The following is a 56,324-nucleotide window of genomic DNA, read 5'->3' on the forward strand; positions in this document are numbered from 1 at the left end:
CCGATCCGGCGGAGGTCGCCCGCCTGCAGGGCGACGACGGGGAGGCGCACGTCTTCCGGCTCGACCTCACCGAGGCGGTGCTGACCTGGGTCGAGGGCGACACCATCTATTTCGACTTCTGGAAGGAGGGGCAAGGAAGCAAACGGCTCGCGAGGCCGGACAACGGTCCGGTGGTCGAGGTCGGCTTGGGTTAGATCCGCGAGGCAAGACAAGGCAGGTGGCGTGTCGAGTGACTGGTCCGGTCACGAGCACCGTGTGGAAATAGAGACAGTGAACGTCCCTATTTCCACACACCCCTCACCCTCAGTGAAGTAGTCGCATAGGCTCGGTGCCTAGTGTCGCGTGACCCTGCTCGCCTCGCACCGCTGCTGCCGACGCGGCCACTGGCCGCGTCGGAGAAAAGCCCGGGTACTCCAAGCACAAGCGACTCTTCTCCGTCTTGCCAAGACCACGTGGAACCACCGCGGACGCAAGGCAGTGGATCGCGCGACGCTAGATCCGTTCGATGATCGTGCCGGTGGAAAGCGCGCCGCCGGCGCACATCGTCACCAGCGCGGTGCTCGCGTCGCGGCGTTCCAGTTCGTGCAACGCCGTGGTCAGCAGGCGGGCGCCGGTGCTGCCGACAGGATGCCCGAGCGCGATCGCGCCACCGTTCACGTTGACCTTGTCCTCGTCGGGCCGGTGCACCCGCAGCCACGACAACACGACCGAAGCGAACGCTTCGTTGACTTCGAAGAGGTCGAGGTCGCCGATCGACATCCCCGCCTTGGCCAGGACGCGTTCGGTCGCCTGCACGGGACCGTCGAGGTGATAGTACGGCTCCGCGCCGACCAGCGCCTGCGAGACGATCCGCGCCCGCGGCGTGAGGCCCAGTGCCTTGGCCCGGTCCGAGTCCATCAGCAGGAGCGCGGCCGCGCCGTCGGAGATCTGCGACGAGGTCCCGGCCGTGTGCACGCCGCCTTCGAGGACGGGCTTGAGCTTGGCGAGGCCTTCGACGGTCGTCTCACGGAGTCCTTGGTCGCGGGCCACCAGCCGTGTCTCGCCGGTGGGCGCGCCGTCCTCGCCGAGCACGGGGGCCTTCACCGCGACGACCTCGCGGTCGAAGTGTCCCGCGGCCCACGCGGCGGCGGCCTTGGCCTGGGACTCGGTGCCGAACCGGTCGACGTCCTGGCGGGTGATCCCGCGACGTTCGGCGATCCGCTCGGCCGCGCCGTACTGGTTGGGCATGTCGATCGACCATGATTCCGGCCGGGGCGTGCCGATGCCCTCGCCGCGGTTCGCGCCCAGCGGGACCCGGCTCATCGCCTCGACCCCGCAGGAGACGCCGGCGTCGATCGCTCCGGCCGCGATGAGCCCGGCGATCAGGTGCGTCGCCTGCTGCGCCGAGCCGCACTGGGCGTCGATCGTGGTCGCGCCCGTGGTCTCGGGGAGCCCGGCGTGCAGCCACGCGGTGCGCGTGACGTTGCCCGCCTGCTCGCCTGCCTGGGTCACGGCCCCGCCGATCGCCTGCTCGACCAGCGCGGGATCCAGTCCCGCGCGTTCGAGCAGAGCGCGCTGCGCCGCGCCGAGGATCTCGGCGGCGTGCAGCCCCGCCAGATGACCCCTGCGCTTGCCGATAGGGGTGCGGACCGCCTCGACGATCACCGGACTACCCACGTTCGCCTCCCGGGAAACACTGTTCACTCACTGGAAAAGTAGAACACGTTCTTGATTTGGGCAAGTCGCCGCAGGGCTGGCTCGATTTTGATCACTGGTCGCCGTTCCCTCTCGTTGCCTGGGTCGCATGATCCGTGTCGGTCGAGTTAACGGGTTTCACTGAAACTCTTCACTTGGTAAACACCGTATGCTTCAATCGGGTCTAGAACGTGTTTCATTGGCGAACCGCGTAGGAGGTAGCCCGTGGCCGCTCCCCTGATCCCCGCCGGTTTCGATTTCACCGATCCGGATCTTTACGCCACCAGACTGCCTCTGGAGGAGTTCGCCGAACTCCGCCGTACGGCACCGGTCTGGTGGAACCCCCAGCCCCACAACACCGCGGGCTTCCGCGATGACGGCTACTGGGTGGTCAGCCGGCTCGATGACGTCAAGGCGGTGTCGAGGGACAGCGAGCTGTTCTCCTCCCGGGAGAAGACCGCGATCATCCGGTTCGACGAGAACATGACGGACGACAGTCTCGAAGCCAACCGTCTGGTCCTGCTCAACATGGACGCCCCGCAGCACACCAAGCTGCGGCGGATCGTGTCGAAGGGCTTCACGCCGAGGTCGATCGCGAAGCTCGAGGACACCCTGCGCGACCGCGCGGAGCGGATCGTCAGCGAGGCCAAGAAGAAGGGTTCCGGCGATTTCGTCGTCGACGTCGCGTGCGAACTTCCCTTGCAGGCCATCGCCGAACTGATCGGCATCCCGCAGGAAGACCGGCTCAAGGTCTTCGACTGGTCCAACCAGATGGTCGCCTACGACGATCCCGAGTACGAGGTCGAACCGCTGGCCGCGTCCGCGGAGATCGTCGGCTACGCCTGGAACATGGCCGAAGAACGGCGCAAATGCCCGATGGACGACATCGTCACGAAGCTGGTGCAGGCCGATGTCGACGGCGAGTCGCTGGCGTCGGACGAGTTCGGGTTCTTCGTCATCCTGCTCGCCGTCGCGGGCAACGAGACCACGCGCAACGCGATCACCCACGGGATGAAGGCGTTCCTCGATCACCCCGATCAATGGGAGCTGTACAAGAAGGAGCGGCCGAAGACCGCCCCGGACGAGATCGTCCGCTGGGCCACCCCGGTGGTCGCCTTCCAGCGCACCGCGACCAGGGACACCGAACTCGGCGGGCAGCACATCCGCAAGGGCGACCGGGTCGGGATGTTCTACAGTTCCGCGAACTTCGACCCGGACCACTTCGACGAGCCGGAGAAGTTCGACATCCTCCGCGAGGACAATCCGCACGTCGGCTTCGGCGGCACGGGTTCGCACTACTGCATCGGCGCCAACCTCGCGCGGCTGGAGATCGACCTGATCTTCAACGCCATCGCCGACGTCATGCCGGATATCGCGGAAGTGGCCCCGCCGGACCGGCTCCGGTCGAGCTGGCTCAACGGGATCAAGCACTACCAGGTCCGCTACGCCTGACCTGATCGGCCGGACGCGGCCCCGTGGGGCACCATGGGGCCATGGGTCCCCACGTTCAGGTCGACGTCGAAATGTCCTTCCGGGTCACGAAACCCGGCCCCGCCGCGTTCGTGATCGCGCTCGCCGGCGGGGCCTCCCAGGAGGAGTTCGCCTATCCCGCGCCGCCGCGCCAGGTGGCGTTCGAACACGGGACCAGGGCCCAGGTCGTCGACCTGCCGTCCGGGGAACACGTCGTGCGGTACCGGGCCGAACGCGCGCTCGACCCGGCCGATGCCGAGCCTGTCACCCAGGACGACGTCATCCGCTACACCAGGCCCAGCCGGTACTGCCCCTCGGACCGGATGGGCGGGCTCGCGCTGTCCCGCTTCGGCGGCATGCCCGATACGCGCGCCCAGGTGGAGGCGATCGTCCGGCACGTGGGCGGGCACCTGTCCTATGTGGTCGGTTCCGGTTCGCCGACCGACGACGCCGTCGATACCTACCTCGCCGGGGAGGGGGTGTGCCGTGACTACGCGCACGTCTGCATCTCGCTGTGCCGTGTGCTCGACATCCCCGCCCGGTTCGCCGCGGTCTACGCGCCCGGACTGTCCCCAATGGACTTCCACGCCGTCTTCGAGGCGGCGATCGACGGCCGCTGGTACGTGTTCGACGCCACCGGCCTCGCGCCGAGGCAGAGCCTCTGCCGGATCGCGACCGGACGGGACGCCGCCGACACCGCGTTCCTCTCCACGCTCGGCTGTGAGCTGGACTTTCTCGGCAACACCGTGCTGGCGACCGCGGGCCCGTCACTGCCGGAGGACGACGGCTCGGAGCTGATCGCGCTCGCTTGATCGCGTGTTGACCACGAGCCGTGACCTCGCTGAGGTAGACATTGGCGTGTGAGGGAGAAGCAAGCACCGACGAAATGGCAGCGGCTGCGTGCCCGCTACCGCTGGCTGGACCACGTGGCGCGGGCCGTGAACCGCTACATCGAGTACGGCGGTTACCACTACGTCGCGTCGATCACCTATTTCAGCCTGTTCTCGCTGGTGCCCATCCTCATGGTCGCGGTTTCGGTGGCGGGCTTCGTGCTGGCCAGCCAGCCGCAGCTGATCGAGTCGATGCTGAGCGCGATCACCGGCACCCTGCCCGGCGGCCTCGGCGACAAGGCGGCGGAACTGCTCACCGGGTTCGTCGAGCAGCGCACCAGCGTCGGGATCATCGGTCTGATCATCGGGTTGTACTCCGGCTGGAACTGGATGAACGCGCTTCGCGACGCGCTCACCGCGCTGTGGGGCCAGAACCGGTCGGATCTCCCGCTCCTGCGCACGATCGCCGCGGATCTGCTCGCGCTGCTCGGTCTCGCGAGCGCGCTCCTGGTGTCCTTCGCCATCACCATTTCCGGGTCCGCGCTCGGCCGGTACCTGCTGGGACTGGCCGGGGTGGACGACACCGCCTGGGGGCACAACGTGCTGTCGGCGATCTCGATTCCCTTGGCGTTGCTGGCCAACTGGCTCGTGTTCCTCTGGGTGCTCACCCGGCTGCCGAGGAAACCGGTCGGGGTCCGCAGCGCGATGCGCGGCGCGGTCGCGCTGGCGCTGGGCTTCGAACTCCTGAAGCTGGCCGGTGGGATCTATCTGCGCCTGATCGGGAACTCGCCGACCGGGGTCGCGTTCGGCTCCATCATCGGCCTGATCTTCTTCATCTCGCTGGTCGCCCGGATGCTGGTGTTCGTGACAGCATGGACGGCGACCGCTCGCGACGCCCCGCCGGACCCGGTGCGGCCGCCGCCGCCCGTGGTGGTCCGGCCGGTGGTGGCGGCGCCTGACCGGCACGGGCTCAAGCCGGTGCTGGTGGGCGCGGTGACCGGGGTGGTCGCGACCCTGGCCGCGCAACGCCTCCGGCCGCGCCGCCGCCCCTGACCGAAGGGAGAGCCCGATGTTCGGTGATCGAGCACCGTCGTTCGCCTTGTCCGAGCTCGTGGGTTCGCGGGTGGACGAGGCACGGGCGAAATGCGAGGCCGACGGCTTCCAGGTCGAGGTCGTCGACCTCGAAGGGCACGGAGCGGTGACACTGGACCACCGGCCGAACAGAATCCGCCTGTATGCCAGGCGCGGGAAGGTCGAGGAAGCCAAAGTCGGCTGAAAGATCAGCTCGGTTTGGCCGATCCCACCACCCACATCGAGAAGAACTGCGAACCGCCGCCGTACGCGTGCCCGAGCGCGATCCGCGCGCCGTCGACCTGGTAGTCCCCGGCCCGGCCCATCACCTGCTTGGCCGCTTCGGAGAACCGCAGCATCCCGGACGCCCCGATCGGGTTCGACGACAGCACGCCGCCCGACGGGTTGACCGGTAGCCGCCCGCCGAGCGCGGTCTCGCCGGCTTCGGTGAGCTTCCAGCCCTGACCTTCGTCGGTGAACCCCAGGTTCTCCAGCCACATCGGCTCGAACCACGAGAACGGCACGTAGATCTCGGCGGCGTCCACTTCGGACAGTGGGTCGGTGATCCCGGCGTCCCGCCACAACGCGGCGGCGGCATCCCTGCCCGCTTGGGGGTTCACCTGGTCGCGGCCGGCGAACGTGGTCGGTTCGGTGCGCATCGCGGTCGCGTGGATCCACGCCGCGCCACCGGGAACGGCGTCGCCCGACGCTTCGTCACCGATCACCATCGCGCACGCTCCGTCCGATGACGGGCACGTCTCGTCGTAGCGGATCGGATCCCACAGCATCTGTGACGCCTGCACCGACTCCACCGTGATGTCGGACTGCCGCAGATGCGCGTACGGATTCAACGCGCCGTTGCGGCGGTCCTTGGCCGCGACGATCGCACCGACGTGGTCGGGCGCGCCGGACCGCCGGATGTACGAGCGCACGTGCGGCGCGAAATAGCCGCCCGCCCCGGCGCCCACCGGCATCTGGAACGGTGGCAAGATCGACAGGCCCCACATCGCGTTCGACTCGGACTGCTTCTCGAAGGCCACGGTCAGCACCCGCTTGTGCACGCCGGCCTGCACGAGCGACGCCGCCACGAGCGCGGTCGACCCGCCGACCGAACCGGCGGTGTGCACGCGCAGCAACGGTTTCCCGGTCGCGCCGAGCGCGTCGGCGAGGAACAGTTCGGGCATCATCACGCCCTCGAACAGATCCGGTGCCTTGCCGAGGACGACGGCGTCGATGTCGTCCCACCCGGTCTGCGCGTCGAGCATCGCCCGGTCGATGGCCTCCCGGAGCAGCCCGGGCATGGACACGTCGGTGCGTTTGGCCTTGTGGTGGGTCTGGCCGGTTCCCAGTACGGCCGCGAGGTGCTTCACGAGAGGACCTCCAAGGTCGCGACCAGGTTCTGCTGGAGGACGGGGCCGCTGGTCGCGTGGGCGAGGGTCTTGCGCGCGCTGCCGTCGAGGACGCGGTTCGCCGCCTCGCCGATCCTCGCCAGCCCCGCGGAGAACATCGGATTGCCGGTCAGGACGCCGCCGGAGGGGTTGATCCGCACCTGGTCGCCGAGGCCCAGCGCGTCGCGCAGGATCAGTTCCTGATGCGTGAACGGGGCGTGCAGTTCCGCGACCTCGACGCCGTCCAGGTCGAGCGCCCGCCCGGCGGCCGCCGTCGAAGGCGACTTGGTGAGGTCCCGGACGCCGAGCGCGGGGGAGTCGACGCGGTGCTCGATCCCGGTGATCACCGCCGGGCTGTCGACGAGGTCCGCCGCCCGCTCGGCCGACGCGAGCACGAGCACGGCGGCGCCGTCGGTGATGGGGGCGATGTCGTGGGCTCGCAAGGGATCCGCGAAGTAAGGGGCGTCCAGGAGGTCGGCGACTTCGACCGTTCCGGAAAGCTGTGCGGCGGGATTCCCGGCGGCGTCCGCGCGGCTGCGCGCGGCGACCTCGGCGAGATCCTTTTCCGACCAGAGCCCGGATTCCAGCCCCAGCCGCGCCTGGATCCCGGCGACGCTCACCGAGTCCGGCCACAGCGGCGCGACGACGTACGGGTCCATTTGCAAGGCCAGCACCCGTCGTAGCTGTCCGGCGGACGACTTGCCGAAGCCGTAGACGAGCGCCGTGTCGACCTCGCCCATCCGGATCTTCAGCCAGGCCTCGTACAACGCCCAGGCGGCGTCCATCTCGACATGCGACTCGTGGATCGGCGGGAAGGCACCGATGGCGTCGACGGCGGCGATGAACGAGAACGCGCGACCGGCGAGGTAGTCCGAAGAACCCGAGCACCAGAATCCGATGTCCTCTTTGGACAGACCGGTTCGCTCGAAGACCTCGGCGAAGATCGGCACCAGCATTTCCACGCCGTTGGTGGTGCCCGGGGTACTGCGGACGTTGGGGGCCTGCGCGAAGCCCACGACTGCTACATCTGGCACGGTGGTCCTCACAGATGGTGGGCGAAGGATTCGTACGGTGCGTCGGGCTCGCCGGTCGGCTCGAAATGGCCGATGTTCTCCAGCGAAGTCCACCATTCGTCCCGTGGCTTCCACGCGGCCCGGACCCGCATGCCCATCCGGACGTCGGCGGCGTCGCAGCCGAGGACCAGGTGCAGGAACGCGATGTCCGCGCCGTCGAGCAGGATGTACGCGGCCACGTAGGGCGGTTTGATCTTCTGGCCGAGGAACGGCACGTTCACGATGCAGAACGTCGTGACGATGCCGGTGTCGGGCAGTTCGACCTCGTCGGTGGTCGGGACGCCGTCGGTCGGGCAGGCACCGCGCGGCGGGATGTAGACCTTCTCGCAGGACGGGCAGCGCTGGCCGATCAGCTTTCCCTCGGCGAGCCCGCGCAGGTACCGGCTTTCCTCCGGCGACGCGGAATGCTGGTAGCGCAGGTGGATCGGCGTGATCACGACGCTGACCGGCGCGCCCTCTTCGCGTTTCGCGACCGGGGGAGGCGCCTCGGTGGCTTCGGTGTCGGGCCCGTCGGCGGGGACGAAGTAGGCGATGTCGCGGATGTGGCCGACGGTCTCGTCCGCCCAGCGGATCCGGACCCGTTGTCCGGTGTGGACGCTCGCGGGGGAGCCGGCGTCGACCGCGTGCAGGATCGGGGTGTCGGCGCCGTCGAGCCGGATCAGCGCCCACGCGAACGGCCGCGACAACGGCTGGCCGTCGACGGGCTCGGCGATCCAGGACCACGAGACGATCTCGCCCTCGGACGCCACCGGCACGAATTCGGACAGCGCCTCGGCGGTCACGGGATCGTATTCCAGCGGTGGCACGTGGACACGGCCGTCGCTGCCCCGGACGCCTTCGACGCGGCGCTCGCGCAGGGCGTCGACGAACCGGCCGAGCACCGGGCCGACCGAACGCGTGTAGTCGAAGCCCACGTTGAGCGGGGCCGACAGCGGGAGTTCAGGTGCGCTCACATTCTGAGTGAAACACGTTCTCGATTTTCGAGCAAGACTGCTCATCTGGGCCTTGCTGACGGTTGCTCTTGAGTGGAACGCGTTCTAGATTTGCGGGTATGCCGACTGCTACCGGGACACTTGGGGTCTGGAACATCGCCGCACAGGAGCCGGAGCGGGTCGCACTCGTCGACCCGGACGGCCGCTCCATCGGATACGGAGAGCTCGCCGCGAAAGCGAACGCGTACGCGCGTGGGCTGCAAGCACTGGGGCTCGAGGCGGGAGACGTGGTCGTCGTCCTGCAGCCCAACGGTGACGAACTCGTCGCGGCCTATTTCGCCGCCATCCAGTCCGGTCTGTACATCGTGGTGGTCAACTGGCATCTGGTCGGGCCGGAGGTCGCCTACATCCTGTCCGACAGCGGCGCCAAGGCCTTCCTCGCGCACGAACGCTTCGCCGACGTCGCGATCGCGGCCGCGGACGAGGCCGGGATCCCGGAACGCGGCCGGTTCGCCGTCGGCGACGTCGAGGGCTTCCGCCGGATCGAAGAGCTCGGCTCCGGTGAGGGCGACGGGCGTCCGGAGCGGCGCACGGCGGGTTCGCCGATGCTCTACACGTCCGGCACCACGGGGCGGCCCAAGGGGGTCCGGCGGCCGCTGACCGGCGCCGACCCCGACTCCGTTCCCGGCGCGTCGACGTGGTTCTTCGGCATCTTCGGGCTCGCGCCGCACGACGACCACGTGCACCTGTGCGGGTCGCCGCTCTATCACACGGCGGTGCTGAACTTCGTCGCGATCTCCCTGCAGCTGGGGCATACCGCGGTGCTGATGGACCGCTGGGACGCGGAGGACATGCTGCGGCTGATCGAGCGGCACCGCGTCACGCACAGCCACATGGTCCCGACGCAGTTCCGCCGTCTGCTCGCGCTGCCGGACGACGTCCGCGCGGCCTACGACCTGAGTTCGCTGCGCGTGATGATCCACGGCGCCGCGCCGTGTCCGCTGGAGGTCAAACGCCGGATGCTCGACTGGTGGGGGCCGGTCGTCACCGAGTACTACGCGGCCACCGAGGGCGGCGGGACGGCGATCTCGGGGGAGGAGTGGCTGAAGAAACCGGGTTCGGTCGGGCTGCCGTGGCCGGGTTCGACGATCAAGATCCTCGACGACGAGGGCACGGAACTGCCCGCCGGCGAGACCGGCACGGTGTACATGAAGATGGGCGACTCGAAGTTCGAGTACCACAAGGACCGGGCGAAGACGGACAAGGCGCGGGTCGGGGACCTGTTCACCCTCGGCGACGTCGGGCATCTCGACGAGGATGGATACCTCTTCCTGCACGACCGCAAGGCGGATCTGATCATCTCGGGCGGGGTCAACATCTACCCGGCGGAGATCGAGGGTGAGCTGGTGATGCACCCGAAGATCGCCGACGTCGCGGTGTTCGGCGTCCCGCACGAGGACTGGGGCGAGGCGATCAAGGCCGTCGTCGAGCCCGCGGACGGCGTCGAGCCCTCCGAGGAGCTGACCGCGGAGATCCTGGAGTACGCGGCGTCGCGGCTGGCGAAGTTCAAACTCCCGCGTTCCGTCGACTACTTGCCCGAACTCCCGCGCGACCCGAACGGGAAGCTCTACAAGCGCAAGCTCCGCGACCCCTACTGGGAGGGTCACCGCGTCCCCTGACGCATTTCGTCCTCTGGATGCGGTAGTTCACTCCACGAACTACCGCATCCAGAGGACTAAATGCGGGGGTCAGCGGCCCCGGAAGACGGGCTTGCGCTTCTCGGCGAAGGCGCGGGGGCCTTCCTTCGCGTCTTCGCTCGCGAAGACCCCGATGCCGTACTGGGCGTCGAGCTTGAACGCCTCTTCCTCGTGCATGCCCTCGGTGTCCCGCATGGTCTTGAGGATGGCGCGGACCGCCAGCGGACCGTTCGCCGCGATCAGGCCGGCCAGCTCCATGGCCTTGTCCAGGGCCTTCCCGTCCGGGACGACGTGGCCGATCAGACCGATCTCCAGCGCCTCGCTCGCCTTGATATGCCGTCCGGTCAGCAGCAGGTCGGCGGCGACGGTGTACGGGATCTGGCGGGGGAGCCGCACGGCCGAACCGCCCATGGGGAACAGGCTCCACCGGGCCTCGGACACGCCGAACTTCGCGCTCTCACCCGCGACGCGGATGTCCGTACCTTGCAGGATCTCCGTGCCGCCGGCGATCGCGGCGCCTTCGACGGCGGCGATCAGCGGCTTCGTGAGCCGGCGGCCCTTGAGCAGGCCCTCGATCCGGCTGGGATCGAACGTGCCCTTCTCGAACGAGTCCGACGGCGAGTTCTTCGACATCGACTTCAGATCCGCGCCCGCGCAGAACGCGCCGCCCGCGCCGGTGAGCACGCAGCACCGGATGTCGTCGTCCTCGTCGACCCGGTTCCACGCCTCGACCATGATCCCGAGCATCTCGCCGCTGAGCGCGTTGCGGGCCTCCGGCCGGTTCATCGTGACCACGAGGGTGTGTTCGATCTTTTCCACCAGCGCGTGCGGTTCGCCCACCAAAACCTCCCAAGGACCGGCCATTGCCCAGAACGATAACATGTTCTACTTTGAGGAAGTGGCACTCAACATCGCGGATCTACTCGAGCACGCCGTCGACGCCGTGCCGGAGCGCATCGCGGTCGTCTGCGGCGATCGGCGGGTCACCTTCGCCGAACTGGAAGAGCGCGCCAACCGGCTGGCGCACCATCTCGCCGCACACGGCGTGGGACCCGGATCCCACATCGGTGTCTATTCCCGGAACTCGATCGAGGCCCTGGAATCGATGATCGCCGCGTACAAGCTGCGCGCGATCGCGGTCAACGTCAACTACCGCTACGTCCACGGCGAACTGCGGTACCTGTTCGACAACGCCGACCTCGTGGCGCTCGTCCACGAGCGCCAGTATTCGGACAAGGTGGCAGCCGTCCTGCCGGAAACCCCGAAACTGAAACACGTTGTCGTTGTCGAAGACGGAAGCGACGGCGACTACTCGTCCTACGGTGGTGTGGACTACGAAGCCGCGCTGGCCGAAGGCTCCCCCGAACGGGATTTCGCCGAGCGCAGCGCCGACGACATCTACATCCTCTACACCGGCGGCACCACCGGGTATCCCAAGGGCGTCCTGTGGCGCCACGAAGACATCTGGCGGGCGCTCGGTGGCGGCATCAACTTCGTCACCGGCGAGTACGTCCCGGACGAATGGACGCTCGCCGAACAGGGCAAGTCGGGCAGCCTGGTCCGGCTCCCGGCCGCGCCGCTGATCCACGGCGCCGCGCAGTGGGCCGCGTTCGGCGCGCTGTTCACCGGCAGCCCGGTCGTGTTCGTCCCGCGGTTCGACGCGCACGAAGTCTGGAAAGCCGTGCAGGACAACAAGGTCCAGGTGCTCACCATCGTCGGCGACGCGATGGCGCGGCCGCTGATCGACGCGTATCGCGAGGGCGACTACGACGCTTCGTCGATCGTGGCGGTGTCGAGTCACGCCGCCCTGTTCTCCCAATCGGTGAAGCAGGAATTCCTGTCCCTGCTCCCGCACGTGGTGATCACCGACGCGATCGGGTCGTCCGAAAGCGGGTTCACCGGTATCGGCATGGTCAGCAAGGACAGCGATCACTCCGCCGGTCCCCGGGTCAACTTCGGCAAGGACGCGATCCTGGTGGACGACGACGGCGCGCTCGTCGAGCCGAAACCGGGCGCGATCGGCCTGATCGCCCGGCGCGGGCACGTCCCGCTCGGGTACTACAAGGATCCCGCGAAGACCGAGAAGATCTTCGTCGAGGTCGACGGCAAGCGGTACGTCGTCCCGGGTGATTACGCGCGTTACGAGGAAGACCTCACGGTGACCCTGCTCGGCCGGGGGTCGCAATGCGTGAACACCGGCGGCGAGAAGGTGTACCCGGAGGAGGTCGAGGGCGCGCTCAAATCGCATCCGGACGTCTTCGACGCGCTCGTCATCGGCATCCCCGACGACCGGCTCGGCCAGCGGGTGGCCGCGGTGATCCAGCCGCGCGCCGGCAAGGAGCTCGATTTCGCCGCCCTCGAAGCACACGTGCGGACCGAGATCGCCGGATACAAGGTGCCGCGCAGTCTCTGGCTCGCCGAGGAGATCGGGCGGTCGCCCAGCGGGAAACCGGACTACCCGTGGGCGCAGCGCTACGCCGCCGAGCACGAGCCCATCAGCATTCAACCGGCGTAGCACCCGTCGGCGGCGGAGCTGAAGAATTCAGGAAAGGCGACCAGACGCGTGAACCCACCCGGCCGAAGCCACCGCTATCGCGGTGGCAGGACGCCCTCTCCGCAGCGGTGAGGCTGATGGCGATCGGCGTCCTGCCGACGTCGATCGCGGACGCGGGTTCACCAACCGGCATCGAAGGAGTTTCATGCGGACGTCTCTGTGCGACCGGCTCGGGATCGATCTGCCGATCGTCGGGTTCACCCCGTCCGAGCACGTCGCCGCGGCGATCAGCCGGGCGGGTGGTCTCGGCGTGCTGGGCTGCGTGCGGTTCAACGACGCCGCCGAGCTCGACGCCGTCCTGTCCTGGATGGACGAGAACACCGGCGGGAAGCCCTACGGCGTCGACATCGTGATGCCGGCCAAGATTCCGGCCGAAGGGACGTCGATCGACCTCGCGAAGCACATCCCACAGGAGCATCGCGACTTCGTGGAGCGGACCCTGCGCGACCTCGCGGTGCCGCCGCTGCCGGACGACACCGACGAACGCGCGGGAGTGCTGGGGTGGCTGCATTCGGTCGCCCGGTCCCATGTCGAGGTCGCGCTGAAACACCCCATCCGGTTGATCGCCAACGCGCTGGGGTCACCGCCGGTGGACGTCATCGAGCAGTGTCACGCGAAGGGTGTGCCGGTCGCGGCCTTGGCGGGCAAGGCCGAACACGCCGTGCGGCATGTCGACAACGGCGTCGACATCGTTGTGGCGCAAGGCTACGAGGCGGGCGGGCACACCGGCGAGATCGCGTCGATGGTGCTGCTGCCCGAGGTGGTGGACGCCGTCGGCGACCGCGTCCCGGTGCTCGCCGCCGGCGGGATCGGCTCGGGCAGGCAGGTCGCGGCGGCGCTCGCGCTGGGCGCGTCCGGGGTGTGGATGGGTTCCTTCTGGCTCGCCACCGAGGAATACCTCCAGACCATGGGGGAGTCCGAAGCGATGCAGCGCGCGCTCGTCGCGGCGGGTTCGTCCGACACCGTCCGGACGCGGATCTACACCGGCAAACCGGCGCGGCTGCTCAAGACGCGGTGGACCGAGGCCTGGGCCGCGCCCGACGCGCCCGAACCGCTGCCGATGCCGCTGCAGAACCTGTTGGTCTCCCACGCGCACAACCGGATCCACCACGCGGCGGATCCGAGCGTGGTGTCGATGCCGGTGGGGCAGATCGTCGGGCGGATGGACCGGGTGCGTCCGGTCGCCGACGTGATCGCGGAGCTGGTGTCGGGATACGAAGAGACACTGTCGCGTTTGGACAAGACCCGCTGAAAGACTCGTGAGTGGTAAGGACGGTTAGAACCGTCCTTACCACTCACGAGGCAGGCATGCCGTGCGGGTGGGAACTAGAGGCCGGCGGCCGCGTTCTTGATCGCGGTCGCGAAGGTGCTCACCTCGGTGTAGACGCCGGGAGCGTGCGCCCGCGCGCACCCCTCGCCCCAGCTGGTGATGCCGACCTGGATCCAGCCCCCGGCGCTGTCGCGACGGAACATCGGGCCGCCCGAGTCGCCCTGGCAGGTGTCGACGCCACCGGAGTTGACGTTGCCCGCGCAGATCTCGGCGCTGTCGATCAGGTCGGCGTAGCTGCCGCCCTGAGCCTTGCAGGTCGAGTCGGAGACGAAGGGCACGTTGGCCTTGAGCAGGTAGCGCTGCTGCGCCCCGCCTTCGGTCGCGGCGCCCCAGCCGGCGACGGTGAACGTGCCGCTGTTGTAGGCGGTGCTGGTGGCGATCGGCAGCGTCGGGATGCCGCTGACCGGGCTGGCGAGCTTGATCAGCGCCCAGTCACCGCCGGTGGAGGTGGGGTAGGTCGGCGACCGGTACACGTAGGTCGACTTGACCTTCTTGGCCGCCGTGCTCTGCAGGTCCACGACGCCGAGGGTGGCCGTGATACCCGTGTTGGCCCCGGTCCGCGACACGCAGTGCGCGGCCGTCAGCACGATCTGCGGGGTGTAGAGCGCACCGCCGCAGCCCATGGAAAGCCTTACCATCCAAGGGAATTCACCCTGAGCGGCCCGGGTCCCGCCGACCACGTCGGTGGACGGCGGCTGGGCGGCCGCGGCTTGTGGAGCGGTGGCGAGACCCGCCAGGGTTCCGGCCGCCGCGACGGCGATCAGGGTCTTTTTGAGCAGGCTGAACCGACGCTTGATGTCCAAGGGTTCATTCCTTCCGGCTGTCCACAGTGGAGGCAGGGAGACTGACTGCGGCCAACTGACTACAGCAGGTGGGCATACGCCGGGACAACCAACTTTCTTCGGATCTTTCGGCCGATGGTGGTGATTAACGGACGCCCGCGCCCGTTCGCCGACGAATGGCGTGGCCCGGGGCACCCATCGCCACTACTCCTGGACGGGTGGGCGCCGGAACCGCCGGAAGGCTGATCGCCCGGTCACCCTGCCCGATCCGCCGAACGAGGTGCCCGTTTCGGCCACGAGTGTGAGCGTGGCGTGAACACTTCGTTCGGGTCAGTACAGGCATGGGGAAACGGGCCTAGGATCTGGATCGTGAAAGCGCGTTCGCCAAGACTTCATCCACCCGCCGACGGCCCGGTTCGCGACGGAATTCCCGAACACGGCCGCATTCCCCGCTATTACGCGGTCAAAGTCGATCTACTCGACGTGATCTCGGAATTAGGGCAAGGAGCGGTACTTCCCACCGAAAGAGAACTGTCCGAACGATTCGAGGTTTCCCGCGCGACGGTGCGCCAGGCCGTCGGTGAACTCGTGCTCGAAGGGCGGCTGAGCAGGCGGCAGGGGAGCGGCACGTACGTCGCGGGCCCCAAGCTCGTCCAGCCGCTCGCCTTGGTGAGTTACACCGAAGGACTCAGGAGGCAGGGCATTCAGCCGGGCCGGAATCTGATCTCTTTGGAACGCCGGGAAGCGGGTCCGTCGCTCGCTTCGGAACTGGAAATCGATCCCGAAGACGACGTCATCCACATCGAACGGGTGCTGCTCGCCGACGACGAGCGGGTCGGGCTGGAATCGACCTATCTCACCGCCGCGCGATTCCCGACACTGATGGATGTGTTCGATCCCACACAGTCGCTCTACGCCTGTCTGCGGGAACGGCTCGGGGTCGTCTTCGACGGAGCCGAGGAGCGGGTCGAGACCGTGCTCGCCACGCCCCGCGAGGCCCTGCTGATCGGGACCAATCCGGCGCTGCCGATGCTGCTGATGCACCGGACCTCGTGGGGGCCGGACGGCATCCCGTTCGAGCGCGTCCGGTCGCTGTTCCGCGGCGACCGGCTCTCCTTCGAGACCCGACTGGGCCGCGTGGAGTAGCCGACTGCCGCAGTTAGTCCTCTGAACGCGATATTTGCGGATTCAACGACCGCATCCAGAGGACGAAACGCGGGGTAGTGTAACGCAAAGATAACAGGTCTGGTCCACATTTCGGTGGCACTTCACCTGCGGTTAGGGCGGGGGTCACGGAGCGTTGGTGCGCGCAGGCGAGCGTCTGCGGTGTGCGAATCCTCATCATCGGCGGCGGAGTGCTCGGCACTCAGCACGCCTGGCAGGCCGTCGAACGCGGCCACGACGTCGTCCAGATCGAACGGGAACCCGAGGCCAGGGGCGCGTCGGTGCGCAACTTCGGCCTGGTCTGGGTCGGCGGCCGCGCCAGTGGCCCCGAACTGGAGACGGCCGCCAGGGCGCGAGTGCTGTGGGAGCGCATCGGGGAACGGGTCGAGGGGATCGGCTTCCGGCCGAACGGCTCACTCACCGTCGTCCGCACGGAGGCCGAACTCGCCGTCGCCGCGGCCGCGGCCGCGAGCACGGAGGACCGCGGCTTCAAGCTGCTCGACGCCGCCGAGGCCCGCGAGCTGAACCCGGCCCTGCGCGGCGACTTCCTCGGCGCGCTCTGGTGTGACCGCGACGCCGCCGTCGAACCGCGCGTCGCCCAGCCCGTCCTGCGCGCCGAACTGGCGAAATCCGGCCGCTACACCTGGGTGCCCGGCCGCGAGATCCGCGACCTGACCGAGCGCGGCGTCGTCGACGACACAGGGGAGACCCACGAAGGCGACGTCGTGGTGCTGTGCACCGGCGCCTGGACCGGCGGCCTGGTCAAGGAGCTCGCCGGAGCGACCCCGGTCCGCCGGGTGCGGCTGCAGATGGCCCAGACCGAGCCACTCGGTGAAACCCTCACCACCACGGTCGCCGACGCGGACAGCTTCCGGTACTACCCGGCCTACCGCGGCGAGGCGCTCGACGGGCTCAACGCGGGCCAGCCGCAGGGCGAGATCGCCGCGGCCCACAAGATGCAGTTGCTCATGGTCCAGCGCCTCGACGGCTCGCTGACCATCGGCGACACCCACGAATACGACGAGCCGTTCTCGTTCGACACCACCGAAGACCCGTACGACCATCTGGCCGAGGTCGCCGGCGCGCTGCTCGGACGGCCGCTCCCGCGGATCGCCCGCCGCTGGGCCGGGGTCTACGCCCAGACCACCGACACCACCCGGATCGTGCATCGCGCCCGCGTCGCGGACAACGCGTGGCTCGTCACCGGACCGGGTGGGCGGGGGATGACCTGTTCCCCCGCCATCGCCGAAGACACCGCAGAGGAGCTCTCCTGGTGAACACCGAACTCGTCGTCCTGGACATGGCCGGGACCACCGTCGCCGACGACGGCCTGGTGATCCGCGCCTTCACCGCGGCGATCGCCGCCGCCGGAGTGTCCGAAGAGGACAGCCGTTTCCCCGGAATGCTCGACTACGTGGTCGAAACGATGGGACAGTCCAAGATCGTCGTCTTCCGCGCGCTGCTCGACGGAGACGAGGAACGCGCCCAGCGCGCGAACAACGCCTTCCAGGAGGCATACGAGAAACTCGTCGCCGACGGCCACTGCGAGCCGATCCCCGGTGCCGAGCAGACGATCCAGGAACTGCGCGCCCAAGGGGTGAAGGTCGCGCTCACCACCGGCTTCGCGCCTGCCACGCAGAACGCGATCCTGGACGCGCTGGGCTGGCACGGCCTCGCCGACGCGGTGCTGGCGCCGGGCGAGGGAGTGCGCGGCCGCCCGTTCCCCGACCTCGTCCTCACCGCCGCGCTGCGGCTCGAAATCACCGACGTCCGCCGCATCGCCGTCGCCGGTGACACCGCTTCGGACGTCCTGACCGGGCTGCGGTCCGGTGCCTCGATCGTCGCCGGCGTGCTCACCGGATCCGCGAAGAGGCCGGAGTTCGAAGCCGCCGGCGCCACCCACGTCCTCGAATCCGTCCGCGACCTTCCCGCCCTGCTGTTCCCCAAGGAGCTTTGACGACATGAAGAAACTCGCGGCCACCGCCCTCGCCGGGCTGCTTGCCCTCACCCTGGCCGCCTGCGGCGGAACCGCAGGCGGCGCGTCCGGGGACCAGACCGTCACGCTGTACACAGTGGACGGTCTCGAAGACTGGTACGCCCAGCGCTTCGAGGAATTCAAGGCCAAGACCGGGATCACCGTCCAGGCGGTGACCGCCGGATCGGGTGAAGTCGCCTCCCGGGTGGAGAAGGAGAAGGCCAACACCCAGGCCGACATCCTGGTCACGCTGCCGCCGTTCATCCAGCGGGCCGCGTCGCAGGGGCTGCTCGCCGCCTCGGCGCCCGCCGGGATCGACCAGGTCCCCGCCGGGCAGAAGGACGGCCAGGGCCGCTACTTCGCGATCATGAACAACTACCTCAGCTTCATCCGCAATCCGCAGGTCGCGCCCAAGACCTGGGACGACCTCCTGTCCCCGTCGCTCAAGGGCAAGCTCCAGTACTCGACCCCCGGTGAGGCGGGCGACGGCACCGCGGTCCTGCTGCAACTCCAGCACGTCCTCGGTGACCAGGGCGCGCTCGACTACCTCGCGAGGCTCGAAGCCAACAACGTCGGCCCGTCGTCCTCCACCGGCAAGCTGCAGCCGAAGGTGGCCAAGGCCGAGATCCTGGTGGCCAACGGCGACGTCCAGATGAACCTCGCCGCGATCGAGAAGAGCGGCGGTTTCGAGGTCTTCTTCCCGGCCGACGCGCAAGGCAAGCGCTCCACCTTCGCCCTCCCGTACTACGCGGGCCTGGTGAACAACGCGCCGCACGCCGAGAACGCCAAGAAGTTCCTGGACTTCCTGCTCTCGTCCGAGGTGCAGGGCAAGGTCGTCGACGCCTTCGGTGCCCCGTCGCGGACCGACGTCACGCCGTCCGGCCCGCGGGCGGACAAGGTGAAGGCCGCCCTCGACGGCGTCGAGATCTGGCAGCCGGATTGGGACGCCGTCCTCGCGAAGCTCGACGCCGACCTCGCCGCGTACAAGAAGGCCGTGGGCCGATGACCCCGGCGGTCGAATTCCGCGGGGTCTCCGTCCGCTTCGGCCGGACGACCGCCCTCTCGCCACTGGATCTCACCGTGGCGAGAGGGGAGACGCTGGCGATGCTCGGGCCGTCCGGCTCCGGCAAGTCCACGGCCTTGAAGGCGCTCGCGGGTTTCGTCGTGCCGAGCACCGGCCGGGTCCTGCTCGACGGTGAGGACGTCACCGAGCTGCCGCCGCACCGGCGCGGCCTCGGCGTCGTCGTGCAGAGCTACGCGCTGTTCCCGCACATGCGCGTCGAAGCCAACGTCGCTTTCGGCCTCAAGGCGCGGAAAACGCCTCGCGCCGAGACGGCGAGCAGGGTCGCCGAGGCGCTGGAGCTGGTCGGGATGGGCCAGTACGCCCGCCGCTACCCGCGTGAGCTTTCGGGCGGGCAGCAACAGCGCGTCGCGCTCGCGCGGGCACTGGCGATCCGGCCGCGGGTGCTGCTGCTCGACGAACCACTGTCCGCTTTGGACGCCGCCCTGCGGGAGGACATGGTCGCGGAACTGCTGCGGCTGCGTGCCGAACTCCCCGACACCACGCTGATCTACGTCACCCACGACCAGGGCGAGGCGCTGGCGCTGGCCGACCGGATCGCCGTCATGCGCGACTCGAAGCTGGTCGAACTCGGCCCGAGCCGCGAGCTCTACCAGCGTCCCTCGACGGAGTTCACCGCGAGCTTCCTCGGCGCGTCCAACCTCATCCCGGTCGAGCTGATCCACCCCGACGGGACCAGGGTCCGGCTCGGCGACCGCGAGCTGGCCGCCGACCCGTCGGGGACGTTCCGGGCGGGACAAGCCGTCGCGCTCGGCGTCCGGCCCCACCGGGTCGGGATCACCGCGGTGGACACCCCCGGCGCGCTGCCCGCGGTCCTGCGCGGGGTTCAGTGGCGGGGCACGGGCTTCCGGCTCGATCTGGAACTCGATGGGAACGAGGTCCGCGCCGAAGTGCCGGACATCGCGGGACTGCCGAGTGTGGGGGAGCGGGTCGGAGTGTCCATTCCGGACGGTTGCCCGCTGGTGGGCGTCGGATGACCGGCCTCGCGCTCGCCACCACGGCGGCGGCACCGGCGCGGCGGCGGGAGAAACAGCCCGGACGCGGCTGGTTCCTGCTGCCGCCGGTGCTCGTCCTGCTCGGCTTCTTCGGCTATCCGCTCGTACTGGTCGTTCTCCAGTCCCTGGAATCGAAGACCGGCGAGTTCGGCTTGTCGGTCTGGCTGGACGTCCTGGGCTCGGCGGAATTCCGGGACGCCGCCTGGAAGACCGTCGCGCTCGCGCTCGGCGCCACCGCGGGCTGCGTGGTGCTGGGGACGTTCCTCGCGCTGGTGATCGCGTTCGTGCCGTTCCCCGGCGCGCGGACGCTTTCGCGGCTGGTGGACACCGTGCTCGCGTTCCCGTCGTTCCTCATCGCGCTGGCGTTCACCTTCATCTACGGCAGCGCCGGGATCCTGGGCGCGGGCGGGTTCCTGTACTCGCCGTTCGGGATCCTGCTGGCCGAGATCACCTTCTACACGCCGTTCGTGATGCGGCCGGCGCTCGCCGCGTTCGGGCAGGTCTCGTCGGCGCAGATGGAGGTCGCGGCCAGCCTCGGCGCGAAACCCGGCCGCGTCCTGCGTCGGGTCATCCTGCCGGAAGCCTTGCCGTCACTGGCTTCCGGTGCCTGCCTGACCATGCTGCTGGCGATGAACGAGTTCGGCATCGTGCTGTTCCTCGGCGCCAAGGACGTCACGACGCTGCCGATGCTGGTCTACGGCAAGGGAATCGTCACCTTCGACTTCCCGCAGGCCTGTGTCATCGCGGTGGTCAACGTCGTGTTCTCCCTCGCCCTGTACGGAACCTACCGGCGCCTGACGAAGGGAGGCAGTCGTGCTGCTGTGGACCAGGCGTAGCCGCGTCCTGCTGTGGGCGGTGTTCGCGGTGCTGTTCACCGCGATCGTGCTGGCGCCGCTGCTGATGATCGCGCTGGCGTCGGTCGCCGGGAACTGGACGGGACTGCTGCCGGGCGCGCTCACCGGTTCGCATTTCGCGCAGGCGCTGTCCGGGGAGACGTTCGCGAGTCTCTCGGTGAGCATCCAGACCGGTGTCATCACGTCGCTGGTGTCGGTACTGCTGGGGACGTGGGCCGCGCTCGCCGCGCAGTCCGCGCCGTCCAAGCTGCGGAAAGCCGTCGACACCCTGTTCCACCTGCCGATCGCCGTGCCGTCGGTGGTGCTGGGGCTCGCGCTGCTGGTCGCGTTCAGCCGTCCGCCGCTCGCCTTCAACGGCACGCGCTGGATCGTGCTACTGGGTCACGTGATGATCCTGCTGCCGTTCTCTTACAGCACGGTCTCCGCCGCCATCGCGCGGATGGACCCGCTGCTGGCGCAGGCGGCGGCGAGTCTCGGCGCTTCGCCGGTCCGGGTCCTGCTGCGGGTGCGCCTGCCGGTCCTGCTGCCGTCGATCTCGGCGTCGGCGAGTCTCGCGCTGGCGATGTCGATGGGCGAACTGGGCGCGACGATGATGCTGTACCCACCGGACTGGCGCACGTTGCCCGCGAGCATTTTCGCGCTCACGGACCGGGGACAGGTGTTCCTGGCGTCGGCGAGCACCGTGCTGCTGCTGGCCGTCACCCTCGCCGGGGTGGTGATCCTCGGCCTGGTCCGCGGCCGCGCGGCCCAGCGCTGATGCAACCCTCGGTGCGGTGCATTCCGTCCTGAAACCATGATGAACGCAGCGAAGACGCTGGGCGCGGGGCTCGTGCTCGCCGCGACGGCGGCCTGCGGCGCGGGCGGCCCCGGAGCACCGGCGAACACGAGTACCCCTCCGGTCGTCACCACACCCTCGGATCTGCCCACCTCGCTCCCGGCGAGCCCGCCGGGAGCGAAACCGCCGATGTCGCGGCCGACCGTCGGGCCGCCGCCCTCGGACAAGATGCTGCCGCCGTCCCAGGTCGACGCCAAGGTGCCCGCACAGGTCAGCGCCGAGAACGGCGGCCTGAACGTGCACGTCGAACTGAGCGGCTGCGACGAGGCGACCGCGAACCTGGCCGAGGAGAACGCGCAGCGGGTCGTGGTCAAGCTGAAGATCGACCACGGCGATCCGGGGCAGATGTGCCCGCAGGTCATCCGCTACGCCGTCCTGCCGGTGAAACTGGCCGAGCCGCTCGGGACGCGGACCGTGGTCCTGGAAGCGGGTTGAGATCATGTGCAACCCCCGAGCGGCCTCGTCCCGTCCTAGCCACATGAGGTACTTAACGAATGTCATCGGCCTTGGCCTGATCGTCGTTGCGGTATCCGCTTGCGGGGCGCAGAACCAGGCAGCGGAGCCCGCGGCCGGACCCGGGAGCGGCACCCTGAGTACCGTTCCGCCGTCCTCGACCGCGCCTCCGTCTTCCTCGCCGGCCCCCGCGCCGGGCAGCCAGCCGGGTGTGCCGGGCGCGCCTCGCCAGGAGGTTCCGGAAGGCAGCACCAGGCTGCCGGACAAGCAGCTCGACGCTTCGGCGCTGCCCGCGGACTACCCGCGTGAGGTGTATACCAGCAACGGCGGGACGATCCTGAACATCCGCGGCCAGGAAGGCGGCTGCGGGCACGCGACGGCGGAGGCCGCGCAGCAGGACGGGACCAGGGTCACCGTCAACCTGACCGAACTGAAGGGCCAGACCGGCCAGATGTGCACGATGGACATCCGGCATCCGGTGCTCTCGGTGACGCTGTCGGCGCCACTGGGGGAGCGGACCGTGGTCCTGAAGCAAATGCGCTGACGGACCCGGAACGCCGTGAAGGCCTCCTTCCCTACCCTGAAGGTAGTGAAGGAGGCCTTCACGGATCTCAGCGGAAGCTGATCTGCAGCACCGGTTCCGAGGTGGCCTCGAAGAAGTCGTTGCCCTTGTCGTCGATGACGATGAACGCGGGGAAGTCCTCGACCTCGATCTTCCAGACCGCTTCCATCCCCAGTTCGGCGTACTCGAGGACGTCGACCTTCTTGATGCAGTCCTGCGCGAGCCGCGCGGCCGGGCCGCCGATCGAGCCGAGGTAGAACCCGCCGTGCTCGTTGCACGCGGCGGTCACCTTCTTGGACCGGTTGCCCTTCGCCAGCATCACCAGCGAACCGCCCGCGGCCTGGAACTGCTCGACGTAGGAGTCCATGCGGCCCGCGGTGGTCGGCCCGAAGGAGCCCGACGCGTAACCCTCGGGCGTCTTCGCCGGGCCCGCGTAGTACACGGGGTGGTCGCGAAGGTACTGAGGCATCTCTTCACCCGCGTCGAGCCGCTCGGCGATCTTCGCGTGCGCGATGTCGCGGGCGACGACGAGCGGACCGGTCAGCGAGAGGCGGGTCTTCACCGGCAGTTGCGAGAGCTGCGCGCGGATCTCGGCCATCGGCCGGTTGAGGTCGACGGTCACCACCTCGTCGGACAGGTCGTCCTCGGTGACGTCCGGCAGGAACCGCGCCGGGTCGCGTTCGAGCTGCTCGAGAAACACGCCGTCGGCGGTGATCTTCGCCTTCGCCTGGCGGTCGGCCGAGCACGAGACGGCGACACCGACCGGGCAGGACGCGCCGTGGCGCGGCAGGCGGATCACCCGGACGTCGTGGCAGAAGTACTTGCCGCCGAACTGCGCGCCGATGCCGAACTGGCGCGTCATCTCCAGCACCTGCTGTTCGAGGTCGACGTCACGGAACCCGTGGCCCAGCTCGGAACCCTCGGTGGGCAGGTCGTCGAGGTAACGCGCGGAAGCGAGCTTCGCGACCTTCAGGTTGAACTCCGCCGAGGTGCCGCCGACGACGATCGCGAGGTGGTACGGCGGGCAGGCCGCGGTGCCGAGGCTGCGCAGCTTCTCGTCGAGGAACTTCGCGAGCCGCTTCGGGTTCAGGACGGCTTTCGTTTCCTGATAGAGGAACGTCTTGTTCGCGCTGCCGCCGCCCTTGGCCATGAACAGGAATTCATAGCTCGGGTCGCCCTCGCCATCTTTGTGATAGAGCTCGATCTGCGCGGGCAAGTTGGTGCCCGTATTGCGCTCATCCCAGAAATTCACCGGCGCCATCTGCGAATAGCGCAGATTCAACTCCTGATAGGCGTCGAAAATACCGCGGGACAGCGCACGCTCGTCGTCGGCGCCGGTGAGCACGCCCTCGCCGCGTTTGCCGATCACGATCGCGGTGCCGGTGTCCTGGCACATCGGGAGGACGCCGCCGGCGGAGATCGCCGCGTTGCGCAGCAGGTCCATCGCGACGAACCGGTCGTTGCCGCTGGCCTCGGGGTCGTCGACGATCGCCCGCAGCTGCGCCAGGTGTGACGAGCGCAACAGGTGCTGGATGTCGGTGATCGCGGTCTTGGCGAGCCTGGTCAGCGCCTCGGGCTCGACCTTGAGGAACTTCCGGCCCGCGGCTTCGACGACCTCGACGCCTTCGGTGCCGATCAGCCGGTACTCGGTGCGGGTGTCCTTCGCGAGGGGGAGGACTTCGGTGTGCTGGAACGTGGTGGGCGCCACTGCGCGGGCTCCTTTGCCGGCATCGGGAACCCGCCCACGGTACTAGGCGGGCCCCGAGTGACCGGCGGCACGTCCGGCGCGAAGGCAAGCGGAATGCAATTCCCGCCTTGCACTCTGCATTTGCCGCCGCACCGGACAAAGAGTTCGGGAGGCCGGGCCCACCCCGACGGACCCGACCTCCCAGGGAAAGCGATCCGGGCGCGAACACCCGACCGCGAAGACTTATTACCTGCTCGACGGTCTCGTGACGCAGGTCATAAGTCAACGCTGCCGAACGGGTGTTGCTTTTCCGAGCCGAAACGGCTCAACGACCATTACGAAGCGTAGGCGCGCAGGCGGTCCGCCCGCTCACCCTGACGCAGCTTCGACATGACCTCTCGCTCGATCTGCCGAACGCGCTCACGGGAAAGCCCGAAGTGCTTGCCGATCTGGTCGAGCGTGCGCGGCTGGCCGTCGTCGAGGCCGTAGCGCAGGCGGATCACCTGGGACTCGCGGTCGTCCAGCGTCGCGAGCACGCGGCGCAGGTCGTCCTGGAGCAGACCGGAGATCACGGCGCTCTCGGCGTCGGTCGCCTCGGAGTCCTCGATGAAGTCACCGAGCGGGGCGTCCTCCTCGGTGCCGACCGGCATGTCGAGGCTCACCGGGTCACGCGAGTGGTCGAGCAGGTCGGAGATCTTGTGCGCCGGGATACCCGATTCGGCGGCCAGCTCCTCGTGGGTGGCGTCCCGGCCGAGCTGCTGGTGCAGGTCGCGTTTGATGCGGGCCAGCTTGTTCACCTGTTCCACCAGGTGGACCGGCAGCCGGATGGTGCGCCCCTGGTCGGCCATCCCCCTGGTGATGGCCTGGCGGATCCACCAGGTGGCGTAGGTCGAGAACTTGAACCCCTTGGAGTAGTCGAACTTCTCCACCGCGCGGATGAGACCCAGGTTCCCCTCCTGGATCAGGTCGAGCAGCGGCATCCCCCGGCCGGTGTACCGCTTCGCGAGCGAGACCACGAGACGGAGGTTGGCCTCCAGCAGGTGGTTCTTCGCGACGTGGCCGTCACGCACGAGGGCGGACATCTCCGAACGCCGCTTCGGCGTGAGGCCCTCGGCCGTGTCGAGCATGTGCTGGGCGAACACGCCCGCTTCGATGCGCTTGGCCAGCTCGACCTCGTCGGCGGCGGACAGCAGCGCCGTCTTGCCGATTCCGTTGAGGTACACGCGAACGAGGTCCGCGGCCGGGCTCTGGGCGTCGAGGTCGGCGTCGGTGAGCGCCCCCGTGCTCACCGGCTCCTGGGTGGATTGCGCCGGGATACGGCGCTCGCGAATCCCGCGCGCTTCGCGTTCGAGAGTCTGGACTGACATTCTGCCTCCCCGGTCACGGGCTGAACGTGCTGCGGTCGTCCGCCGGGTCCGTCTCGGCGTAGCAGGCCCTGTGGAAAACCCGCTACTCCTCCTCGGCCCAGCTTGGCTGGACACTTGGCTCAACGCCGGGAGGTCCGAAAACGTTCCCGGCCGCTACAGAGGAGACGGGCGGCTGACCTGGGGCGTTGCTCCACCAACCCTGAGCTTTTCCTGAGAATGCCCGTGCCGGGGAGAAGGAAACGTGGTCTAGACCTCTATGAGGAGGGTGAACGGACCGTCGTTCACGCTCCGGACCGCCATCATGGCCCCGAAGCGGCCGGTTTCGACCCGTGCGCCGCGTTCGCGCAGCGCGTCGACGACGGCCGTCACGAGGGGTTCGGCGACCTCGGGCCGGGCGGCCGCCGTCCAGGACGGACGGCGGCCTTTGCGGGTGTCGCCATAAAGAGTGAACTGGCTTACGACGAGCAGGGGTGCGCCGGTGGTGGCGCAGGACTCCTCGTCGCGAAGTATGCGAGCTTCGTGCAGTTTGCGTGCCATCGTCGGCACTTTCGACGCGTCGTCGTCGACATGGATTCCCAGCAGCACCAGCAAACCCGGCTCGTCGAGGGCGCCGGTCACCTCGTCGCCGACGGTCACGCTCGCTTCCGTGACCCGCGCCACCACCGCCCGCATCAGACGGCCGGGAGGAGCATGCCGTGCCGGACCAGTTCCCGGACAACGGGCAGCGCGGCCTCGGCCAGTTCCTCCGGTTCGAGTCCCTGAGCGGCCGCCAGGAGCACGATCAGATCCTCCAGGGGAAGCGCGCCCTGGCAACCGGCGAGCAGCCGTGTCGCGAGCTCGTCCACTTCGTGCGACCAACCGGGACCGTCGGTGCGGTGCAGCCGCTGGACGGTCGTGGCCCAGCCCTCCTCGCCCGGCTCGGCGACGCTCTCCAGAAGCACGGTTCCGGGCACCCGGAAACGGACATCGAGGAGCGAATCACCGTTGGTGCGAAGCCATTCCACCCGGTCCAGCCAGTTCGCGGCCTCGGCGCCCAGCGGATCGTCGTAGGCCTGGCGCAGGTCCTCGCACACGATCGCCGGGGTCGCGCCGTCCGCCCGCCGGAGGGTGACGAAGCCGAAACCGATGCCCTGGACGTCGTTTTCGGCGAACCAGTCGAGCCACGCCCCGGATTTCGCGCGGCCTTCGGGGGAACGGGGGTCGATGCCCGCGTCACGCAACCAGGTGCCGACGTAGAGCCCCGGGTCCGCGATGTCCCGCTGGACGAACCACGCGTCGGTCTCGGCGGGCAGCCAGCGGGTCACCCGATCGCCCCAGTCCTCGCCCTTCACGTGCAACCAGGACGCCAGCAGCTGACCGGTGCCGCCGTCGTTGAGGAACCCGGGCAGCTGCCGCACCACGAGCGCGCTGGCGTCGTCGCCCGCGAGACCGGAGTCACGGTAGGTGTAGTCGACGCGCGGCGGGCCGACCACGAACGGCGGATTGCACACGATCTGGTCGAACCGGCGCCGCGCGACCGGCGCGAACCATTCACCCCGGACGAGTTCGACGTCCAGTTCGTTGAGCCGGAACGTCGCCGCGGCCAGCGCCAGCGCGCGGGCCGAGACGTCGGTCGCGGTGACCTTCTTCGCGTGCCGGGTGGCGTGCAGCGCCTGGACGCCGTTGCCGGTGCCCACATCGAGCAGGCTGCCGACCTCGCGACGGCTGGTGGCCCGGATCAGGCTGAGCGAGGCGTGCCCGACGCCGAGCACGTGGTCTTCGGGCACGGTCTGGCCGAGGACGTCGGCGTCGAGATCCGAAACGACCCACCACGAGCCCTCGTCGTCGCCGTGCGGGCGGACGTCGAGACCGGCCCGGTAGCCGTCGGCGGCGGGCACGAGCAGCGTGGCGGCGACCGCGTCATCGAGAGACAGTGGCGCGAAAGCGGCCTCGACGTCCTTCTCCGGTTCGGTCGAGCCCAGCAGGAACAGCCGGATCAGCGTGCCGAGTTCCCCCGCGTCGCGGGTCGCGCGGTAGGCGAGCTCCGGTTCGCCGCGGCCGAGGGCGGCGTGCGCGGAGCCGAGGGCGCCGACCACGCCGTCGGTGTCGTAACCCGTCCGGCGGAAGGCGTCCCGGAGCCTCGCGCAGACGTCGTCGGACAGGTCGGGGAGGGCCGCTCGTGTGCTCACGGTGGGTAATTGCGACGGATCGGGTTCGACGGGGCATCTGCTCACGATGAGTAATACTGCCAGGATGACGTCGTGAGCCTCGAGAGTGTCCTGGCACCGCTGCAGGCGGCGCTGCCCGGATTGGAAGACCTGTACACCGACCTCCACCGGCATCCGGAGCTGTCGTTCGCCGAAACCCGCACCGCCGCCGAACTGGCCAAGCGCCTGGAGGCCGACGGCTACGAGGTGCACACCGGCATCGGGCGCACCGGCGTCCTGGGCGTGCTGCGCAACGGGCCGGGCCTGAAGGTGATGCTGCGCGCCGACATCGACGCGCTGCCGGTCGAGGAGAAGACCGGGCTGCCGTACGCGAGCACCGCGCGCGGGGTCGACGCCGAGGGCCGCGAAGTCCCGGTCATGCACGCTTGCGGCCACGACATGCACGCCACCTGGCTCTCCGGTGCCGCCTCGCTGCTCGCGTCCGGTCGCGAGCACTGGTCCGGCACGCTCATGGTCGTGTTCCAGCCGGGGGAGGAGGCGGGCGACGGCGCCATCGGCATGGTCCGCGACGGGGTCTTCGGACCCGCCGGCGAACCCGACGTCGTGCTCGGCCAGCACGTCGTGCCCGGTCCGGCGGGCTGGGTGCTGACCAGGCCGGGCGTGATCATGGCCGCCACCGACGCCCTCCGCGTCACCCTGCACGGCCGCGGCGGGCACGGCTCGCGCCCCGAGACCACGGTGGATCCCGCCGTGCTCGCCGCGTCCGTGGTGCTCAAGCTCCAGACCATCGTGTCGCGGGAGATCTCGGCGACCGAGTCGGCGGTGGTGACCGTCGGGTCGCTGCACGTCGGCACCGCGCACAACATCATCGCCGACCACGCCGTCCTCGAGGTCAACATCCGGTCGTTCGACCAGGCCGTGCGGGAGAAGGTCGTCGCGGCGGTCGAGCGGATCGTCCAGGGCGAGGCGGCCACCGCGGGCGCGCCGAAACCGCCGGAGATCGAGCGGATCGGATCGTTCCCGGTCACCGAGAACGACGACGCGGCCACCGAGGGGCTCACCGCCGCCTTCCGCGACCACTTCGGCGAGAGCCGGGTGATGCCCGCGCCGCTGGTCACCGGCAGTGAGGACTTCAGCGAGTTCGGCCGCGCGGCCGGTGTCCCCTCGGTGTTCTGGCTGGTCGGCGGGATGGACGAGGGCAAGGTGATCGCCGCGATGACCGCCGGGCGCTTCGAACAGGACATCCCGTCGAACCATTCGCCGCTCTTCGCGCCGATCCCGCATCCGACGCTTTCGGCCGGCGTCGAGACGCTCGTGGTCGCGGCTCTGCACCGGCTCACCCACCCGGGTGTCGGATGAGCCCGGCGAGTGGGAACATGGAAGCCGGAGGTGGTGCTGTGAACGCGCCCGCCCACGGTCCCGAACCGAGGGAACCCGCTCCGGTGCTGATCACCGAAGCCGCCCCGTCCTACGAAGACCAGCTGGCCAAACGGAAGCGGAAGTACATCATCATGATGTCGTTCCGCATCCCGTGTCTCATCCTCGCCGGGATCTTCTACGAGACCTGGTGGCTGGCGCTGGCACTGATCGCGATCTCGATCCCGCTGCCCTGGGTCGCCGTCCTGATCGCCAACGACCGGCCGCCGCGCAAGAGCGAGAAGGTCAACCGGTACCAGGCCGAACCGACCCGCATCGAAAGCTCCGGTCACCGCGTCATCGACGGCGGCTGACCCGTTTCGCGCCTCGTGAGTGGTGAGGACGTTAGCGCCAAGGGTGGCTTTAGGTACCTACCGCCGGTGCGCGAGCGGGGTTTCGCGTGACTGACCGGACGACACACGTGACGGGAGGGACGACACGCGTGATCAGACGGACGACACGCGTGACTGGATGGACGACACGACCGCCCGGCCGGGGTTCCGCCGCGAGTCGTCCGCCGGATCACGCGTGTCGTCCATCCAGTCACGTGACATCGCCGGTGAAGTCTCGTGAGTGGTAAGGACGGTTAGAACCGTCCTTACCACTCACGAGGCGCGTGACTACGGCTGCGGCCCGACCTTCGAAACCGCGCGGGCACCCAGCCGCGTCCCGGCCCGGAGCACCTCCACGGTGGACTCGCCGCGCAGCCAAGCCGCCAGCACACCGGCGTCGAACGCGTCACCGGCACCGGTGGAGTCGACGCACTCCGCGGGCTGCGACGGCACCGAGGTGATGGTGCCGCTCGCGTCGATCCAGCTGGCGCCGTCGAGACCGGCGGTGACCACGACCTCGCCGACGTAGTCCAGCAGTTCCTTCGCCGCCTCGGGTTCGCTCGACCCGGTCAGCGCGACCAGTTCGCTGGTGTTCGGCATCAGCAGGTCGACGCCGCGCACGTCGTCGAGGAAGGCCGCGGGATCGGTGATCAGCGTCGCCGCCTGTGGGTCGACCGACGTCGTCAGCCCGGCCTTCTTCGCCGCCGCCAGCGCCGCGAGCGCGGCCGGCCGTGACGACGGGTACAGCAGGACGTAGCCCGAGAGATGCAGATGGCTCGCCCCGCTCAGCGCCGCCTCGGTGACGTCCTCGGGACTGAACTTCGCGTTGGCTGCCCGGTCGGCGAGCATGCTTCGCTCACCGGCGCCGTCGACGAGCACCACGACACAGAACGTCGGTTCGCCAGGGTCCACCGCGAACTCGCAGCGGACGCCCGCCGCCTCCAGTTCGCTCTTCACCATGCGGCCGCCGGAGTCGTCGCCGATCCGCGCGACCAGCGTGGTCTCCGTGCCCTCGGCCCGCAGCCACAGCGCGGTGTTCGCACCCGCGCCGCCGCTGGTGAAGTGGACCTTCGCGCGGATGTCGCCACCGTGCGGGATGGGGCCTTCGTGCCGCGCGACCACGTCGAGGCCGACGTCGCCCACGACGACGATGCCGCTCACGCCGCGATCCCGGCGAGCGCGACGGCCACTTCGGCGGCCAGCTCGGCGTTGGACAGCACCAGCGCCTCGTTCGCGTCCAGGCTCACGCCTTCGCTGGCGGTGTGGAAGTACTCCAGCAGCACGGGCGTGACGTCCTTCCCGTGCACGCCACGCGACTTGAGGAGTCCCAGTCCTTCGGCAAGCAACCGGTCGTGCAGCTCTTTGTCCATTTCGGACGCTTCCGGGATCGGATTCGCCAGCAGGACACCGGAATCCGCGTGCGCCCGGTGGGCGGCGATGACCGAGGCGGCCTGCGCGGCGTCGTCGACCCGCCACGGTACCTCGAAGCCGGACGAGCGGAGGTAGAACGCGGGGAACTCACCGGTGCGGTAACCCAGCACCGGTACGGAGTTGGTCTCCAGTACTTCGAGCGTCGCGGCGATGTCGAGCACCGACTTCACGCCGGAGCAGACGACCGTGGTCGGCACCTTCGCGAGCACGCCGAGATCCGCCGAGACGTCCCAGCTCTGCGCCGCGCCCTGGTGCACGCCGCCCATCCCGCCGGTGGCGAACATGCCGATCCCGGCCGCGGCGGCCAGCGCCGCGGTGCTGGCGACCGTCGTCGCGCCGGAGCGGCCGAGGCCGACGGCCGCGCCGATGTCGCGCAGGGAGAGCTTGTCCAGATCCGCGCCGGGCGCGCAGACCCGCTCCAGCTGCTCGCCGGTGAGGCCGATCAGCGGGACGCCGTCGAGGACGGCGATGGTCGCGGGGACGGCGCCGCCGTCGCGCACGACCTTCTCCAGCCGCCGGGCGACGTCGAGGTTGCGGCCGGGCGGGAGACCGTGGGAGAGGATGGTGCTCTCCAGCGCGACGACGGGGTCACCGCCGGCGAGGGCGGAGGCGACCTCTTCGTGAAGGGACAGTTGCGGAGTCACGAACGAACATCATCGGTGATGTGGGTCCGCGTCACGCCATCGGGTCAGTTCGTTCGCGAGGTTGCCGCGTGCCTTGCTCTCCCAGCGTGCCCGCGCGATGTCACTGCGGTACAGCCGCGGCCTGGCCAGCAGGCTCTCCAGCACCGCCGCGCGGCCCGCCCGCCAGTCCTCGTCGGAGTAGATCGAGTACTCCTCTCGGACACCGTTCGCGTACTCCTCGTAGCGCGCCGGCGGGGCACCGAGGATGGCGAGGTCGGCGTCGAGCAGCGCCGTGGCGAGGAGGTCGTCGTCCGGGGCGGCGTGGTGGATCGTGCTCAGGACCAGCTGTTCGGCACGCTCGACATCCGCCTCGGGGACGCCGGCGTTGGTGAGTTCGTCGCGTGTCCAGGCGGCGCTCGCCTGTTCGTCCTCGCCGGGACGGGCGTCGTAGACGACATCGTGGGTCCACGCCGCGACGGCGACGAGGGCCCGTTCGCGGGCGCCGAGACCGAAGGCGACGGCGAGGTCGCCGCTGTCGTGGGCGACGGCCGTGACATGCCGGAGATCGTGGTAGCGCCGATGTGGTTCGGCGTAGCGGGCCTGGAGGTCGTTCCACGCGACGGCGGCGATCTGGTGGTCGCCGCCGAGCCGGGTGATCGCGGTGGGCCACTCCATCAGTCGAAGATCCCGCGCGATTTGGCCACCTCGTGCAGCCAGCCTTCGAGCTGCGGCTCCCATTTCACCCGGTCCAACGCGGCGTGGTCGACCTTGAATAGGCCGAGGAACTCCTGCCCGCGTCCGCCGAATCCGCCACTCTTGGACACCCGGACCCGTTTGGTCACCTCCAGCACGACCTGAGTTTCCGACGGCGAGGACAGGAAGGTCACCGCCACCGAGGTGAAGGCGGGCGCGAACCGCGGCGAAGGGGTGAAGCGGATCTCCTGGAAGAACGGGAGCTGCTGGTTCGCGCCGTCGATCCGGCCGCGTTCGAGCACGGCCTCGCGGAAGACGAAGCCGATCCGGCTGAAGGCGTCCAGGATCCGTTTCTGCGCGGGCAGCGGCTCGATCGCGGCGCCGTCGACGTCGGCCGGGTCGGTCACGGAGTTCGCGATGTCGAGGCAGGTCTGCAGGCCGACGGCCATCCCGTTCAGCGGTTTGCCGAAGACGCTGGAGATCGGCGTCTCCCAGGGCAGGGCCACCTCGAACGGGATGCGGACCTGCTGTCCCGGCCCGATCCGCTCGCTGCCCGCCAGCTGCTGGGTGCCGAACTCGAGGTCCTCGACGCCGGGGCGGCGTTCGCCCGGGAGGGTGACCCTGGCGAGCAGTTTCACCGAGAGGCCGTTGATCTCTTGATCGACTTCGCCGCCGAGCAGCAGGACCTCGCCGCGCAACGGGCGGCCAGGGGAGACCGTGCGGTCGAGCAGCCGGGCGTCGATCTTCGCCCCGCCCGACCCGAATGTCGCGAGCACCTTCTGGAACATGGGCGAGATCCTGCCAGGTCGTCGGTGTGCGCAGGAGGATTTGGGGCATTATGGAGGGGTGAGTACACAGACCCTTCCGAAGCCGGATACCCGTCCCGAGGGCACCGACGGCACCGACGACGATTCGCCGAAGATGTTCCACTACGTGCGCAAGAACAAGATCGCCGAAAGCGCGGTCATGGGCACGCACGTGGTGGCGCTGTGCGGTGAGGTCTTCCCGGTGACGAAGTCGGCCAAGCCCGGTTCGCCGGTCTGCCCGGACTGCAAGAAGATCTACGACGGCCTCAAGCCGGGCGACTGAGTGTCCGTCCGGTGTCCGAAACCGGACAAAATCTGAAAATCCTTCACATGGCGGCTGCCCGTCCCGGTCTTCGCTGGTAATCAGAACGCGCCAGCGAAAACCCGCCGGGACGGAGCCTTCATGCGTAGAACCGGGATCGTGCTCGCCATCGCCGCGTTGGTCGCGGTGTTCTCACCCGCCGCCGCCCAAGCCGTCACAGGCTGGACCACCCTCGGCTCGGACAACGCCCGCCCGCTCGACGAGGGCCAGGGCCTGGCCACCATCGAACGGCCGTCCGGGACGATCTACCGCTACACCGGGATCGCGACCGTTCCCGTGAGCCTGTCGACCCAGGGCTGGAACCACGTCGGCGACCCTGGCTCCGCCCAAGGCTGGTACGTCGAGCCGTACCAGCGCGACGACAGGGGAGCGAAGCTCTTCCGCGTCGAGTCGCCCAACGGCACCTGGGCGAACTACACGCACACGCTGGAGTCGTGGGAGGCGAACAACAACTCGTTCGCCGCCGTGACGCCCGACGCGCGCTGGATGGTGGCGGGTGAGTGGGGCACGATGGACCGGCTCCTCGTGCACCCGATGCCCGGCGTCGCGCACACGAACCCGTCCGCGAACCTGCCGTACGCGTCCGCGATCCGGCTCGATAAGCCGGTGCGGGACATCCAGGGCTGCGACTTCGTCACCGCGACCAGGCTGCTGTGCGCGTCCGACGACCCCGAGGGCTCCCTGTTCGGGACCACGAAGCCGCTGTTGCAGGTCGACCTCTCCGGCGCGCTGTCCGGGTCGGACGTGACCGGGCGGGTCACGTCGCTGGGGCAGCTGCCGCTGAAGAGCATCTGCGGCGGGAACTTCGAGACCGAGGGCATCGACGTCGCCGCCGACGGGACGCTGCGGGTCGTCATGCTGTCGCCGTCGTGGTGCGTGGCCTTCGACAGCAAGACTTGGCGGTTCCGGAAGGCGTGAGCGGCTCGCGAGCGCGCCACCTCTGCCTCGCCGACGTTGCGAAAGCCACTTTCGCAACCTTCAACGTTGCGAAAGTGGCTTTCGCAACAGCTACGTCTTCGGCGAGATTCCTCCACTGTGGGCAGTGACCGATGTTGCTCGAGTGACTGCTGCGACTGGAGAGGCGCCGACTTCGCGCTCACAAGTACGTGAAGGCCCCCTTCACGTACTTGGTCCCGAGTGTGTCGCAGTTAGTCGGCTAAATGCGAAGTGCTGGAAGGCACGCCGGGCGGCCCCACCCGGCCCCGGCGCGCCTTCCTCCCCCACCCCCAGGTCTACGCGGCCGGCTCCGGCGTCAGCGTCTCGGTGGCCGGGGCCGAGGACCGGCGGGCGTCCTTCTTCGCGCGGCGACGCTCTTTCCGTGTCTCGACCATCGTGTACAGCGTCGGCACCAGGATCAGCGTCAGCAGGGTCGAGCTGACCAGCCCGCCGATCACCACGATCGCCAGCGGCTGCCCGATGAACCCGCCCTGGCCGGTCAGCCCGAGCGCCATCGGGACCAGCGCGAAGATGGTCGCCGCCGCGGTCATCAGGATCGGCCGCAGCCGTCGCCTGCCGCCTTCGACGACGGCGTCGGCGACGCTCATCCCCGAAGCCCGGTACTGGTTGATCAGGTCGATCAGCACGATCGCGTTGGTCACCACGATGCCGACGAGCATCAGCATCCCGATCAGCGCGGGCAGGCCCAGCGCGGTCCCGGTGGCCAGCAGCAGCCCGATCGCGCCGGTCGCCGCGAACGGGATCGACACCAGCAGGATCAGTGGCTGGATCAGGCTGCGGAACGTCGCCACCATGATCAGGTACACGATCGCGATCGCGGCCAGGAGCGCGAGGAACAGGTTCCCGAAGGCCTCCTGCTGGTCCTCGCTGACGCCGCCGAGCTTGTACGCCGCGCCGCCGGTGAAGGTCAGGCCGTCCAACTTGGACTGAATGGCCTTCGTGGTGGCGGCCAGGTCGGCGCCGGTGTTCTTGGCGGTGACCGTGGTACTCAGCTCGCCCGAGGTGCGGTGCACCGCGGCCGGTCCATCCACTGTGGACACGGTGGCGACGGAGTCCAGCCGCACCACGCCGGTCGCGCTCGGGATGGGCAGCGCCTTGACCGCGTCGACCGACACCGGGGCCGTGCCCGCGCGCAGCACGATGTCCGTGCGCCTGCCGTCGACCGGCAGCTGGGTCACCGTGCGGCCGGCGATGGCCTGGTTCGCGATCTGGCCGATCGTGGTCGCCGAAAGCCCGCTCGCGGCGGCCTTCGCGGCGTCGACCTCGACCTGCACGCGCGGCGAACCCTGCGCGAGGTCACTGGTCACCTCGGTGAGATCCGGAACGCCGGAGAGCGCCTGGCGGACCTGCTCGGCGGCGGGCTTCAGGGCCCCCTCGTCCGGTGCGGTGACGGTGACCGAGATCTGGTCCGAGTTGAACCCGCTCGCCTCCGCGCCGATCTTGACCTCGCCGAGTTCCGGCTTGTCGAGCTTGCCCCGCAACCGCTCCGACAGCGCGTCGAGGTCGGTGTCCTTGGCGACGGTGACCTGGATGCTGGTGGCCGTCCCGCCGCCGCCGAAGAAGTTGCCCCCGCCGATGCTCACCTGGTAGGTCTCGACGGCGGGTTCGGCGGCGAGCGCCTGCTCGACCGCGCCGGCGGCCTTCTCCTTGGCCTCGGAACTGGTGCCGGGCGGCAGCTTCTGCGAAAGGCTCAGCGTCGTCGAGCCGGACTGGTCGAGGAAGTTCGTGTTCAGCTGCGAGGCCAGCCCGACCGTGCCGCCGAAGATGATCAGCGCCAGCAGCACGACGGTGACGCGGCGCCGGGTGGCGAACCGGATCACCGGGACGTACCCGCGCTGCAGCAGCCCGCGGCGTTCCTTGTCCTCGGCGGCCTGGCGCGTGAGCTCGGCCTCGCGTTCGTCCGCCGGTGCCTTGGGCGGCTTGAGGAACCAGTACGCCAGCACCGGCACGATCGTCAGCGACACCAGGAGCGACGCCAGCAGCGCCACGGTGACCGTGATCGCGAACGGCGAGAACAGCTCGCCGACGAATCCGCCCACGAAGGCGATCGGCAGGAACACCGCGACCGTGGTGAGGGTGGACGACGTCACGGCGCCCGCGACCTCGCGCACGCCGTCGAGGACCGCGCGCTGCTTCTCCTCGCCGTACGCCAGATGTCGTTTGATGTTCTCCAGCACCACGATCGAGTCGTCGACCACCCGCCCGATGGCGATGGTGAGCGCGCCGAGGGTGAGCAGGTTCAGCGAGAGATCGCCGGTCCACAACGCCAGCAGCGCCACGACCACCGAAAGCGGGATCGACACCGCCGTCACCAGCGTCGAGCGCACCGACATCAGGAACAGCAGGATCACCAGGACCGCGAACGCCAGCCCCAGCAGGCCTTCGGTGGTCAGGCCGCTGATCGCGTCCTTGACCGGGGTGCCCTGGTCGAACACGACGCTCATCTCGGCGCCGATCTTCTTCGACAGCTCGGGCAGCCTGTCCCGCACCGATTCCGAGATCGCGACCGCGTTCCCGTTCTCCACCATGGTGATCGACAGGCCGAGGCTCGGCTTGCCGTTGGTGCGCGTGATCGACGTCGGCGGCGCGAAGCCGGCCTGGACGTCCGCGACATCACCGAGCTTCACCGGCTTGGCCGCCTGCGCGCCCGGCCGGGAAGCGGGTGTCAGGTAAAGGTTCTCGATCGTGTCCACTGTGGTCGGTCCGCCGCCGACCTGGACGGTGAGCGTCTTGCCGCCTTCGGTCAGCGTCCCGGCCGGGACGGCGGCACCGGCGGTCTGCAGCGTGGTGGCGATCGACGACGGGTCGACCCCCGCGGCCGCCAGCTTCGCGTAGTCCAGCGCGATGGTCACCCGCGGCTGCCGCGCACCGGTCACCTCGACCTCACGGACACCGTCGATCTTCCGCAGTTCCGGCGCGACCTCCCCGGTCAGCGCGGGCGCCAGCGCCTGCGGGTCACCGGTGGTCCCGGCGGCGAGCAGCACGACCGGGAGATCGTCGGTGGAGCCCGCCGAAACCGTCGGCTCGCTGTTCTGCGGCAGCCGCGTCTTCAGCCCGTCGACGACGCGCTGGATCTGCCCGACCGCCGCGTCGATGTCCGTGCCGAACTCGAACTGCGCGGTGACCCGCGACAGTCCTTCCGACGACGTCGAGCTCAGCTCTTCGAGCCCCTTCAGACCCTGCAGCCCGCCTTCGAGCGGCTCGGTGACCTGCCGGTCGACCGCGTCCGGCGACGCGCCCGCGTACGGCGTGATGATCTGCGCCTGCGGGAACTGCAGTGACGGGAACAGCTGCTGCTTCAGCTGCGGCAGGGCGAAGGCGCCGAAGCCGATCACCACCAGGGCGAGCAGCCCGATGAGACTTCGGTTGCGCAGGCTCAGTCTGGCCAGCGTGGACATGGCGGTATCCCCCAGGAAACGGCTCGGGACGGGCGGGTCACCGCGAGCTTTTCACGGGAGGGGGTGGAGTGGATTCACACCACGGGTGGAATCGGAGTACGACTTCGGGATGAGGTGCGGCTCAATTTCGCCGTTCGGTCACCGAATCGGCTTCGCTCTGCGTTTCTTCGTTCACCGATTGTTCCCGCACGTGTTCGGCGTCACCATCGGGAGAATCGCCGTTCTGGCGAGGGCGGCGAAGCGGCACGGTCGTCCGTTCCCACAGTTTGCGGCCCTCTTCGGCGCGGATCCGTTCGTTCGCGCGTTCCATTTCCAGCCGCCGCCATTTCCGGCGCTGCCGTTTCGTCGCCTTGGCCGGCCACAGTTCCTGGATCGCGCTGTTGAAGTACGCGCCGCCGACCACCGCGAGCCCGATGAAGAACATCAGCAACAGGAACGCGATCGGCGCGGCGAGCGCGCCGTAGGTGTAGCCGGTCTTGGTGATCCAGTTCAGGTAGATCCGCAGCCCGATACTGGAGAGCAGGAACACGACCATGGCGAGCACCGCGCCCGGCAGCCCCCGGTGCCACGGCAGCCTGCGCGGCAGGGCGAGCTTGTACAGCGTCGTCAGCGCGAGCACGATCATCACGGCCAGCACCGGGTAGTACAGCGTGCCGACCCAGTAGGAGACCGTGCCGCGCCAGTCGGTGGGGAAGAACTGGGGGAGCAGGTCCGGCCCGATCGCCAGCAGCGGCAGCCCGACCACCAGGATGACCAGCCCGGCCAGGTACAGCAGCAGGGCGAAGATCCGCTGCCACACGTCGTTGCGGACGCCGTACTGGTCGTGCGCCACCGTGATCGCGTCGACGAACGACGACATCGCCGACGAACCCGCCCACAGGGAGATCAGGAAGCCGACGGAGACGATCTCGCCCTTGCCGACGAACAGGATGCTGTTGACCGTCGGCTCGATGATGTCGTGGACGGCGTTGTCGCTGAAGATCGTCTTGCTGAAGGTGATGATCCGGTCGTGGACCGCGGTCACGACCTCCTGGCCGAACCAGTCGCCGACGAACCCGAGGCAACCGAGGAGCCCCAGCAGCAGCGGCGGCAGGGAGAGCGTCTGCCAGAACGCGGCTTCGGCGGCCTCGGAGAAGATGTTGCCGTCCCACGCCTTGCTGAGCGTGCGGCTGAGCAGGCGCAACGGACCCCTGCGGCCCTTCGCGACCTCGGCGGCCGTATCCGGACGGCCGTTCTCCTCGCTCATGCAGCTCCTCCGCCGGCGCCGAGCGCCCTTGACGGTGTCCAGCATGGTCCATGCCGCGCCATTCGGCTCGCCACCCCTGGGTTTTCGGGTGAGTAACCCGACAACGGGGGTGGCGCTTCCGGCGTTCCATGAGCGCGGGAGGTAGGCTCTTCTCCAGTGCCCTCACCGCAGGCGCCGGCGTCGCCGCCGGATACCCAAGTGAGGGTTTTCGCTTGTGTCAGGGTGGATGACCAGGCGTTTCGGGTGAGGGAGGAGGGGACCTGCATGTCGGAAACCGTCGAACGCGATCGAGGCGAGCTGGGCGCGCCTCCCGCGGCGAAGGACAGCACGGCCCGCCCGCTGCGTGCCTGGCAGCGGCGAGCGCTGACGAAGTACCTCACGAAGAAACCGCAGGACTTCCTGGCCGTGGCGACGCCGGGCGCGGGCAAGACGGTGTTCGGTCTCCGGATCGCCGCCGAGCTGCTGAGCGACCGGACCGTCGAGCGGATCACCATCGTCGCGCCGACCGAGCACCTGAAGCACCAGTGGGCCGCCTCGGCCGCGGCCGCCGGTATCGCGATCGACTCGAACTTCCGCAACGGCACCGGGGTCACCTCGCGTGACTACCAAGGGGTCGCGGTCACCTACGCGCAGGTCGCCGCGCATCCGACGCTGCACCGCGTGCGCACCGAGAACCGCAAGACCCTGGTGATCCTGGACGAGATCCACCACGGCGGTGACGCGAAATCGTGGGGCGACGCGATCCGCGAGGCGTTCACCCCCGCCGTCCGCCGTCTAGCGCTGACCGGGACGCCGTTCCGCAGCGACGACTCGCCGATCCCGTTCGTCAGCTACGAGGCCGACGGCTCGGGTTTCCAGCGCAGCAGGGCCGACCATTCCTACGGTTACGCCGACGCGCTCGCCGACGGCGTGGTCCGGCCGGTCGTCTTCCTCGCCTACTCCGGTGAGGCCTCCTGGCGCACGAGCGCGGGGGAGGAGTTCACCGCGCGGCTCGGCGAGCCGTTGACGGCCGAGCAGAACGCGCGCGCCTGGCGTACGGCGCTCGACCCGGCGGGCGAGTGGATCCCGTCGGTGCTGCAGGCCGCGGACACGCGTCTCGCGCAGCTGCGCGCCAACGGCATCCCGGACGCGGGCGGTCTGGTGATCGCCACCGACCAGGACTCCGCGCGCGCCTACGCCAAGATCCTGCAGCGCATCTCCGGCCAGAACCCGACGGTCGTCCTCTCCGACGACCCCAAGGCGTCCGGGCGGATCAAGGAGTTCTCCGATTCGACCGACCGCTGGCTGGTCGCGGTCCGGATGGTGTCCGAAGGCGTCGACGTGCCGCGGCTGGCGGTCGGCGTCTACGCCACGAGCGCGTCGACCCCGCTGTTCTTCGCGCAGGCCATCGGCCGGTACGTGCGTTCGCGCAAACCCGGCGAGACGGCTTCGGTCTTCCTGCCGAGCGTGCCGGTGCTGCTGGAGCTGGCCAGCGAGCTGGAGGCTCAGCGCGATCACGTCCTCGGCAAGCCGCACCGCGAGAAGGAGGGCTGGGACGACGAGCTCCTGGCCCAGGCCAACCGCACCGAGGACGAGCCGGGCGAGGAGGAGAAGGCGTTCACCTCGCTGGGCGCCTCCGCCGAGCTCGACCAGGTCATCTACGACGGCAACTCCTTCGGCACCGCGGTGTTCTCCGGCTCCGACGAGGAGCAGGAGTATCTCGGCCTGCCGGGGCTGCTCGAACCGGACCAGGTCCGCGCCCTGCTGCGGAAGCGGCAGGAGGAGCAGCTCTCCGACGAGAAGCGGCGCAAGCCCAAGGCCGAGGAGGCGGCGCCGGTCGCGCGGCCGCAGTCGGTCAGCGAGCGGCTCGGCAGCCTGCGCAAGGAGCTGAACGCCCTGGTCGGCGTGCACCACCACCGGACGAAGAAGCCGCACGGCGCGATCCACAACGAGCTGCGCCGGGTCTGCGGCGGACCGCCGACCGCGATGGCTTCGGTGGAGCAACTCGAAGAGCGGATCGTCACCCTGCGTTCCTGGTGATCGCCCCGCGCCTTCACGCGGATAGGGGTGGGGGCGAGCGTTGTCGATGAAGGATTTGGGACGTTCACTGTCCCAAATCCTTCATCAACGATTCCCAGCGTTGAGGAGCCAGGAGGTTCAACGCCCCGGACCCCTCAGGCTCGACCCGCAGGAGTGGGCAAGCAGAACAAGTCCCTCAAGTGGGCCTCCCAGCCCAGGACACGGACTGTGTGGATTTCGGGGCGTCAGATGTCCCAAAATCCACACGGTTCTGGTGCGAGCGTTCCGGAAGGGGCGGACTGTGTGGATATAGGGACGTTCAACGTCTCTATATCCACACACCTCTCACTCAGGGTGAACTCGCTTCCTCGTCGGACATGTCGGCCCTCGCCTGCCGATGATCTCCACCGAATCCCCGGTCCCCACACCGCGACCAACTGCGCCGATCACGCTGAGTGAGTGGTGGCGGTCACACCGTCAGCGCACCTAGACTTCGTACGCCTTGCTACGGCCACGTTGCCAAACCGTGTCCATCCGGCGAGGCTTAATCGATTCAGCCGTCTTCCGTGAGACCCGTTCGGCGGCATATGTTGTCGCCCACAACATATGCGCGATGGTGCGACCGGTCCTCGAGGATCGCCGCCCGCGAGCAAGATCCGGAAGGAACGAGGATGCGCAGCAGAACCCTTACCCTCCTCGCCGCGACGGTGGGCGCCGGCCTGGTGCTCTCCGCCTGTGGCGCCAACACCGCCGATTCGGGCAGCGGCAACTCCTCGCAGTCCGCCCCCGCCCCCGGCGGTGCCGCCGCCGGTGGCAAGGTCGGCGTCATCCTGCCGGAGACCGCCACCTCGGCGCGCTGGGAGTCCTTCGACAAGCCGTTCCTGACCAAGGCGCTCAAGGACGCGGGCTTCGACGCCGACGTCCAGAACGCCCAGGGCGACGTCCAGAAGTTCACCACGCTGGCCGACGGCATGATCGCGCAGAACGTCAAGGTCCTGATCATCGCCGCCATCAACGGCGAGGTCGGCGCGGCGGTCGCCCGCAAGGCGCAGGCCGCGGGCATCCCGACGATCGACTACGACCGCCTGAACCTCGGCGGCAGCTCCGACTACTACGTCTCGTTCGACAACGAGAAGGTCGGCCAGCTGCAGGGCCAGGGTCTCGCCGACGCGCTGAAGGACAAGAAGGGCGCCGAGGTCGTCATGATCGAGGGTGCCCCGACCGACAACAACGCGACGCTGTTCGCCAACGGCCAGAAGTCCGTCCTGCAGCCGAAGTTCGCCAGCGGCGACCTGAAGCTCGTGCAGGAACAGGCCATCGACAACTGGGACAACCAGAAGGGCGGTCAGATGTTCGAGCAGATCCTGACCGGCAACGGTGGCAGGGTCGACGGTGTCGTCGCCGCGAACGACGGTCTCGCCGGCGCGGTCATCACCGTGCTGAAGAAGAACGGCCTCAACGGCAAGGTCCCGGTCACCGGCCAGGACGCCACCGCGGACGGCCTCATGGCCATCCTGCGCGGCGACCAGTACATGACGGTTTTCAAGCCGATCAAGGAAGAAGCCGAAGCCGCGGCGAAGCTCGCCGTCCTGCTGGCCAAGGGCGACAAGGCGGGCGCCGACGCGCTGGCCACCGGCAAGGCACAGGACCCGAAGGGCAACCGCGAGGTCAAGTCCGTGCTCCTCGAGCCGAAGATGACCACCAAGGACGGTGTCAAGGAGGTCGTGACGCAGGGCTACGTCAAGGCCGCCGAGATCTGCGGCGGCGACCTGGCCGCCGTGTGCACGCAGCTCGGTATCTCCTGACCCGTTAATCCAGACGACCGGGCCGGTGCGTTCCCCCGACGGAGCGCGCCGGCCCGGTACCCAGCCGGGAGAACCCCCATGAGTGAACCCATCCTCGAACTGAAGCAGCTGAACAAGAGCTTCGGGCCGGTCCACGTCCTCCACGACGTGGACTTCAACGTGCGCGCCGGCGAGGTCACCGCGCTGGTCGGCGACAACGGTGCCGGCAAGTCCACTTTGGTCAAGTCGATCGCCGGGATCCACGGCTACGACTCGGGAACGGTGACGTTCCAGGGCAAGCAGGTGAACATCCACGGCCCGCGCGACGCCGCGGATCTGGGGATCGAGGTCGTCTACCAGGACCTCGCGCTGGCCGAGAACCTCGACATCGTGCAGAACATGTTCCTCGGCCGGGAACGCGGCAGCAAATGGCTGCTCGACGAGGCCAGCATGGAGAAGGCCGCCCGCGAGACGCTCGCGTCGCTGTCGGTCCGCACCGTGAAATCGGTCCGTACGCCCGTTTCGGCCCTGTCGGGCGGGCAGCGGCAGACCGTCGCGATCGCCAAATCCGTGCTGTGGGACTCGAAGGTCGTCCTCCTCGACGAGCCGACCGCCGCGCTCGGTGTCGCGCAGACCCGTCAGGTGCTCGACCTGGTCCGCCGCCTCGCCGAACAGGGCCTCGGCGTGGTGCTGATCAGCCACAACATGGCCGACGTCTTCGAGGTCGCCGACCGTATCGCGGTGCTCTACCTCGGCCGTCTCGTCGCCGAGGTGCACACCAAGGACGTCACCCACGGCCAGGTCGTGGAACTGATCACCGCCGGTCGCTCCGGCGACCTCGGCCTTGCCCGCCCCGAAGCCGCCGTCCTCTGATCCGAGGCGAGAAAGAACCGGAAATGACTGAGACACCTGCAAAGCCCGCCTCGCCGGAGGGGGGCAAGTCGGCGGCCGCCGCGCTCAACCCGTCGGCGGCCATCACGGACTTCGGCATCGACACGACATCGATGTCGACGCGCGAGGCCGTCGGCGACTACTTCTCCCGGCTCAAGGCGGGACAGCTGGGTTCGCTCCCGGCGCTGCTCGGCCTGCTCGTGCTGGTGATCGTGTTCGCCTCGCTGTCGGACACCTTCCTGACGATGAACAACATCGCGAACCTGATGGCACAGGGCGCCGGCAAGGCGATCATCGCGATGGGCATCGTGTTCGTGCTTCTCCTCGGCGAGATCGACCTGTCCGCGGGCACCGCGTCCGGGGTCACCGCCGCGGTGCTGGCGATGCACTACGTGCGCAACGGAAACCTGCTGGGCGGCATGGGGAACGGCGTGTTCATCGCGTTCCTCGTGGTGCTCGCGATCGCCGCGCTGCTCGGTGTGGTCCTGCGGATCTGGGCGGGCGTCGGGTTCGCCGTGCTCGCCATCGCGCTCGTGCTCTCGGGAACCGCGGCCAACCCGTGGATCGAGATGCTGCTCGCGATCAGCGTCGGCGGCGCGATCGGTGTCCTCACCGGATTCCTCGTCTCCAAGATCGGGATGCCCTCGTTCGTGGTGACGCTGGCGCTCTTCCTCGCCTGGCAAGGGGTCATCCTCCAGTTCATCGGTGAGGGCGGCACGCTCGGCATCAGCACGTCGGACGTGCTGTTCAAGGTCGCCAACGGCAATCTGTCCACTGTGGGCAGCTGGGTCCTCTTCCTGATCGCCGCCGGCGGCTTCGCCGCGGTGACCCTCGGCCAGCACTTCTCGCGGCTCAAACGCGGTCTGGTCACCCAGCCGACGCCGATGGTGCTGTTCAAGGTCGGCGCCATCGCCGTGGTCGCCGCGATCGCGACCTATCTGCTGACGCTGAACCGCGCGCCGAACCCGAACATCGTCATCTCCGGTGTCCCGTACGTCGTGCCGATCGTGCTCGGCCTGCTGGTGCTCGGCACCTACGTGCTCAACCGCACCCAGTACGGCCGCCACATCTACGCCGTCGGCGGCAACCGCGAGGCGGCCCGCCGCGCCGGTATCAACGTCGAGAAGATCCGGGCCTCGGTGTTCGTCATCTGCTCGGCGGTGGCGGCGGTCGGCGCGATCGTCTACTCGTCGAAGGTCGGTTCGGTCGACCCGCAGGCCGGTGGCCTCAACACGCTGCTGTTCGCGGTCGGCGCCGCCGTCATCGGTGGTACGTCGCTGTTCGGCGGCAAGGGCCGGGTCGTCGACGCGGTGATCGGTGGCCTCGTGCTCGCGGTCGTCGAGAACGCGCTGGGCCTGCTGAAGCAGTCGGCGGCGGTGGTCAACATCGTCACCGGTCTGGTGCTGCTTCTCGCCGCGACGGTGGACGCGTTGTCCCGTCGCCGCGCGGCTGCGTCGCCGCGCTGAGTCCGCATGGAATGATGAAGTCCGTGACCAGCACACCCGTTGCACGACCAGACGAGGTGCGCAGGCACAACCGCACGACCTTGCTCCGGTTGCTGCACGTCAGCGGCCCGAGCACCAGGGCGACCCTCGCCACCGAGCTGGGGCTCAACCGCAGCACCATCAAGACCCTCGTCGACGGCCTCGCGGAAGCGGGGGTCGTCGAGGAGCGGGTCCCGAGGCCGGGACGAGGGGCGGGCCGCCCCTCGCTCCTGGTCCTGCCGCAGCCGCACGCGGCGGTGGTGCTCGCGGTAGACCTCCAGGTCGAACACGTGGCGATCGCGCTGGTCGGGTTCGGTGGCCAGATCCTCGGGCGCAACAGCTGGAACCTCCACGGCCGGACGCGGGAGGCCGACGAGGTGATCACGCACGTGATCGAGTCGACCACCGTGCTGGCAGGCGACCTCGGTGTGCAGCCGATCGCCGCGGGGGTGTCCGTGCCCGGCGTCGTCCGCCGGGCAGACGGGTACGTCCACGAGGCGCCCAACCTGCGCTGGACCGATGTGGCGCTGGGGGAACGGCTCGGCGGTGTGCTGCGTATTCCCATCCTGGTCGGCAACGACGCCGAACTCGGGGCCATCGCCGAACACCTGCGCGGTGCCGCGCGGGGCTCTTCCGACGCCGTGTACGTCTCCGCCGACGTCGGGGTCGGGGGAGGGATCATCGCGGACGGTTCGGCGCTGCGCGGCGGCTCCGGGTACGTCGGCGAGATCGGGCACATGGCGATCCGGCCCGGCGGCCGTCCCTGCTACTGCGGGTCCAGCGGCTGCTGGGAGACCGAGGTCGGCGAGGCGGCGCTGTGCCGCGCGCTCGACCTGCCCGAGGACACCCCGCGCGGGGCGATCCTGTTCGAACTGCGCGAACTGGGCCGGGATCCGCACGCGGCCGAGGAGCGGCTGTCGGAGTTCGCGGAATGGCTGACGCTCGGCCTGGTGAACGTGGTCAACCTGCTCGGCCCGCAGCTGGTCGTGCTGGGCGACCTGCTCACCGTGCTGCCCGATTCGGTCGTGAAGTCGGTGGCGGCCGAGGTCCGGCGGCGGAGCCTGGTCAGCCGGGCCGTGGGCGGGACGCAGATCGTGAGCTCCGCGCTCGGGGCGGACGTGAAGCTGCTGGGTGCGGCCGAGGCGGCGTTTGAAATGATATTGGACACCGTCTAGTTCGCGTTTAGTCCTCTGGATGCGGTCCTTGCGTGTGCAACTACCGCATCCAGAGGACTTAAGTGCGTTCTTTCACGAGGCCGGACAGCAGGGCTACCAGGGCGGCGAGGGACCTCTCCTTCGCCGCGGCGGGGTCTTCGGCGTGGGCGATCATGAGCGCGGCCTCAGCACAGGAGCTCAGCGCCAGTTGCGCCAGCTCCGGGATGGGCGCCTCGATCAGCAGCCCGTCCGCCGCCGCGTTCTCCAGGATCTCCGTGATCAGGCCCAGTCCGTACCGGGCCTCCAGCTCGCGCCATTCCTGCCAGCCGAGCACGGCGACGGCGTCGGTGAGCGCGATCCGCACCACCTCGGGCCGCAGGCACAGGTCCAGGAACCTGTTCAGCACGCCGAGCGCCCCGGCCCACGGATCGTCCGTGGCGCGCAGGACGGTCTTCAGTTCCTCGGTGATCTCCGTTTCGATCTGCTCGATCACGGCACGGAACAGGCCCTGTTTGTCCCCGAAGTGGTGGTACAGCGCGCCACGGGTGACGCCCGCCGCCCGGACGATCTCGTCGGCGGGCACGGCGGCGTAACCCTGTTCGGCGAACAGGGTCCGCGCCGCCGTGATCAACGCGGCCTGCGTCGAATGCGATCGTTCGGTCTGGCTACGTCGTGGCGTGGGCACGCAGGAATTCCACCATCATGCCGCTCAGCCGCTCCGGCTGGTCCTCCGGCACGAAGGCGTAGGAGTCCTCGATCGTCTTCAGTTCGGCGTTCGGCAGGACCCCGGCGAGTTTGCGGCCCAGCCACAGCGGGAAGTGCCGGTCTTCGGTCGCCCAGGCCAGCAGCACGGGTTCGGTGAACGCGGGCAGCCGCTCGGCGGCGGTCAGCGTGTACCGGTTGTCGACGCTCGCCGTGAACCGGCGCAGATCGTCGCGGATCTCCGCGCTCCGGCGGCTGGGCAGCAGATACGCGTCGAGGATGTGGTCCGGGACCGGATGTTTGGTCAGCCAGAGGAAGTCCGTCTTCTCCAGGAGCCACCGCCAGCGCAGCGCCTGGACCATCAGCCGGACGCCGCCGGGGATCCGGGCCAGCGTGCTCAGCCCCGCGAACATCGGCGGCAGGAAGCGCTCGTAGGAGTCCGACGGGGTCAGCACGACCCGGCCCACCCGCTCCGGGTTCGTGGTCATGAGCAGTTGCGTGAGCGCGCCGCCGGTGTCGTTCGCGACCACGGTGACGTCGGTCAGGTCGAGCACTTCGAGGAACCGCGCGATGAGCGCGGCGACCCCGGGCGGGCTCAGGTCGGCGTTCGGGACCGGGATCTCGTGCGAGCCCAGCGGCCAGTCCGGGGTGAGGCAGCGGTAGCCGGCGTCGGCGACCGCGGGAGCCACCTTGCGCCAGAGCAGGCCGTTGGTCAGCAGCCCGTGGACGAAGACCACGGGAGGGCCCTCGCCGCGGTCGCGGTAGCGGATACGGGCGCCGCCGAGGTCCGCCTCGTGCACCTCGCCGAGCAGGTCGCTGGTCGTCATGGAAGTAACATACATGCTGTCTGTATGTTTTTGGAAGACGGGAACTGGCCTCAGGTGAGGTTCCAGGCCTGCCGCGGTGCCCTCAAGGGGCCTTCGGGCTCGACACTGGGGGCCGAGTGTTCCCAATGTGGCGTTGGAGACGCTCAGTGTTCCCAATGCCACATTGGGGACACGGGTCGAACCTGGGCGGCCGCGGGCGCGAAAAACAGGGCGGCCGGCGCGCTCCCAGAAGGAGCGGCCGGCCGCCGGGTGGTCGTGGACTGGTGGGCTACCGCTGAATGTCCGCGGACATTTCCTTGAGCTTCGTCTCGTGTGCGCGGGCGTGGTGACCACAGAAGAGCAACTCGCCACCGGTGCTGAGAATGGCTCGAACCTGGGCTGCAGCTCCACACCGGTCGCATCGGTCGGCAGCGGTCAGTTCGGGGCGGGTGAGCGTCGGTGAAGTCATTGGAGTCTCCCTCCGTCCCGGCACCGGTGGCCCGGTGCCATCGATCCAGCTACGACCACTTCGGCACTGATGCCGGCAACGTTCGTTCCCGGCCCCGCCGTGTTCGTGCTTCCACTCTTCCAGACGTTTGGCGACCCGCAAGTGTTCCCGTGCGGGTGTCTCATTTGTCACTGGTAATTACCTCGGATGCCGTAGCGTAATCACGCAACGTGGGAGAAGACTCCCCGCCGAACCGTCTTTTCCCACGTCAGGCACCATGCGGGGGTGGGAATCGCAGTCGTCCGGAACCGTCTTCCGAGCGTGCCGTCGCCGGTCTTGTTCGTTCTCAGCGGAATTTCGATGTACGCCGGTGCGGCCATCGCCGTAGGTCTCTTTTCGGTCGCCTCCCCCGCGGGGGTGGCCTGGCTCCGCTGCCTCGGGGCGGCGGTGGTCCTCCTCGCGTGGCGCAGGCCACCCCGCGCGGCGTGGACCGGGCGGGCGTTCCTGCTCGCGGGCACCTTCGGCATCGTCACCGCCGGGATGAACGTGCTCTTCTACGAGGCGATCGCGCGGCTGCCGCTGGGCACCGCGGTCGCCCTCGAGTTCGCCGGGCCCGTGGTGGTGGCCGCGTTCGGTTCGCGCACGCGCCGGGACGTCTTCGCGCTGCTGCTGGTGGCCGCCGGGGTGGTCGCCATCGCCGACGTCCGGCTCGAAGGAAGCCTGCTCGGCGTGCTGTTCGCGCTCGGCGCGGCGGCCGCCTGGGCCGGGTACATCCTGCTCGGGAAGCGGGTCGCGGACGGCGGCAACGGGATCGACGGGCTGGCCGTCGGGTTCGCCGTGGGCACGGTGGTGCTGTCGCCGCTGGCGCTCGGCACCGGCGCGGTGTGGGGTTCGCCACGTTTGCTCCTGCTCGGCATCGGGGTGGGGGTGCTCTCGACCGTCGTGCCGTACGCGCTCGACCAAGTGGTCCTCCGCAAGGCCGGCCGAGCGCGGTTCGCGCTGCTGCTCGCGTTGCTGCCGGTCACGGCGGGGCTGATCGGCTTTCTGTGGCTGCGGCAGATCCCGACCCTGCCCGAGGCGATCGGCACCGTCGCCGTCGTCGCCGGGGTGGCGCTGCGCTCTCCGGGGAAACGTGATGACTCGGCGCCCCTCTGAGCGGGATACTGACCAGTCTGTGGCGCTGCGAGCACCGGGAGGACACGTGGCCGAGATCCGGCGGGCAGTCACCGTCGAGGAGGTCGTCGCCGCTCAGCACCTGTTCGACGGACCCGCGCAGCGGGAGGCGTCCGAAAAGTTCCTGGCGGGCCGGGAGAACCATCTCCTGATCGCCTACGAGGACGGCGAACCGGCGGGGATGATCACCGGCACCGAGGTGACGCATCCGGACAAGGGCACCGAGATGTTCCTCAACGAACTCGACGTCAGCCCGGACTACCAGCGACGCGGGATCGGCCGCGACCTGGTCGACGCTTTGGCCGGGATCGCTCGGGAGCGTGGTTGCCGGGGGATGTGGGTCGGGGTCGAAACGGACAACGAGGCCGCGCTGGCGACCTACACGTCGGCCGGCGCCTCGAACGACGGGCCGTTCATCATGCGATCGTGGACGTTCGAAGACTGATGTCCTCCGGAATCGACGGCGACCGGACGGGCCTTTCGGGGCGGCGCTGGCTGCCCGGTGGCGAGCACCTCGTCGCCGTCGCGCGCGCCGAGCTCCCGCAGAAGGACGGGCTCGCCGGGCCGTTCACGGCGCTGGCCGCCCTGCGCGCGGCGGGGTTCGACGTCGCGGGCCAGGACGAGGTCGCGGCGCTGTCCGGTACCACGACCGAAGGACTGGCCAGGGCGATCGGGGCGCTGTCGGGCGGACGGCTCGCCGCCGTGTCCGCCAGCGGGAACTGGGCACCGCACTCGTTGTTCATGCTCCTGGCCGCGCTGTGGCAGCTGCCGCGGGTCGCGTTGATCGCGGAGGTCGACGCGGGCGAATTCGGCGCGCACGACACCCCGGCGCGGGCGCTGCTCGACTACCTCGACACGGGGATCCCGCCGCTGTGGTCGTCCCGCTGGCGCCCGGCCACCGCGCACCACGTGCTGGCGGCCGGGATGCGGATCGGTGCCGAAGGAACCCTGGTGTCCATCATGGACGGTTATCCCTCCTTGGGGGACAACGGATTGCACGACCAGCCGGTGGAATGGGTGGCCGCGGCGCTCAAGCGGATGCTGGTCGTGGTGGACGACGGCGACGCCGAGGCCGCCGTCGCCGCGATCACGACGGCCGGTCTGTGGAGCTGAGCCCGTCCTTCGCGAACCGGGAATGCTTGCGCCCGTAGAAGAGATAGATCAGCAGGCCGAGCAGCAGCCACGCGGCGAAGCGCAGCCAGGTCATCAGGTCCAGGTTCAGCATCAGGTAGAGACACGCCAGCGCCGCGACGATCGGCAGGTAGGGCGAGAACGGCACGGTGAACGGGCGTTCCAGGTCCGGACGGCGTTTCCGCAGCACCGGGACCGCCACCGCGACGATGATCATCGCCGACAGCGCGCCGATGCTGACCATGTCGGCGAGTTCGGAGATCGGCACGAACGCGGCCAGCGCCGCGATCAGCACCGCGCCGGCGATGGTCATCCGGTGCGGGGTGCCCCAGCGCGGGTGTGCCGTGCCGAACTTCTTCGGCAGCAGGCCGTCGCGGCCCATCGCGAACCCGATCCGGCCGATCGTCACCAGTTCCACCATCATCACCGACGTCAGCCCGGTGACCGCGCCGAGCGAGATGAGCGCGCCCACCCAGTGCTGCCCGACGCGGTCGAAGGCGTCGGCGAGCGGGGCGCCCGCGTCGATCTCGGTGAACGGCACCATCCCGGTCAGCACCAGGGACACCCCGATGTAGAGCAGCGCGCACACGCCGAGCGCGCCGAGGATGCCGACGCGCAGATCGCGTTTCGGGTTCACGGTCTCCTCGCCGAGGTTGGCGAGCGCCTCGAAACCGGTGTAGGCGAAGAAAACGACGGCGGCGGCCGTCACCATCCCGGCGATCCCGTAGACGGACTGTTCGAGCCCGAGCGCGGCTTGCACGATCGGCTGGTGCAGGGTCCCGGCTGTTTCCGTCGGCGGCTGGGCGGGCGGGATGAACGGGGTGAGGTTCTCCCCGCGGACGTAGAACACGCCGACCGCGAGGATCAGCACGCAGACCGCGACCTTGACCAGTACGAGCAGATTCGTCACCCGCGCCGACTCCTTGATCCCGAGGACGGCGATCACGGTCAGCACGGCGATGATCGCGACCGCGCCGATGTTCACCTTCGCGTCTTCGCCGAACCACTCGGGCGAGAGCCCCATCAGATTCGCGAGATAGCCGGACCAGCCGCGGGACACGACGGCGGCGCCGAGGGCGAACTCGAGCAGCAGATCCCAGCCGATGATCCAGGCGAAGGTCTCGCCGAGGGTGGCGAAGGCGTAGGTGTAGGCGCTTCCCGCCGTCGGCACGCTGGAGGCGAGTTCGGCGTAGCAGAGGGCGGCCATCCCGGCCACGACGGCGCCGAGCACGAACGACAACGTGACCGACGGGCCCGCGTGGGTCTTCGCCTCGACCCCGGCGAGGGTGAAGATCCCGGTGCCGATGATGATGCCGACCCCGAACCCGATGAGATCGCGCCCGTGCAGGCGGCGTTTGAGCTCACCCGAATCCTGCCGTTTCAGGACCTCGTCCACGTCCAGAGTTCGCCGCATGAAGGGTCACGCTAGAAGATCGCCGTCCGCCTCGCAGATCGGTGGGAACTCATCCCTCCAGCACGACGCCGTTCTCCTGCGCGAGGATCGCCGCCTGCACCCGCGACCGCAACTCCAGCTTCGTCAGCACCCGGGAGACATGTGTCTTCACCGTGGTCTCGCCGATGTGCAGCCGGGTCCCGATCTGCGCGTTGGACAGGCCGCCGCCCAGGCACGCCAGCACTTCGCGCTCGCGTTCGGTCAGGTCGTCGAGCCCGTCGGGAGCCGGCGAAGGCTCGCGGGTCCCGGCGGCGAAGGCGGCGATCAGCTTCCGCGTGACCTGCGGGGCGAGCACTCCTTCGCCCGCCGCGACCAGCTTCACCGCCTCGATCAGCCTCGGCGCCTCGACCGACTTCAGCAGGAACCCGGCCGCGCCCGCCCGCAGCGCGGCGTGGACGTACTCGTCGAGATCGAAGGTCGTCAGCACGAGGACCTCGCACAGCCCCTCCGCGGTCAGCTCCCGCGTGGCCGCGATGCCGTCGACGCCGGGCATGCGGACGTCCATCAGCACGACGTCCGGTTTCAGCGCCTTCGCCTGGCGGACGGCGGTGGCGCCGTCCGCCGCCTCGCCGACCACCTCGATGCCCTCGGCGTTGCCGAGGATCATCATCAACCCGGCACGGATGGCGCCGTGATCGTCGGCGACCAGCACCTTGATGTTCCCGTCGCTCAAGACCCCTCCAGAGGCAGTTCGGCGCGGACCAGCCAGCCGCCGCCGGAGGGCCCGGCGGCGAAGGTGCCGCCCACCGCGGCGGCGCGTTCCCGCATGTTCAGCAGGCCGAGGCCGGTCCCGCCGTCGCCGGGGCGCCCCGGCTGAAGATCGTTACGCACCTCGACGGTGAGTATGCCGCCGCCCGAACGGATGTCGAGGACGGCCCGCCCGCCGGGTGCGTGTTTCATCGCGTTGGTCAGCGCCTCCTGCGCGATCCGGTACGCGGTCAGGTCGACCGCGGCGGGCAGCGGGGACGCCGGGTCCGGTACGGAACCGAGCTCGACCGCCAGCCCGCTCGCCCGCGCCGATTCGACCAGTTTGGACAGTTCGGCCAGCCGGGCAGGCGCGGTCGGCTCGATCTCGGTGTCCGCGCGCAGCAGCCCGATCATCGCGCGCATCTCCTCCAGCGCGCTGACACTGTTCTCCCGCACCGATTCCAGGACCTTCCTGGACAGCTTCGGGTCGGCGGTGGCCATCGACAACGCGGCTTCGGACTGGATCGCGATCGCCGAGAGATGCCCGGCGATGACGTCGTGCAGATCCCGCGCCATCTTCGACCGTTCCCCCGCCACGGCGGCCTTCCGGTCCAGTTCGCCGATCGTGGCCAGCTGGACCGCGTTCGCCCGCTCGTTGTCGGCGATGTCCCGCTGCTGGCGGACGTTGGCCGCCCACCACACCGGGGTGACCAGGAACGGCAGGAAGGCGAACGCGATGAGGATCGCCGTCCGCCACTGCGCGGCGAAGAGGAGCGCGAGGCAGACCGCGGCGAGCGTGCCGATCGCGGCGCCGCCGATCATCACCCTGCTGACGCGCCTCGAGCCGTACAGCGTCGTCGCGTAGAGGAAGTCGGTGAAGATGACGAAGATCGGCAGCGAAGGACCGGACGCGATGTCCACACCGAGGACGACGAGCCCGCACAGCAGTCCCCAAGGGACTTTGCGGCGCAGCAACTGCAGGAGGCACAACACGGTCAGTTCGGTCAGGCGGATCCACAGCGGTGTGTCGTCCTTGCCGCCGAGCAGCACGTGCATCCCGCTGAGGTAGACCAGCACGCCGAGGACCCAGGTGCCGAAGGCGATGACGAGGTCCTGTTTCCATTCGGCGAGATGGTTCAGGCGGGGGACGAACGTGGGCACCGTTCCATCCCAGCACACCGCCCTGCGCCGCGGGGTCCTACGAACTGATGACGATGATCTCGTGCCGTTCGCCGACGCGCCCGCTCCGGCTCGCGAGCCAGACTCGGATCGTGGACAAGATCTGGGACTTCATCGCGGAAAACCCGATGGCGGCCGTGATCGCCGGCGGGGAGATCGGTTTCTGGGTCGCCATCGTCGCCGGTCTCGTGGCCCGCTATCCGCTGAAACTGAAGCGGACCAGTGCCGTGCTGCTGCTCCTGACCCCGGTGATCGACCTCGTCGTGCTGGTCGCGACCGTCGTCGACCTGCGCAACGGCGCCACGGCGAACTTCGTGCACGGACTCGCCGCGGTGTACCTGGGCTTCAGCGTCGTGTTCGGGCATTCGATGATCAAGTGGGCCGACGTCCGGTTCGCCCACCGGTTCGCGGGCGGGCCGCCACCGCCGCCCAAGCCGAGGGGCCGGGAGAAAGTGCGCGCCGAATGGCGTGACTGGTTCAAATGCGTGCTGGCCTGCGGGCTGGCCGCCGGGGTGCTGCTCCTGTTGATCCTCATGGTCGGCGACACCGAGCAGGTCGACCCGTTGTGGGGGTGGCTGCCGCGGCTGGGGGTCGTGACCGCCATCTGGTTCGCCACCGGGCCGCTGTGGCAGGAGCTCTCACCCAAGGACGAGAAGGTCGAGGAAGGGGCACGACGGTGATCGAACTACTGGGAATCCTCCTGCTGGTGCAGGGCGGGGGCGGGCTGATCAACCGGTTGCTGGGGAGTACGAACCCGAGCTGGTTCGTGCAGCTCCACCTGCTCCCGCCGGGGATGCACGTGGTGGTGAGCGCGCTGATGGTGGCCGCGGGCGTTGGGGTGCTGTTCGCCGAACGCGCCCGCAAACAGCGCCGCCGGTCAGAGTGAGACCACCACCTGCAGGACGCCGAGGACGATGGTGACGACCGTCAGGACGACGGTGACCACGGTGAGCCGCGTGACCCGCGCGCTCACCGTGTTCTCGTAGGCGTACCGGGTCTCCTCGTCCATCGCCTCGGCCTGACGGTCGAGCTGGGCGATGATCCGCTCCACGCCCATGCTGGTGACCAGGCGGCGCTCCAGCGAATCCACCTCGGGCGGCAGCACCGAATGCAGCATCTCGAGAATGTCGTCGAGCGAGCCGCGCAGCAGCCGGGTGCGGCTGCCGGACTTCTTCATCGACCCCAGCCACTGGTCGGCGAGCGCCATCCGGATCAGGACGCGTTCGAGGATGAAGAGCATCCCGTGGTCGAGCCCGCCGATCTCGCTGTCGATGCCGAAGTACGGTTCGGCGGCGCCGAACGGGCCGCGCATCAGCTCGTCCTGGTGCTCGACGTAGTCGGAGTCCTTGCTGTTGAGGCAGACGATCCCGCCCGCCATCGGGTAGGCGGCGACGAACGAGCGCGTGCCCCACGCCGGGCCGAGCGCGTCCCGCGCGACCTCGCGGGGTACGAACCGCCAGCCCTCGTCGCTGGTCGCCAGCCCGTAGTACGGCCGGGGATCGGCGGCGACCCGCTGGGCGGGCGGATGCCCGTCGTGGGACCGCAGTTCGACGCACCAGCCCTTGCGGCTGAGCCCCTCGGTGAGGCCGCAGCCTTTGGTCAGGTCCTCGAAGACGTGGGTGACGGCCTTGAGGAGCGAGGGGAACGTCTTTTCGCCGTAGCCGCCGTGCAGCCCGTTCTCCCCGTTCGCCGTCTCACGGCCCTGAAGGCTCTGCAGGACGGCGATGGCGAGGTCGAACTCGGCGGCGGGACCCTCCGCCGCACCGGTGATCGTGGTGGCGAGGACCAGCGTCATCGCGTGATAGCCGGGATGCCAGGTGACCACGAGTTCGCACGGCAGGCCGACCGCGCCGGCGCGGATGGAAAGCCTGCGTTTGCGCAGCACCCGCCTCCGCGGCGGTTGCGTGTAACTGGCCAGGAAATTCTCCGCCGCCGTCCACTCCTCGCCGAGTTTCCCGTCGAGGTGGGCCAGCAGCCCGCGGTCCCGGCCGCCGTCCAGCACCTTCCCGGCCTCCCGCTCCGGCAGCGGGACCGCCCACGCGAAGGTGAGGAGCAGCGCGGTCATCCGCGGCGCAGCAGGGTGATCAGGTCCCGGCCGAGATGGCGGCGCAGGGGGCCGGAGGCGTTGACCAGTTCGTCGCGGTCGATGTGCTCGTCGGCCGGGCCGAGATCGTCGAGCACGTGGTACGTCCACTCCCACTCGGTGCGCCAGCCCGCTTCGGCCGCGTCGGCGGCGACCTCCTCGGGATCGAGATAGCGCACCGGGAGCGCCGGGCCGCCCTCGTGCAG

55 protein-coding genes (2 of these 55 only partly in view) are annotated in these 56,324 nt (G+C 69.3%); 31 read left to right on the forward strand and 24 right to left on the reverse strand.

Translation table 11 applies throughout. From position 1 onward, the window contains the following. Nucleotides 1-194, forward strand: the 3' portion of a protein-coding gene (locus ACZ3HL_RS04830; RefSeq protein WP_465412141.1) for a pyridoxamine 5'-phosphate oxidase family protein. The gene continues 292 nt to the left of window position 1, outside the view; the window shows 194 of its 486 coding nt (coding positions 293-486); the start codon falls outside the window, past its left edge; it ends in the stop codon at nt 192-194. A gap of 298 nt (nt 195-492) precedes the next feature. On the opposite strand, the gene ACZ3HL_RS04835 is transcribed toward ACZ3HL_RS04830, so the two are convergent. Then, the gene (locus tag ACZ3HL_RS04835) at nt 493-1,656 is read right to left on the reverse strand and encodes a steroid 3-ketoacyl-CoA thiolase (RefSeq protein ID WP_465529113.1); all 1,164 of its coding nucleotides are present in this window, start codon (nt 1,654-1,656) and stop codon (nt 493-495) included. 243 nt (nt 1,657-1,899) lie between these two features. On the opposite strand from ACZ3HL_RS04835, the gene ACZ3HL_RS04840 reads away from it, so the two are divergent. The 4 genes from ACZ3HL_RS04840 to ACZ3HL_RS04855 are packed head-to-tail and all read left to right on the forward strand — an operon-like array spanning nt 1,900 to nt 5,250. Beyond that, nucleotides 1,900-3,126 (forward strand): cytochrome P450, encoded by a 1,227-nt coding sequence (locus ACZ3HL_RS04840; protein ID WP_457956136.1) that lies wholly within the window; start codon nt 1,900-1,902, stop codon nt 3,124-3,126. 41 nt (nt 3,127-3,167) lie between these two features. Then, a complete protein-coding gene (locus ACZ3HL_RS04845; protein WP_465528835.1) occupies nt 3,168-3,956 on the forward strand; it encodes a transglutaminase-like domain-containing protein in 789 nt (262 codons plus the stop codon). A 48-nt stretch (nt 3,957-4,004) separates the two neighbouring features. Next, nucleotides 4,005-5,027, forward strand: a complete 1,023-nt coding sequence (locus tag ACZ3HL_RS04850) for a YhjD/YihY/BrkB family envelope integrity protein (protein WP_465412144.1) — start codon at nt 4,005-4,007, stop codon at nt 5,025-5,027. 16 nt (nt 5,028-5,043) lie between these two features. Then, complete coding sequence (locus ACZ3HL_RS04855) at nt 5,044-5,250, forward strand: hypothetical protein (RefSeq protein ID WP_465528837.1); 207 nt, start codon at nt 5,044-5,046, stop codon at nt 5,248-5,250. A gap of 4 nt (nt 5,251-5,254) precedes the next feature. On the opposite strand, the gene ACZ3HL_RS04860 is transcribed toward ACZ3HL_RS04855, so the two are convergent. From ACZ3HL_RS04860 to ACZ3HL_RS04870, 3 genes are read right to left on the reverse strand one after another with little or no spacing between them, the layout of a single operon-like run. Further along, nucleotides 5,255-6,415, reverse strand: a complete 1,161-nt coding sequence (locus ACZ3HL_RS04860; RefSeq protein WP_465528839.1) for a thiolase domain-containing protein — start codon at nt 6,413-6,415, stop codon at nt 5,255-5,257. After that, a complete protein-coding gene (locus ACZ3HL_RS04865; RefSeq protein ID WP_465412147.1) occupies nt 6,412-7,467 on the reverse strand; it encodes a thiolase domain-containing protein in 1,056 nt (351 codons plus the stop codon). Before ACZ3HL_RS04865 ends, ACZ3HL_RS04860 begins: the two co-directional genes overlap by 4 nt. Nucleotides 7,468-7,475: 8 nt before the next feature. Continuing rightward, entirely contained in the window at nt 7,476-8,504 is a 1,029-nt protein-coding gene (locus ACZ3HL_RS04870; protein ID WP_465528841.1) for a Zn-ribbon domain-containing OB-fold protein, read from the reverse strand. Between the two features lie 53 nt (nt 8,505-8,557). On the opposite strand from ACZ3HL_RS04870, the gene ACZ3HL_RS04875 reads away from it, so the two are divergent. After that, nucleotides 8,558-10,117: an acyl-CoA synthetase gene (locus ACZ3HL_RS04875; RefSeq protein WP_465528843.1), complete on the forward strand. Its 1,560-nt coding sequence runs from the start codon at nt 8,558-8,560 to the stop codon at nt 10,115-10,117. A 69-nt stretch (nt 10,118-10,186) separates the two neighbouring features. Here the strand turns inward: ACZ3HL_RS04875 and ACZ3HL_RS04880 are convergent, their stop codons facing one another. Next, entirely contained in the window at nt 10,187-10,975 is a 789-nt protein-coding gene (locus tag ACZ3HL_RS04880) for a crotonase/enoyl-CoA hydratase family protein (RefSeq protein ID WP_465528845.1), read from the reverse strand. A gap of 58 nt (nt 10,976-11,033) precedes the next feature. On the opposite strand from ACZ3HL_RS04880, the gene ACZ3HL_RS04885 reads away from it, so the two are divergent. Then, nucleotides 11,034-12,650, forward strand: coding sequence for an acyl-CoA synthetase (locus tag ACZ3HL_RS04885; RefSeq protein ID WP_465412151.1), 1,617 nt, complete (start codon nt 11,034-11,036; stop codon nt 12,648-12,650). A 184-nt stretch (nt 12,651-12,834) separates the two neighbouring features. Continuing rightward, entirely contained in the window at nt 12,835-13,941 is a 1,107-nt protein-coding gene (locus ACZ3HL_RS04890) for an NAD(P)H-dependent flavin oxidoreductase (protein ID WP_037343648.1), read from the forward strand. Between the two features lie 74 nt (nt 13,942-14,015). Here the strand turns inward: ACZ3HL_RS04890 and ACZ3HL_RS04895 are convergent, their stop codons facing one another. Then, the gene (locus tag ACZ3HL_RS04895) at nt 14,016-14,822 is read right to left on the reverse strand and encodes a S1 family peptidase (RefSeq protein ID WP_465412152.1); all 807 of its coding nucleotides are present in this window, start codon (nt 14,820-14,822) and stop codon (nt 14,016-14,018) included. A gap of 348 nt (nt 14,823-15,170) precedes the next feature. On the opposite strand from ACZ3HL_RS04895, the gene ACZ3HL_RS04900 reads away from it, so the two are divergent. From ACZ3HL_RS04900 to ACZ3HL_RS04940, 9 genes are all read left to right on the forward strand, one after another. Further along, entirely contained in the window at nt 15,171-15,947 is a 777-nt protein-coding gene (locus ACZ3HL_RS04900) for a GntR family transcriptional regulator (RefSeq protein ID WP_007033614.1), read from the forward strand. Between the two features lie 182 nt (nt 15,948-16,129). Further along, nucleotides 16,130-17,242: a TIGR03364 family FAD-dependent oxidoreductase gene (locus ACZ3HL_RS04905; protein WP_465528847.1), complete on the forward strand. Its 1,113-nt coding sequence runs from the start codon at nt 16,130-16,132 to the stop codon at nt 17,240-17,242. Continuing rightward, nucleotides 17,236-17,922, forward strand: a complete 687-nt coding sequence (locus tag ACZ3HL_RS04910) for a phosphonatase-like hydrolase (protein WP_465529115.1) — start codon at nt 17,236-17,238, stop codon at nt 17,920-17,922. The genes ACZ3HL_RS04905 and ACZ3HL_RS04910 overlap by 7 nt, the downstream gene beginning before the upstream one ends. Nucleotides 17,923-17,926: 4 nt before the next feature. Continuing rightward, nucleotides 17,927-18,946 (forward strand): 2-aminoethylphosphonate ABC transporter substrate-binding protein, encoded by a 1,020-nt coding sequence (locus tag ACZ3HL_RS04915; protein ID WP_465528849.1) that lies wholly within the window; start codon nt 17,927-17,929, stop codon nt 18,944-18,946. Beyond that, a complete protein-coding gene (locus ACZ3HL_RS04920) occupies nt 18,943-19,998 on the forward strand; it encodes an ABC transporter ATP-binding protein (protein ID WP_465412155.1) in 1,056 nt (351 codons plus the stop codon). The genes ACZ3HL_RS04915 and ACZ3HL_RS04920 overlap by 4 nt, the downstream gene beginning before the upstream one ends. Further along, nucleotides 19,995-20,852, forward strand: a complete 858-nt coding sequence (locus ACZ3HL_RS04925; RefSeq protein ID WP_465412156.1) for a 2-aminoethylphosphonate ABC transporter permease subunit — start codon at nt 19,995-19,997, stop codon at nt 20,850-20,852. Before ACZ3HL_RS04920 ends, ACZ3HL_RS04925 begins: the two co-directional genes overlap by 4 nt. Further along, on the forward strand, nt 20,830-21,627 hold the full coding sequence (locus ACZ3HL_RS04930; RefSeq protein WP_465412157.1) for an ABC transporter permease: 798 nt from the start codon (nt 20,830-20,832) through the stop codon (nt 21,625-21,627). The genes ACZ3HL_RS04925 and ACZ3HL_RS04930 overlap by 23 nt, the downstream gene beginning before the upstream one ends. 36 nt (nt 21,628-21,663) lie before the next feature. Beyond that, nucleotides 21,664-22,140 (forward strand): hypothetical protein, encoded by a 477-nt coding sequence (locus tag ACZ3HL_RS04935; protein ID WP_465528851.1) that lies wholly within the window; start codon nt 21,664-21,666, stop codon nt 22,138-22,140. A gap of 229 nt (nt 22,141-22,369) precedes the next feature. After that, the gene (locus ACZ3HL_RS04940; RefSeq protein ID WP_465412159.1) at nt 22,370-22,702 is read left to right on the forward strand and encodes a hypothetical protein; all 333 of its coding nucleotides are present in this window, start codon (nt 22,370-22,372) and stop codon (nt 22,700-22,702) included. Nucleotides 22,703-22,769: 67 nt separating this feature from the next. On the opposite strand, the gene ACZ3HL_RS04945 is transcribed toward ACZ3HL_RS04940, so the two are convergent. The 4 genes from ACZ3HL_RS04945 to ACZ3HL_RS04960 all read right to left on the reverse strand — a co-directional run bounded on the left by ACZ3HL_RS04945 (nt 22,770) and on the right by ACZ3HL_RS04960 (nt 27,942). Further along, nucleotides 22,770-24,428, reverse strand: a complete 1,659-nt coding sequence (locus ACZ3HL_RS04945; protein ID WP_465412160.1) for a fumarate hydratase — start codon at nt 24,426-24,428, stop codon at nt 22,770-22,772. 314 nt (nt 24,429-24,742) lie between these two features. Continuing rightward, nucleotides 24,743-25,774: a sigma-70 family RNA polymerase sigma factor gene (locus tag ACZ3HL_RS04950; RefSeq protein ID WP_255632714.1), complete on the reverse strand. Its 1,032-nt coding sequence runs from the start codon at nt 25,772-25,774 to the stop codon at nt 24,743-24,745. Nucleotides 25,775-26,020: 246 nt separating this feature from the next. Next, nucleotides 26,021-26,446, reverse strand: coding sequence for a D-aminoacyl-tRNA deacylase (gene dtd / locus ACZ3HL_RS04955; RefSeq protein WP_465412161.1), 426 nt, complete (start codon nt 26,444-26,446; stop codon nt 26,021-26,023). Continuing rightward, the gene (locus ACZ3HL_RS04960; protein ID WP_465528853.1) at nt 26,446-27,942 is read right to left on the reverse strand and encodes a DUF7782 domain-containing protein; all 1,497 of its coding nucleotides are present in this window, start codon (nt 27,940-27,942) and stop codon (nt 26,446-26,448) included. Before ACZ3HL_RS04960 ends, dtd begins: the two co-directional genes overlap by 1 nt. 72 nt (nt 27,943-28,014) lie before the next feature. Between ACZ3HL_RS04960 and ACZ3HL_RS04965 the strand changes: the two genes are divergently transcribed. Further along, a complete protein-coding gene (locus ACZ3HL_RS04965; RefSeq protein ID WP_465528855.1) occupies nt 28,015-29,280 on the forward strand; it encodes an amidohydrolase in 1,266 nt (421 codons plus the stop codon). A gap of 17 nt (nt 29,281-29,297) precedes the next feature. Further along, nucleotides 29,298-29,651, forward strand: a complete 354-nt coding sequence (locus ACZ3HL_RS04970; RefSeq protein ID WP_126731478.1) for a DUF3099 domain-containing protein — start codon at nt 29,298-29,300, stop codon at nt 29,649-29,651. A gap of 306 nt (nt 29,652-29,957) precedes the next feature. Here the strand turns inward: ACZ3HL_RS04970 and ACZ3HL_RS04975 are convergent, their stop codons facing one another. The 4 genes from ACZ3HL_RS04975 to ACZ3HL_RS04990 are packed head-to-tail and all read right to left on the reverse strand — an operon-like array spanning nt 29,958 to nt 33,204. After that, the gene (locus ACZ3HL_RS04975; protein WP_465412164.1) at nt 29,958-30,830 is read right to left on the reverse strand and encodes a carbohydrate kinase family protein; all 873 of its coding nucleotides are present in this window, start codon (nt 30,828-30,830) and stop codon (nt 29,958-29,960) included. Further along, nucleotides 30,827-31,744, reverse strand: coding sequence for a pseudouridine-5'-phosphate glycosidase (locus ACZ3HL_RS04980; RefSeq protein ID WP_465528857.1), 918 nt, complete (start codon nt 31,742-31,744; stop codon nt 30,827-30,829). The genes ACZ3HL_RS04975 and ACZ3HL_RS04980 overlap by 4 nt, the downstream gene beginning before the upstream one ends. A gap of 9 nt (nt 31,745-31,753) precedes the next feature. Further along, the gene (locus ACZ3HL_RS04985) at nt 31,754-32,398 is read right to left on the reverse strand and encodes an HD domain-containing protein (RefSeq protein ID WP_465528859.1); all 645 of its coding nucleotides are present in this window, start codon (nt 32,396-32,398) and stop codon (nt 31,754-31,756) included. After that, nucleotides 32,398-33,204 carry a sporulation protein gene (locus ACZ3HL_RS04990; protein WP_465528861.1) on the reverse strand — a complete coding sequence of 269 codons (807 nt, stop codon included), beginning with the start codon at nt 33,202-33,204 and terminating at the stop codon, nt 32,398-32,400. The genes ACZ3HL_RS04985 and ACZ3HL_RS04990 overlap by 1 nt, the downstream gene beginning before the upstream one ends. 58 nt (nt 33,205-33,262) lie before the next feature. Here ACZ3HL_RS04990 and ACZ3HL_RS04995 point away from each other — a divergent pair, with 58 nt between their 5' ends. Together ACZ3HL_RS04995 and ACZ3HL_RS05000 are read left to right on the forward strand one after the other, a co-directional pair. Then, nucleotides 33,263-33,505 (forward strand): DUF3039 domain-containing protein, encoded by a 243-nt coding sequence (locus tag ACZ3HL_RS04995; protein WP_007033595.1) that lies wholly within the window; start codon nt 33,263-33,265, stop codon nt 33,503-33,505. A 120-nt stretch (nt 33,506-33,625) separates the two neighbouring features. After that, entirely contained in the window at nt 33,626-34,462 is an 837-nt protein-coding gene (locus ACZ3HL_RS05000) for a hypothetical protein (RefSeq protein ID WP_465528863.1), read from the forward strand. Nucleotides 34,463-34,776: 314 nt separating this feature from the next. Here ACZ3HL_RS05000 and ACZ3HL_RS05005 read toward each other — a convergent pair whose 3' ends face one another. Together ACZ3HL_RS05005 and ACZ3HL_RS05010 are read right to left on the reverse strand one after the other, a co-directional pair. After that, on the reverse strand, nt 34,777-37,899 hold the full coding sequence (locus ACZ3HL_RS05005) for an efflux RND transporter permease subunit (protein ID WP_465528865.1): 3,123 nt from the start codon (nt 37,897-37,899) through the stop codon (nt 34,777-34,779). A gap of 121 nt (nt 37,900-38,020) precedes the next feature. Then, entirely contained in the window at nt 38,021-39,145 is a 1,125-nt protein-coding gene (locus tag ACZ3HL_RS05010) for a YihY/virulence factor BrkB family protein (RefSeq protein WP_465412170.1), read from the reverse strand. Between the two features lie 264 nt (nt 39,146-39,409). On the opposite strand from ACZ3HL_RS05010, the gene ACZ3HL_RS05015 reads away from it, so the two are divergent. From ACZ3HL_RS05015 to ACZ3HL_RS05035, 5 genes are all read left to right on the forward strand, one after another. Next, entirely contained in the window at nt 39,410-41,164 is a 1,755-nt protein-coding gene (locus ACZ3HL_RS05015) for a DEAD/DEAH box helicase (protein ID WP_465412171.1), read from the forward strand. A gap of 650 nt (nt 41,165-41,814) precedes the next feature. After that, on the forward strand, nt 41,815-42,948 hold the full coding sequence (locus ACZ3HL_RS05020) for a sugar ABC transporter substrate-binding protein (protein ID WP_465412172.1): 1,134 nt from the start codon (nt 41,815-41,817) through the stop codon (nt 42,946-42,948). A gap of 78 nt (nt 42,949-43,026) precedes the next feature. Beyond that, nucleotides 43,027-43,800: an ATP-binding cassette domain-containing protein gene (locus ACZ3HL_RS05025; protein WP_005164482.1), complete on the forward strand. Its 774-nt coding sequence runs from the start codon at nt 43,027-43,029 to the stop codon at nt 43,798-43,800. Between the two features lie 23 nt (nt 43,801-43,823). After that, nucleotides 43,824-45,284 (forward strand): sugar ABC transporter permease, encoded by a 1,461-nt coding sequence (locus ACZ3HL_RS05030; protein WP_125675294.1) that lies wholly within the window; start codon nt 43,824-43,826, stop codon nt 45,282-45,284. A gap of 11 nt (nt 45,285-45,295) precedes the next feature. Continuing rightward, nucleotides 45,296-46,477, forward strand: coding sequence for an ROK family protein (locus ACZ3HL_RS05035; protein WP_465412173.1), 1,182 nt, complete (start codon nt 45,296-45,298; stop codon nt 46,475-46,477). A 58-nt stretch (nt 46,478-46,535) separates the two neighbouring features. Here the strand turns inward: ACZ3HL_RS05035 and ACZ3HL_RS05040 are convergent, their stop codons facing one another. The 3 genes from ACZ3HL_RS05040 to ACZ3HL_RS05050 all read right to left on the reverse strand — a co-directional run bounded on the left by ACZ3HL_RS05040 (nt 46,536) and on the right by ACZ3HL_RS05050 (nt 48,433). Next, the gene (locus ACZ3HL_RS05040) at nt 46,536-47,141 is read right to left on the reverse strand and encodes a TetR/AcrR family transcriptional regulator (protein WP_465528867.1); all 606 of its coding nucleotides are present in this window, start codon (nt 47,139-47,141) and stop codon (nt 46,536-46,538) included. Next, nucleotides 47,122-47,985 carry an alpha/beta fold hydrolase gene (locus ACZ3HL_RS05045; RefSeq protein ID WP_465528869.1) on the reverse strand — a complete coding sequence of 288 codons (864 nt, stop codon included), beginning with the start codon at nt 47,983-47,985 and terminating at the stop codon, nt 47,122-47,124. The genes ACZ3HL_RS05040 and ACZ3HL_RS05045 overlap by 20 nt, the downstream gene beginning before the upstream one ends. 268 nt (nt 47,986-48,253) lie before the next feature. Then, nucleotides 48,254-48,433, reverse strand: coding sequence for a DUF7455 domain-containing protein (locus ACZ3HL_RS05050; RefSeq protein WP_016332937.1), 180 nt, complete (start codon nt 48,431-48,433; stop codon nt 48,254-48,256). A 339-nt stretch (nt 48,434-48,772) separates the two neighbouring features. Between ACZ3HL_RS05050 and ACZ3HL_RS05055 the strand changes: the two genes are divergently transcribed. The 3 genes from ACZ3HL_RS05055 to ACZ3HL_RS05065 are packed head-to-tail and all read left to right on the forward strand — an operon-like array spanning nt 48,773 to nt 50,698. Beyond that, on the forward strand, nt 48,773-49,567 hold the full coding sequence (locus tag ACZ3HL_RS05055) for an EamA family transporter (RefSeq protein WP_465529117.1): 795 nt from the start codon (nt 48,773-48,775) through the stop codon (nt 49,565-49,567). Nucleotides 49,568-49,613: 46 nt separating this feature from the next. Next, complete coding sequence (locus ACZ3HL_RS05060) at nt 49,614-50,030, forward strand: GNAT family N-acetyltransferase (RefSeq protein WP_465412177.1); 417 nt, start codon at nt 49,614-49,616, stop codon at nt 50,028-50,030. Then, nucleotides 50,030-50,698 carry a DUF6885 family protein gene (locus ACZ3HL_RS05065; protein ID WP_465529119.1) on the forward strand — a complete coding sequence of 223 codons (669 nt, stop codon included), beginning with the start codon at nt 50,030-50,032 and terminating at the stop codon, nt 50,696-50,698. Before ACZ3HL_RS05060 ends, ACZ3HL_RS05065 begins: the two co-directional genes overlap by 1 nt. Here the strand turns inward: ACZ3HL_RS05065 and ACZ3HL_RS05070 are convergent. From ACZ3HL_RS05070 to ACZ3HL_RS05080, 3 genes are all read right to left on the reverse strand, one after another. Further along, nucleotides 50,673-52,112: an APC family permease gene (locus ACZ3HL_RS05070; RefSeq protein WP_465412510.1), complete on the reverse strand. Its 1,440-nt coding sequence runs from the start codon at nt 52,110-52,112 to the stop codon at nt 50,673-50,675. The genes ACZ3HL_RS05065 and ACZ3HL_RS05070 overlap by 26 nt on opposite strands. 67 nt (nt 52,113-52,179) lie before the next feature. Beyond that, nucleotides 52,180-52,842 carry a response regulator gene (locus ACZ3HL_RS05075; RefSeq protein ID WP_465528871.1) on the reverse strand — a complete coding sequence of 221 codons (663 nt, stop codon included), beginning with the start codon at nt 52,840-52,842 and terminating at the stop codon, nt 52,180-52,182. Then, entirely contained in the window at nt 52,839-54,017 is a 1,179-nt protein-coding gene (locus ACZ3HL_RS05080) for a sensor histidine kinase (RefSeq protein WP_465528873.1), read from the reverse strand. Before ACZ3HL_RS05080 ends, ACZ3HL_RS05075 begins: the two co-directional genes overlap by 4 nt. 110 nt (nt 54,018-54,127) lie before the next feature. On the opposite strand from ACZ3HL_RS05080, the gene ACZ3HL_RS05085 reads away from it, so the two are divergent. Together ACZ3HL_RS05085 and ACZ3HL_RS05090 are read left to right on the forward strand one after the other, a co-directional pair. After that, complete coding sequence (locus ACZ3HL_RS05085; protein WP_465412180.1) at nt 54,128-54,715, forward strand: hypothetical protein; 588 nt, start codon at nt 54,128-54,130, stop codon at nt 54,713-54,715. Beyond that, on the forward strand, nt 54,712-54,921 hold the full coding sequence (locus ACZ3HL_RS05090) for a hypothetical protein (protein WP_395881277.1): 210 nt from the start codon (nt 54,712-54,714) through the stop codon (nt 54,919-54,921). The genes ACZ3HL_RS05085 and ACZ3HL_RS05090 overlap by 4 nt, the downstream gene beginning before the upstream one ends. Here ACZ3HL_RS05090 and ACZ3HL_RS05095 read toward each other — a convergent pair. Both ACZ3HL_RS05095 and ACZ3HL_RS05100 read right to left on the reverse strand, forming a co-directional pair. Beyond that, nucleotides 54,913-56,100: a hypothetical protein gene (locus ACZ3HL_RS05095; protein ID WP_465528875.1), complete on the reverse strand. Its 1,188-nt coding sequence runs from the start codon at nt 56,098-56,100 to the stop codon at nt 54,913-54,915. The two genes, ACZ3HL_RS05090 and ACZ3HL_RS05095, sit on opposite strands and share 9 nt — an antisense overlap. Next, nucleotides 56,097-56,324, reverse strand: partial view of a class I SAM-dependent methyltransferase gene (locus tag ACZ3HL_RS05100; protein WP_465528877.1) — the 3' end only. Its footprint extends 564 nt past the window's final position; 228 of the gene's 792 nt are visible here — the last part of the coding sequence; its start codon lies beyond the right edge, outside the window — the gene reads right to left on this strand; the stop codon is at nt 56,097-56,099. Before ACZ3HL_RS05100 ends, ACZ3HL_RS05095 begins: the two co-directional genes overlap by 4 nt.

It is taken from the genome of Amycolatopsis sp. NPDC000009 (genome assembly GCF_055563465.1).

Excerpts from the sequence above, each read along its gene's own strand:
- ACZ3HL_RS04920 (WP_465412155.1), top strand. The coding sequence starts at position 18,943 with ATGACCCCGGCGGTCGAATTCCGCGGGGTCTCCGTCCGCTTCGGCCGG.
- ACZ3HL_RS04990 (WP_465528861.1), bottom strand. The coding sequence starts at position 33,204 with ATGTTCCAGAAGGTGCTCGCGACATTCGGGTCGGGCGGGGCGAAGATC.
- ACZ3HL_RS04925 (WP_465412156.1), top strand. The coding sequence starts at position 19,995 with ATGACCGGCCTCGCGCTCGCCACCACGGCGGCGGCACCGGCGCGGCGG.
- dtd (WP_465412161.1), bottom strand. The coding sequence starts at position 26,446 with ATGCGGGCGGTGGTGGCGCGGGTCACGGAAGCGAGCGTGACCGTCGGC.
- ACZ3HL_RS05015 (WP_465412171.1), top strand. The coding sequence starts at position 39,410 with ATGTCGGAAACCGTCGAACGCGATCGAGGCGAGCTGGGCGCGCCTCCC.
- ACZ3HL_RS05045 (WP_465528869.1), bottom strand. The coding sequence starts at position 47,985 with ATGACGACCAGCGACCTGCTCGGCGAGGTGCACGAGGCGGACCTCGGC.
- ACZ3HL_RS05035 (WP_465412173.1), top strand. The coding sequence starts at position 45,296 with ATGATGAAGTCCGTGACCAGCACACCCGTTGCACGACCAGACGAGGTG.
- ACZ3HL_RS05005 (WP_465528865.1), bottom strand. The coding sequence starts at position 37,899 with ATGTCCACGCTGGCCAGACTGAGCCTGCGCAACCGAAGTCTCATCGGG.
- ACZ3HL_RS05055 (WP_465529117.1), top strand. The coding sequence starts at position 48,773 with ATGTACGCCGGTGCGGCCATCGCCGTAGGTCTCTTTTCGGTCGCCTCC.
- ACZ3HL_RS05065 (WP_465529119.1), top strand. The coding sequence starts at position 50,030 with ATGTCCTCCGGAATCGACGGCGACCGGACGGGCCTTTCGGGGCGGCGC.
- ACZ3HL_RS04985 (WP_465528859.1), bottom strand. The coding sequence starts at position 32,398 with ATGGAGTGGCCCACCGCGATCACCCGGCTCGGCGGCGACCACCAGATC.
- ACZ3HL_RS04845 (WP_465528835.1), top strand. The coding sequence starts at position 3,168 with ATGGGTCCCCACGTTCAGGTCGACGTCGAAATGTCCTTCCGGGTCACG.
- ACZ3HL_RS05050 (WP_016332937.1), bottom strand. The coding sequence starts at position 48,433 with ATGACTTCACCGACGCTCACCCGCCCCGAACTGACCGCTGCCGACCGA.
- ACZ3HL_RS04855 (WP_465528837.1), top strand. The coding sequence starts at position 5,044 with ATGTTCGGTGATCGAGCACCGTCGTTCGCCTTGTCCGAGCTCGTGGGT.
- ACZ3HL_RS04875 (WP_465528843.1), top strand. The coding sequence starts at position 8,558 with ATGCCGACTGCTACCGGGACACTTGGGGTCTGGAACATCGCCGCACAG.
- ACZ3HL_RS04915 (WP_465528849.1), top strand. The coding sequence starts at position 17,927 with ATGAAGAAACTCGCGGCCACCGCCCTCGCCGGGCTGCTTGCCCTCACC.
- ACZ3HL_RS05030 (WP_125675294.1), top strand. The coding sequence starts at position 43,824 with ATGACTGAGACACCTGCAAAGCCCGCCTCGCCGGAGGGGGGCAAGTCG.
- ACZ3HL_RS04890 (WP_037343648.1), top strand. The coding sequence starts at position 12,835 with ATGCGGACGTCTCTGTGCGACCGGCTCGGGATCGATCTGCCGATCGTC.
- ACZ3HL_RS05095 (WP_465528875.1), bottom strand. The coding sequence starts at position 56,100 with ATGACCGCGCTGCTCCTCACCTTCGCGTGGGCGGTCCCGCTGCCGGAG.
- ACZ3HL_RS04870 (WP_465528841.1), bottom strand. The coding sequence starts at position 8,504 with ATGAGCAGTCTTGCTCGAAAATCGAGAACGTGTTTCACTCAGAATGTG.
- ACZ3HL_RS05020 (WP_465412172.1), top strand. The coding sequence starts at position 41,815 with ATGCGCAGCAGAACCCTTACCCTCCTCGCCGCGACGGTGGGCGCCGGC.
- ACZ3HL_RS04950 (WP_255632714.1), bottom strand. The coding sequence starts at position 25,774 with ATGTCAGTCCAGACTCTCGAACGCGAAGCGCGCGGGATTCGCGAGCGC.
- ACZ3HL_RS05010 (WP_465412170.1), bottom strand. The coding sequence starts at position 39,145 with ATGAGCGAGGAGAACGGCCGTCCGGATACGGCCGCCGAGGTCGCGAAG.
- ACZ3HL_RS04935 (WP_465528851.1), top strand. The coding sequence starts at position 21,664 with ATGATGAACGCAGCGAAGACGCTGGGCGCGGGGCTCGTGCTCGCCGCG.
- ACZ3HL_RS04970 (WP_126731478.1), top strand. The coding sequence starts at position 29,298 with ATGGAAGCCGGAGGTGGTGCTGTGAACGCGCCCGCCCACGGTCCCGAA.
- ACZ3HL_RS05000 (WP_465528863.1), top strand. The coding sequence starts at position 33,626 with ATGCGTAGAACCGGGATCGTGCTCGCCATCGCCGCGTTGGTCGCGGTG.
- ACZ3HL_RS05025 (WP_005164482.1), top strand. The coding sequence starts at position 43,027 with ATGAGTGAACCCATCCTCGAACTGAAGCAGCTGAACAAGAGCTTCGGG.